We start from the raw sequence: 55,497 nt of genomic DNA on the forward strand, positions 1-55,497 counted from the left end.
AGCGAAGATTATCGAGTAATCTGCTCGTTTGATCTGGAAAAGGGGCTGATTTGATCAGCCCCTTTTTCTGTTTTAGTTGCAATGTATGGTTCAGTCAGGTTGTCTGGCGTGGCTGTTGACAGGGTTGTTTATTCTGCATACAATGCGGCTCCTTTTTTTGAAGGTCAGCGAAAGGTTTCGCTGCTACGAGTGGAGTTTGGTGCAACATGCAAAGCCAAAAGATTCGGATCCGGTTGAAGGCGTTTGATTATCGCCTGATCGACCAGTCCACACAGGAGATTGTCGATACCGCAAAGCGGACCGGCGCTCAAGTGCGTGGACCTATTCCTCTGCCTACGCGCAAGGAAAAGTTCACCATTCTGGTTTCCCCGCACGTCAATAAAGATGCGCGCGATCAGTATGAAATTCGTACCCACAAGCGTTTGCTCGACATTGTTGAGCCAACGGAAAAGACAGTAGATGCTTTGATGAAGTTAGACCTGGCAGCAGGTGTAGACGTTCAGATCAGCCTCGGTTAATGCCGCCAGGTATTAACCTGTGTAACTGTCCTAAGGCCATAGAGGGTGAGAGCCCCGTACACTTAGAGGTGAAACATGGCAATTGGTATTGTCGGTCGCAAGGCCGGTATGACCCGTATTTTTACGGAAGACGGGCAAGCGTTGCCCGTAACGGTGATTGAGGTTGAACCTAACCGTATCACCCAACTCAAGACCCTTGAAAATGACGGCTATCGCGCGGTTCAGGTAACCGTGGGTTCGCGTCGTTCCTCTCGCGTTAACAAGAGTGCAGCAGGCCATTTCGCAAAAGCCGGCGTAGAAGCGGGTCGTAGCGTATGGGAGTTTCGTCTGGCAGATGGTGAAGGTGAAGACCTGGCCGCTGGCAATGAAATTACAGCTTCAGTTTTTGAAGACGGTCAGGTTGTTGATGCTACCGGTACATCCAAAGGTAAAGGTTTTCAGGGCGGTGTAAAGCGCTGGAACTTTTCCATGCAGGATGCCACGCACGGTAACTCACTGTCTCACCGTGCTCCGGGTTCTATTGGTCAGAACCAGACTCCGGGCAAGGTATTCAAAGGCAAGAAGATGGCGGGTCAAATGGGTAATGTGCAAGTTACAGTGCAGAACCTGAAAATTGTCCGTGTCGACGCTGAGCGCAACCTTCTGCTGGTTAGTGGTGCCGTACCTGGCGCAACTGGCGGCGATGTTGTCATCAAGCCTGCTGTTAAAGCCTGAGGAGCGGTTCGATGGAATTGACTATTACAGGTAGCGGTAAGGAAGTTACAGTTTCCGAGACTGCTTTCGCGAAAGATTTTAACGAGTCGTTGGTTCATCAGGTAGTCACTGCTTATATGGCAGCTGGCCGCCAGGGTACCAAGGCTCAGAAAACCCGTTCAGAAGTCAGCGGTGGCGGTAAGAAGCCGTGGCGTCAGAAGGGTACGGGTCGTGCCCGTGCTGGTACTATTCGCAGCCCGATTTGGCGCTCTGGTGGTGTGACCTTCGCTGCAAAGCCTCGTAGCTTTGAGCAAAAGGTAAACCGCAAGATGTACCGTGCTGCTATGTGCTCTATCTTCTCCGAACTCGTTCGTCAGGAACGTCTGGTTCTGGTAGATGACTTCGCTGTCGATGCACCCAAAACCAAAGTGTTTGCCGCCAAAATGGCAGACCTGGGCATCTCCAATGCGTTGATTCTTACGGATAGTGTTGAGCACAACCTGCATCTGGCCTCCCGTAACGTTCCTCACGTTGATGTGCGTGATGTTGCGGGTCTGGATCCGGTTAGCCTGGTTGCCTTCGAGAAAGTCGTGGTGACTGTTCCCGCTCTGAAGAAGATCGAGGAGATGCTGGGATGAATCAGGAGCGTATTTATAAGGTCCTTTTGGGGCCGCACGTATCGGAGAAGGCTTCTCTGGTTGCTGAGCATGGTCAGGTAGTTTTCCGGGTTGCCCCGGATGCCTCCAAGCCAGAGATCAAGAAGGCTGTTGAGCAGTTGTTCAACGTCACCGTAGAAGGTGTTCAGGTTCTGAATCGTAAGGGCAAGCTTAAACGCACTGCCCGCGGGTTCGGCAAGCGTAATGACATTCGTAAGGCTTACGTTAAGCTGGCAGAAGGTCAGGACATCGATTTTCTGGATGTGGAATAAGGTAAAGGGGTCGTAATATGCCGATCGTCAAAACCAAACCAACATCTGCCGGACGCCGTCACGTTGTAAAGCTTTACAACCCGGATTTGTATAAAGGGCGCCCTTACGAACCGTTGGTCGAATCACAAAGCAAGTCGGGTGGTCGTAACAATGCTGGCCGCATTACTACCCGGCATATTGGTGGTGGACATAAACAGCACTACCGTATCATTGACTTCAAGCGGACCAAAGATGGTATTCCTGCGTCAATTGAACGCATTGAATACGATCCTAACCGCTCAGCGCACATCGCTTTGATCAAGTATGCCGATGGCGAGCGTCGTTACATTATCGCTCCTAAAGGTATGCAGGTTGGAGATCCTGTGCGTTCAGGAATCGACGCGCCGATCAAGGTCGGAAGCACATTGCCACTGCGAAATATTCCAGTGGGTTCTGTGGTTCATTGCGTTGAGCTCAAGCCTGGCAAAGGTGCACAGCTGGCTCGCTCCGCGGGCGCATCCGTACAGCTGGTTGCTCGGGAAGGCGCTTATGCGACTATCCGCCTGCGTTCAGGTGAAATGCGTAAGGTGCTTGTTGATTGTCGTGCCACATTGGGTGAAGTATCCAATAGTGAGCACAGTCTCAAGCGGCTTGGTAAAGCGGGTGCATCACGTTGGCGTGGCAAGCGTCCAACAGTACGTGGTGTTGCTATGAACCCAGTTGACCACCCGCATGGTGGTGGTGAAGGGCGTACCTCTGGCGGGCGTCACCCGGTTACTCCGTGGGGTGTTCCGACCAAAGGGCATAAGACTCGTAAGAACAAACGTACTGACAAAATGATAGTACGTCGTCGTTCAGCCAAGTAAACGACTACATAGAGGTAAATGCTGTGCCACGTTCTTTAAAGAAAGGTCCTTTTATAGACCTGCATCTGTTGAAGAAGGTCGAAGCAGCTCTGGAAGCGAACGACAAGCGGCCGATCAAGACCTGGTCCCGTCGTTCAACGATCTTCCCAGAGTTCGTAGGTTTGACCATTGCAGTCCACAACGGAAGGCAGCACGTGCCGGTTTATGTGACCGAAGATATGGTCGGGCATAAACTGGGTGAGTTCGCGGCAACGCGTACTTATCGCGGCCATTCGGCCGACAAGAAAGCTAAACGCTGATTGTGAGGGGAATAGAAATGGAAGTAGCAGCCAAGTATAAGGGCGCTCGCCTCTCAGCTCAGAAAGCTCGTCTTGTTGCCGATCAAGTTCGCGGCAAGGCTGTTGAGGACGCCCTAAACATTCTGACTTTCAGCCCTAAGAAGGCAGCGGTGATTATCAAGAAAGCTCTTGAGTCCGCCATTGCCAACGCTGAGCATAACGAAGGTCTGGACGTTGACGAACTGCGGGTTTCCACCGTTATGGTGGATGAGGGCCCGACGCTCAAGCGGATCAAAGCTCGAGCCAAGGGGCGCGCTGATAGAATCATGAAGCGCACCTGTCATATCACCGTCAAGGTCGCCGACAAGTAGGAGATGCTCAGATGGGTCATAAAGTAAATCCAACCGGCATGCGCCTGGGTGTGATCAAAGAGCACAACTCAGTATGGTATGCCGATAAAAAGGAATACGCGAAGAACCTGTTGAACGATATTCAGGTTCGCGAATTCCTCGACAAACGTCTTGTAAAAGCGTCTGTCAGCAAGATTGTGATCGAGCGCCCTGCTCAGAACGCCCGCATCACGATCCATACTGCCCGTCCCGGTATAGTTATCGGTAAGAAGGGTGAAGATGTTGATCGTTTGCGTCGTGAAGTTGGCGCAATGATGGGTGTGCCTGTGCACATCAACATCGAAGAAGTCCGCAAGCCGGATCTGGATGCCCGCCTGGTAGCGCAAAACGTTGCCGGTCAGCTGGAGCGTCGTGTGATGTTCCGTCGTGCTATGAAGCGCGCGGTTCAGAATGCCATGCGTCAAGGCGCCAAGGGTATCAAGATTCAGGTTGGTGGTCGTCTCGGGGGTGCTGAGATTGCGCGTTCCGAGTGGTATCGCGAAGGTCGTGTTCCGCTGCACACACTGCGTGCAGATATTGATTACGCAACCTACGAAGCGCATACCACTTACGGCGTAATTGGCGTCAAGGTATGGATCTTCAAAGGTGAGATTCTTGGTGGTATGGAACAAGTCCGTGCTGACAAGAAAGCCTCTGGGAAGAAAGGTTCTAAGTAAAGGGGCAATCTTATGCTGCAACCAAAACGCACCAAATTTCGCAAGGTAATGAAAGGCCGTAACACGGGTCTTGCTCACCGTGCCAACAAGGTGAGCTTCGGTGAATACGGATTGAAAGCGACGAGTCGCGGACGTATAACTGCACGCCAGATTGAGGCGGCGCGGCGTACCATGACTCGTAAAATCAAGCGGGGCGGTAAGATCTGGATCCGGGTTTTCCCGGACAAGCCGATCACCGGTAAGCCGCTTGAAGTACGTATGGGTAAAGGTAAGGGTTCTGTTGAGTATTGGGTGGCGGAAATTCAGCCAGGCCGTATGCTCTACGAGATGGAAGGCGTTGCTGAAGATATAGCACGCGAGGCTTTCACTCTCGCAGCGGCGAAGCTGCCGGTACAGACCACCTTCGTAACTAGGACGGTGATGTGATGAAAGCAACAGAGCTGCGTGAAAAATCAGCCGCGGAGCTGAACAAGGAGCTGATCGACCTCCTGAAGGAGCAGTTCAATCTGCGCATGCGCAAGGCGACAGGTCAGCTTAATCAGTCTCACCTTCTCGCCGGCGTGAAGCGTGATATTGCTCGCGTGAAAACAGTTTTGAATGAAAAGGCAGGAAAGTGACATGACTGAAGCTACCCAATCTGCCAGGACTCTTAGCGGCAAGGTCGTGAGTAACAAGATGGAGAAATCCATCGTGGTGCTGGTTGAACGTCAGGTAAAGCACCCTCTGTACGGAAAGTACATGAAGCGTTCAACCAAGATCCACGCTCATGATGAGAGCAACCAATGCAATATCGGTGACAAAGTGACCATTCAGGAAACCCGTCCGGTCTCCAAGACCAAGAGTTGGGCCCTGGTTGAAGTCATCGAACATGCGTCCAAGGTGTAAAGCGCCCGGAGAACAACCATGATTCAGACTCAGACAATGCTTGAAGTCGCGGATAACAGCGGTGCGCGTCAGGTGATGTGCATTAAGGTCCTGGGCGGTTCACACCGGCGCTATGCCAGCGTAGGGGATGTTATTAAGGTAACCGTTAAGGAAGCCATCCCCCGTGGTAAAGTGAAAAAGGGCCAGGTCCTGAAGGCTGTAGTAGTACGCACTCGTAAGGGTGTTCGTCGTCCTGATGGATCGCTGATCCGTTTTGACGGCAATGCGGCGGTACTTCTGAACAATCAGGACGCTCCCATTGGTACCCGTATCTTCGGACCGGTTACCCGTGAACTGCGTAATGAAAAGTTCATGAAAATTATCTCACTGGCACCCGAAGTACTTTAAAGGACCAGAGGCCGGTTATGAAAAAGATTAAACGAGATGACGAAGTAATCGTCACCACGGGGAAAGACAAAGGTAAACGTGGTAAAGTCCTGAAAGTTCAGGACGATGGTAAAGTGATTGTTTCTGGCATCAATATGATGAAGAAGCACACCAAGCCTAACCCGATGCTGGGCACCCCAGGTGGCATCGTCGAAAAAGAAGCACCTATCCAGGCTTCCAACGTGGCTATTTTTAATCCGCAGACCGGCAAAGCCGATCGTGTTGGCTTCCAGACCAAGGAAGACGGCGTAAAAATGCGGATCTTCAAAGCGACGAAAGAAGCTGTCGATAACCAGTAAGCGGTGGTGGTTACGATGCTTAACATGAAAGAGCAGTACAGCAAGGAAGTGATACCTGCCCTGCAGAAAGAGTTCGGTTTTACGAACATCATGCAGGTGCCACGTATTGAAAAAATCACCCTTAATATGGGTGTCGGTGAAGCGGTTGGTGATAAAAAGCTGATTGAAAATGCTGTCGCGGATCTAGAGCGCCTGGCAGGACAAAAAGTTGTTGTTACCAAGGCACGTAAATCTGTAGCGGGTTTCAAAATCCGTGAAGGTTGGCCGATTGGTTGTAAGGTTACCCTGCGCGGTGAACGCATGTGGGATTTCTTTGATCGTCTGGTTCACATTGCGGTTCCCCGTATTCGTGACTTCCGCGGTCTGAATCCCAAGTCCTTTGACGGGCGCGGTAACTACAGCATGGGTGTGCGTGAGCAGATTATCTTTCCGGAGATTGAGTACGACAAAGTCGACAAAATCCGAGGTCTTGATATCACCATTACCACCACTGCCAAGACCGACGATGAAGGTCGTGAGCTGTTGAAAGCTTTCGGTTTTCCGTTCAAGAAATAAAGGAACGAGAGTAATGGCTAAGGTTTCCATGAAAAACCGTGAGCTCAAGCGTGAGCAAACCGTTGCGAAGTATGCAGCGAAACGCGCAGAGCTCAAGGCGATTATCAAGAACCCGAATACCAGCGATGATGACCGTTGGGATGCACAGATGAAGCTGCAACAGCTTCCTCGGGATGCTTCTCCTTCGCGTCTTCGTAATCGTTGCCAGGTGACTGGTCGTCCTCACGGCGTTCTTCGCAAGTTCGAACTTTCCCGGATTAAACTCCGTGAATACGGCATGCGTGGTGACGTTCCAGGCCTGACCAAGGCAAGCTGGTAAGATAGGTGTCCTGACTCAGGTCAGGATGCCTGTTGGTAAGCGGTGCGGCACGCCGCTGCACAACTAAAAAGATCAGGAGCCTCATACTAATGAGTATGCAAGATACGCTTGCGGATATGGTAACCCGTATACGCAACGCACAGATGGCATCGAAAGCAGACGTTACGATGCCGTCTTCAAAGATGAAGATCTCGGTGGCCCAAGTCCTTAAGGACGAAGGTTACGTTGAGGATTTTTCCGTTACATCCGACGTAAAGCCCGAGCTTACGATCACTCTTAAGTATTTCGGTGGCAAGCCGGTTATAGAGTCGATCAAACGGGTTAGTCGTCCGAGCCTGCGCCAGTACAAGGGCACTGGGGAACTGCCGAAAGTATCCGGTGGTCTGGGAGTCGCGATTGTCTCTACGTCCAAGGGCGTAATGACAGACCGCGCTGCACGTGCTGCCGGCGTGGGTGGCGAAGTCATCTGCACCGTATTCTAGGAGAATCACATGTCCAGGGTTGCCAATAATCCTGTCGTGCTGCCTTCCGGTGTTGAGGTTAAGCTAAACGGACAGGAAATTAGTGTAAAGGGCTCCAAAGGAGCACTTCAGTTTTCGATTCACCAAGCGGTTGAGGTAAAGCAGGAAGAGAATCTTCTGCGCTTTGCTGCCCGTGATGGTGCCCAAAAGTCCCGCGCTCTTGCTGGTACGACCCGCGCGCTGGTCAATAACATGGTGACCGGTGTATCCGCAGGCTTCGAGCGCAAGCTCCAGCTGATCGGTGTAGGTTATCGGGCCCAGGCACAAGGTAAGAAGCTCAATCTGACTCTGGGTTTTTCTCACCCGGTTGAATATGAGCTGCCCGAGGGGATTACCGCAGAAACTCCGTCCAATACGGAAGTAGTTATTCGCGGTATCGACAAGCAACAGGTTGGCCACGTCGCTGCGGAAATCCGCGCGTTCCGTCCGCCCGAGCCTTATAAAGGCAAAGGTGTTCGGTATGCGGATGAGCAGGTAAGACGTAAAGAAGCCAAGAAGAAATAAGGCGGGACTATGAGCGCGAATAACGAAAGATTGCGTCGCGCACGCAAAGTGCGCATGAAGATCCGTGAGCTGGGCTCGACACGTTTGTGCGTTCACCGCACCCCGCGTCATATGTACGCTCAGGTTACATCAGCAGATGGCAGCAAAGTAATTGCCACTGCCTCCACGTTGGATAAGGAACTGCGCCAGGGTGCAACCGGTAACGTGGACGCCGCTAAAAAGGTTGGTCAGCTTATTGCTGAGCGCGCCAAGGCGGCAGGTATTGAGCGGGTGGCATTTGACCGCTCCGGTTACCGTTATCATGGGCGTGTTCAGGCTCTGGCCGACGCAGCCCGTGAAGCTGGCTTGCAATTCTAAGAGGTGGAGAAGATGAGCGTTAACGATCAGAAGGCGCCTGAGCTCCAGGAAAAGCTGGTTCAGGTTAATCGCGTCGCTAAAGTGGTCAAGGGTGGTCGCGTTTTCGCGTTTACCGCACTGAGCGTTGTTGGTGACGGGAAAGGGCGCGTTGGCTTCGGTCGCGGCAAGGCACGTGAAGTGCCGGTCGCTATCCAGAAGGCAATGGAAGCTGCACGTAAAAACATGGTAGATGTGCCGCTTAATGGTACGACTCTGCAGTACGCAGTGCGAGCCCAGCATGGTGGCTCCAAGGTGTACATGCAGCCGGCCTCTGAAGGTACAGGTATCATCGCCGGTGGTGCGATGCGCGCGGTGCTTGAAGTTGCAGGTGTTCAGAACGTACTTTCCAAGTGTTACGGGTCTACCAACCCGGTGAACGTAGTACGTTCCACCATCAAGGGTCTTCAGGCCACTCAGGCTCCTGAAGATATTGCAGCCAAGCGCGGTAAATCCGTCGAAGAGATTCTGGGTTGAAGTCATGGCGAACGCAAAAACGATCAAAGTAACTCTGACCCGCAGCCCTATTGGCTGTCAGCCTAAGCACAAACTGTGTGTGAAAGGCCTGGGTCTTCGTAAAATCGGTCACACCGTTGAAGTGGAAGATACACCTTCCATTCGCGGCATGATCAACCGGGTAGATTACCTGGTTCGGGTTGAGGAGAACTAAGATGCGTCTGAACGAACTTAGTCCGGAACCCGGTTCACGCCCGTCCGCAAGGCGCGTAGGTCGTGGTATCGGAAGCGGTCTCGGTAAAACCGGCGGTCGCGGTCATAAAGGTCTGAAATCTCGTTCCGGTGGCAGTGTTGCACCTGGTTTCGAGGGTGGTCAGCAGCCTCTGGCTCGTCGTTTGCCGAAGTTTGGCTTCACTTCACGTCAGCAACGTTACGTTGCTGAGATTCGCCTTAATGAGTTGGCGAAGGTTGAAGGCGATGTAGTGGATCTTGCCGCCCTGAAAAAGGCCGACATCATCCGTGAGGAAATTCGCGAAGCCAAGGTTATTCTGTCCGGCGAACTTGACCGTGCAGTGACCGTAAAGGGACTTCGGGTAACCAAAGGCGCGCGCGAGGCAATTTCTGCCGCGGGTGGTAAAGTCGAAGACTAAGGCGAGTCGAGGACTAAATGGCCAAGAACGCATCATTGCCTTCGGGCGCGGGAAAAGGACTGGCAGAGCTGAAGTCACGGCTCTGGTTTGTTTTCCTGGCATTGCTGGTGTACCGGATTGGTGCGCACATTCCTGTGCCAGGTATAAATCCCGACCGACTGGCAGCACTGTTTGAGCAGAATCAGGGCACGATCCTGAGTATGTTCAACATGTTTTCAGGTGGTGCGCTCGAGCGCATGAGTATCTTCGCTCTCGGTATCATGCCGTATATCTCGGCCTCGATTATCATGCAGCTCATGACTGCGGTCAGTCCGCAGCTTGAGCAGTTGAAAAAAGAGGGTGAGGCTGGACGTCGCAAGATAAGCCAGTACACGCGGTATGGTACGGTTATCCTGGCTTTGGTTCAGGGTTTTGGGATCTCCGTCGGGCTGGCATCGCAAGGTGTCACCTTTAACGATAGTTACAGCTTCCACTTCGTGGCCGTTGTATCCTTTGTTAGTGGCGCAGTCTTTATGATGTGGCTGGGTGAGCAGATCACCGAGCGGGGTGTTGGAAACGGTATCTCACTCTTGATCTTCGCTGGTATCGTCGCTGGACTTCCAGGGGCAATTGGTCAGACTCTCGAGCAGGCTCGAAATGGTGAAATGAGCTTGTTGGTGGTTCTGGGTATTGGTGTTCTTGCTATTGCGGTGGTTGGCTTCGTAGTCTTCATGGAACGTGGTCAGCGTCGCCTGACAATCAACTACGCCAAGCGTCAGCAAGGTCGTCAGGTTTTCGCCCAGCAGTCCAGCCATCTACCGTTAAAGGTGAATATGGCCGGGGTGATACCACCGATCTTCGCTTCTTCTATTCTGTTGTTCCCTGCGTCATTGGGGCAGTGGTTTGGTCAGGGCGAAGGCATGGAATGGCTCAGTGACGTTTCCCAGGCTCTGGCTCCAAGCCAACCGTTGTACATTATTCTGTTTGCAGCAGCAGTCGTATTCTTTTGCTTCTTCTATACAGCGTTGATGTATAACCCGAAGGAAGTCGCGGATAACCTCAAGCGCTCTGGAGCGTTTATTCCGGGCATACGTCCGGGCGATCAGACCGCCAAGTATATCGATGGCGTCCTGACCCGTCTGACATTGTTCGGTGCAATGTACATTGCAGCAGTCTCTCTGTTTCCTCAGTTTCTGATGGTAGCCGGGAATGTGCCCTTCTATCTGGGAGGCACCTCACTGCTGATTGTTGTAGTCGTCGTGATGGATTTCATGGCTCAGGTACAGTCGCACCTGATGTCCCACCAGTATGAATCGCTGATGAAGAAATCCAATCTCAAGGGCTATGGTCGGAACGGTTAATCCCGTTCCCCTTGAAAACTGGAGTCGACAATGAAAGTACGCGCTTCGGTAAAGAAAATTTGCCGTAACTGCAAAGTAATTCGTCGCAATGGCTCAGTAAGAGTCATTTGCTCGGAGCCTCGCCATAAACAGCGTCAAGGCTGATTCCTTCGGGAAATGTCCTTGCCTGTAAAAGGGGTATTAATGATAGCGCTTGACTCGGTAGCGGGTCAGGCGCTATTATTTCGCGCCCTTTTATAGTGGCGGAAAATTCACACAGCAAAGCTTTGAACGCGGAGTAATTTGGATGGCACGTATAGCCGGTGTCAATATACCCGATCACAAACATGCTGTTGTCTCTCTCACCTATATTTTCGGTGTTGGCAGAACAACAGCCCAAAAGCTTTGCGATGCAACCGGCGTTAAGCCGGACGTCAAGGTCAAAGACCTGTCCGACGAGCAGCTTGAGACACTTCGTACTGAAGTGGGTAAGGTTATCGTTGAAGGCGATCTGCGTCGTGAAGTACAGATGAACATCAAGCGTTTGAAGGATCTCGGATGTCACCGTGGTCTGCGCCATCGTCATGGACTGCCAGTCCGTGGTCAGCGCACCAAGACCAACGCACGCACCCGTAAAGGTCCACGCAAACCTATTCGTAAGTAACAGGTAGGCAAACATGGCAAAGCCAGGTACACGTACCCGTAAAAAGGTGAAAAAGACCGTTGTTGATGGCGTCGCGCATATTCACGCGTCCTTCAACAACACTATCGTGACCATTTCAGACCGTCAGGGCAACGTCCTGTCCTGGGCCACTTCCGGTGGTTCCGGTTTCCGTGGGTCACGTAAAAGTACACCTTTTGCTGCGCAGGTAGCAGCTGAAAGAGCCGGTAACGCGGCTGCTGAATACGGCCTTAAAAACCTGGACGTAGAGGTTAAAGGACCCGGGCCAGGACGTGAATCTGCAGTTCGCGCATTGAATTCGTGCGGCTACAAAATCACGAACATCACAGATGTGACGCCGATTCCTCATAACGGTTGTCGTCCGCCCAAAAAGCGCCGCGTCTAACACAGGAGACAGTGAAATATGGCTCGTTATATAGGCCCGAAGTGCAAGCTGTCTCGTCGTGAAGGGACAGATCTTTTTCTGAAGAGCGGTGTTCGCGCGCTGGATTCAAAGTGCAACATCGAAACCCCACCGGGTATGCACGGTGCGCGTCGCGGTCGTCTGTCCGAATACGGCGTACAGCTTCGTGAAAAACAGAAAGTTCGTCGTATTTACGGCGTTCTGGAAAAGCAATTCCGCAACTACTATAAAGAGGCAGCTCGTCTTAAAGGTGCAACCGGTGAAAACCTGCTGCAACTTTTGGAAACGCGCCTTGATAACGTTGTATATCGCATGGGTTTTGGTTCTACCCGTGCTGAGTCCCGTCAGCTCGTCTCTCACAAGGCGATCCTGGTAAATGACAAGGTAGTGAACATTGCTTCCTACAAAGTCAAGCCAGGTGATGTTGTGAGTGTGCGTGAAAAAGCCAGAAATCAATTGCGTGTTAAAGGCGCATTGGATCTTGCTTCTAGCCGTTCACCGGTGAGCTGGGTAGAGGTCGACGCCGCTAAGATGTCCGGCGTTTACAAGTCAGTGCCAGAGCGTACTGAATTGCCGGCCGACATCAACGAGAACCTCATCGTCGAGCTTTACTCCAAGTAAAGCCCTGTTAGCAACGATAGTAGATAGGGGCGTCTATGCAGCGTTCAGTACATGAGTTATTGACACCTCGTACCATTGACGTAAAAGAATCTGGCCCTACGCGCGCCAAGGTAACGCTTGAACCTCTGGAAAGGGGCTTTGGCCATACTTTGGGAAGTGCGTTGCGTCGAATTCTCTTGTCTTCGATGCCGGGCTGCGCCGTGACAGAAGCGCAGATCGACGGTGTCTTGCACGAGTACAGCGCAATCGAAGGTGTCCAGGAAGACGTTATTGAGATTCTTCTTAATCTCAAAGGCGTTGCGGTAAAAATGAACGGTCGGGACGACACTGAGCTTACGCTCAGCAAGAAAGGCCCGGGCGTCGTTACAGCCGGTGATATCAAGCTGGATCATGATGTTGAGATCTCTAACCCGGATCACGTGATTTGTCATCTCAGTGAGAAGGGCGAAGTGAACATGCGCTTGCGCGTGGCACGTGGTCGTGGCTATGAGCCGGCTGATCAACGTGGTCTCGATGAAGATGAAACCCGTGCAATCGGACGTCTGCAGCTGGACGCAACCTTTAGCCCGGTTCGTCGTGTCGCCTATTCCGTGGAAAGTGCACGGGTAGAGCAGCGCACCGATCTGGACAAGCTGGTTATCGACCTGGAGACTAATGGCACTATTGATCCGGAAGAAGCAATTCGCCGGGCAGCCACGATTCTCCAGCAACAACTGGCGGTATTTGTCGACTTTGATCATGAAAAAGAACCAGAACGCGTTGAAGAAGAGGAAGAAATCGATCCGATTCTGCTGCGCCCGGTTGATGATCTTGAGTTGACAGTGCGTTCAGCGAACTGCTTGAAGGCTGAAAATATTTACTACATCGGCGATCTTATCCAGCGCACAGAAGTTGAGCTGTTGAAGACGCCTAACCTTGGTAAGAAGTCGCTCACCGAGATCAAGGACGTTTTGGCGTCCCGTGGTTTGTCTCTGGGTATGCGTCTTGATAACTGGCCGCCGGCTAGCCTTCGTGGCGACGACCGGGTTCTGGGCGGTTGATTGCCGATTAGTTTAAGGTAAGGAATCAGAGCAATGCGTCATCGTAAGAGTGGTCGTAAGTTCAGCAGGACCAGTGCGCATCGCAAGGCCATGTTTCGTAACATGACTGCGTCACTGGTTGGTCATGAGCTGATTAAAACAACGCTGCCGAAAGCCAAAGAGCTTCGTCGGGTAGCTGAACCTTTGATCACGCTCGCCAAGAAAGATTCGGTAGCGAATCGTCGTCTGGCGTTTTCTCGCCTGCGCGACGACGCAGCGGTTGCCAAGCTGTTTGATGAGCTTGGCCCCCGTTACAACGAACGCCCGGGTGGTTACCTTCGTATTCTGAAGTGTGGCTTCCGTGCTGGTGACAATGCCCCTATGGCATTTGTTGAACTGGTAGGCCGTCCGTTGGATATCGAAGCAGAAGAAGTGGACGAAGGCGACGAGTAAAATCGTTGTATCGTTAAAAAACCGGAGTCGGAAACGCCTCCGGTTTTTTTCGTGCCCTCAGACTGTCAGCATTTGCTTGAGATAGCGGCCGGTATGTGAGGCAGGGTTGCCAGCAACCTGTTCTGGTGTGCCTTCTGCGATGATGTTCCCGCCACCAGAGCCACCTTCTGGCCCAAGGTCTATCACCCAGTCCGCGGTTTTGATGACATCAAGGTTATGCTCGATAACTACTATGGTGTTGCCGTGATCTCTTAGACGCTGGAGAACATTCAGCAGTTGTTGTATATCGTAAAAATGGAGACCTGTGGTTGGTTCATCCAGGATGTACAAGGTTTTTCCGGTATCTCTTTTAGAAAGTTCTTTTGCGAGTTTCACGCGCTGAGCCTCTCCGCCAGACAAAGTCACTGCACTCTGACCCAGGCGAATATAGGAAAGCCCTACATCGATGAGAGTTTGTAGCTTTCTCGCAAGAAAGGGTACTGCATCAAAAAATTCCCGGCCTTCCTCAACGGTCATGCTCAGCACTTCATGGATATTCTTTCCTTTGTAGCGCACTTCGAGGGTTTCCCGGTTATAGCGCTTTCCTTTGCATACGTCGCAGGGAACATATACATCCGGAAGGAAATGCATTTCAACTTTTATCATTCCGTCTCCCTGACAGGCTTCGCAACGTCCTCCTTTGACATTGAAAGAGAAGCGCCCTGGCTTGTAGCCCCTTGATCGGGCTTCCTGGGTACCAGCGAACAACTCCCTGATGGGGGTGAACAGGCCAGTGTAGGTTGCAGGGTTTGAACGCGGTGTTCTTCCAATGGGGCTCTGGTCGATATCAATCACCTTATCCAGCTCATTGAGGCCGGTCATTGATTCATAAGGTGAATGACTAAGGCTGGTGGCCTTGTTCAGTTTCGTCGCTGCGACAGGATAGAGAGTGCTGTTTATCAGGGTTGACTTGCCAGAGCCCGAAACACCGGTCACGCAAGTCATTATTCCCAGTGGAAGCGAGAGGGTAACATTTTGCAGGTTGTTACCCGTTGCTCCGGTCAGGGTCAGAGTTTTGCCTGTGCCTTTGTTTCTGGTTTGGGGAATTGCAATTTTTTTAGCGCCGCTGAGATATTGCCCGGTCAGCGAGTCGGGGTTTGCAAGGATCTGTGCCGGCGTACCCTGAGCGATGATCTTTCCGCCGTGAACGCCAGCGCCCGGGCCGATATCGATAACATAGTCGGCAGCACGAATGGCGTCCTCATCGTGTTCGACCACTATCACAGTATTGCCCAGGTCGCGGAGGTGGGTGAGCGTACTCAGTAGCCGGTCGTTGTCCCGTTGATGGAGGCCAATAGAGGGCTCGTCCAGTATGTACATCACTCCGACCAGCCCGGCACCTATCTGACTTGCCAGCCTTATTCTTTGTGCTTCTCCGCCCGAGAGCGTATCGGCGCTACGCTCCAGTGTCAGGTATTCCAGGCCGACGTTGACCAGAAACTGGAGACGTTGCCGGATCTCTTTGGTTATTTTCTCCGCGATTTCCCCGCGGCGCCCGGGCAGCTGAAGCTGGTCAAAGTAGGTATAAGCTTCACCTATCGGGAGGTGTGTCAGGTCGGGCAGATTGTGCTGCTCAATGAAAACGTGCCGGGCGCTGCGCCGCAGTCGGGAACCGTTGCAGTCCTTACATGCCTGGGTGCTGAGGTTGCGTGCAAGCTCTTCTCGAACGCTTGGGGAGTCAGTTTCCCGGTAGCGCCGTTCGAGATTGGGAATGATGCCTTCGAAAGAGTGGGATTTTTCCATGATTTGGCCACGGGAATTTACGTAGCGAAATGGAATCTCCTCAGTGCCGGAGCCGTAGAGCAGGGTAGTCCGGAACTTCTCAGGTAGGTCGGCCCAGGGTGTTTCAAGGTCAATGCCATAGTGTTCGGCAACGCTGCTCAGCATCTGAAAGTAATAAACTGCTCTGCGATCCCATCCTTTGATGGCGCCGGCGGCGAGGGTAGCTTCAGGGTGCTGTATGATCTTTTCCGCATCAAAAAACTGTTTAACACCCAGTCCATCACATGTGGGGCAGGCACCGGCTGGATTATTGAAGGAAAACAGCTTGGGCTCTAATTCACTCAGGGCGTAGCCGCATTGGGTGCAGGCATATTTCGCAGAAAAAGTTTTCTCTTCGATATTGCTGTTTTTGTCACCGTCCATTGCGGCGACAAGCGCTATGCCTTCGGCCAGACCCAGGGCTGTCTCAAAACTCTCGGCAAGTCGTTGTTCCAGGCCGGGCTTTACTTTAAATCGATCAACTACGACGTCGATCTGGTGTTTGCGTTTTTTGTCGAGTGCCGGGACATCGTCGATATCGTAAACTGTGCCATCGACCCGCAGCCGGATAAAACCCTGGCTGCGCATGGTTTCCACTATCTGGAGATGTTCGCCTTTACGATCGCGGATAACCGGTGCGAGGATCATCAGCTTGCTGTTTTCCGGCATCCCGAGCACCTGGTCAACCATCTGGCTAACGGTTTGCGCTTCCAGTGGCAGGTCATGATCCGGGCACCTTGGCTCCCCGGCGCGGGCAAAAAGTAACCGGAGGTAGTCGTAGATTTCGGTGATGGTGCCTACGGTTGAGCGAGGGTTGTGTGATGTTGACTTCTGCTCAATGGAGATGGCGGGAGACAGGCCTTCGATATGGTCAACATCCGGCTTTTCCATCATGGACAGGAATTGTCGCGCATAGGTGGACAGAGATTCCACATAGCGCCTTTGGCCTTCGGCATAAAGTGTGTCAAATGCCAGGGATGATTTGCCTGAGCCGGACAGGCCGGTAATGACGATCAGTTTGTCCCTTGGTATATCCAGGTCGATGTTCTTCAGGTTGTGGGTCCGTGCCCCTTTGATCTGGATATGATCCATAACGCCTCGCTCGCAGAAAAAACGGAAATTATACCGTGTTACGCCCGCCACGGCGAAGGTGCAGGTAATCTTGTAGCTGTCCCCCGCAGGGGAAGCTTCTGCTACAATGCGGCGCCTGCTTATCATATATTCTTGCGCAGGGGCATGCTTTCAACCCCGGGAGAGGAGCCAATCGCCATGAACGCCCTGGAAAAACGCTCCGTAGCTGCGTTGGCATCGGTTTATGCCATCCGCATGCTTGGGTTGTTTATGGTAATGCCCGTCTTTATGTTGCTTGGTGGCGAACTCAAGAGCGCAACACCGGCCCTGCTGGGTTTTGCCATTGGGGCATACGGCCTGAGCCAGGCTCTGCTTCAGATACCATTTGGCCTGCTTTCTGACCGGGTAGGCCGAAAGCGCATGATCTATATCGGCCTGATTCTTTTCGCTGCAGGCAGCGTTCTCGCAGGTTCAACAGATTCAATATACGTGGTTATTGCGGGCAGGATTCTTCAGGGTGCCGGAGCTGTGGCAAGTGTGCTCATGGCTCTGCTCAGTGACCTGACGCGGGAGGAAGAACGCACAAAGGCCATGGCGACCGTGGGTATTTCAATCGGGCTTTCGTTTTCAGTTTCTCTGGTTCTGGGGCCGTTGTTGGGAGCTGTGTGGGGGTTGTCCGGTATTTTCTATGCGACCGCCGTGCTTGCCATAGTGGCCCTGCTCATCGTCAGCCGTGTGGTGCCGACACCCCATCAATATAAAACAAGCGCCGACACTCATCCTGTTAAAGCCATGTTGGGTCGCGTCCTGTCGGATAAGCGCCTGTTGCGCCTGGATTTCGGTATTTTTGCGCTGCACCTGGTGTTGACGTCGTTGTTTCTGGTGTTCCCGACTATGCTGCGGGACCAGCTTGGGCTTCCCGGCAGTTCGCACTGGTGGTTTTATCTCACCGTGATGCTTACCTCATTTTTCGCCATGGTGCCGTTTATCATTATTGGCGAGAAGAAGCGTAAAATGAAGCCTGTTTTGTGTGGTGCTATTGCTCTGCTAACACTTGCCACAGCAGGCCTTTCCGGGATATCCGGCAGCTTGCCGGTCGCGTGGGTTGTGCTGTTTTTCTTTTTTATGGCGTTCAATCTTCTGGAAGCCAGTCTGCCATCCCTGATCAGTAAAGAGGCTCCAGCGGCAAGCAAGGGAACAGCGATGGGGGTCTACTCTACTTCCCAGTTTATGGGCGCTTTTCTGGGCGGTGCTTTTGGTGGCTTCCTGTTGCAGCGTGTTGGAGTCGAAGGTGTTGTCTGGCTTATGGTGACAGTTCTCGGGCTCTGGTTATTGGCAGCTTTGACTATGGCTGCGCCGGGCCATACCTCGGGTTTCGTGGTACAGTTGCGGGATATGGTCGGCGATCAGTACGACGAAGTTGATGGCAGTCTGCGCCGCTTGCCGGGAGTGCAGGATGTGGTCATTATTGAAAATGCTGCCACCGCTTATCTGAAGGTGGATCGAGAATATTTTGATGAGGCGTTGCTCGCGGACTTCCCTTTCGTCCGGCAGGGCAGCAGTTCTTGAAATCCGGAGGCCCGCAAGGAGAGTGGGTGTCGCTGAAAACTGAATCAGGAGCAGAACATGGCACGAGGCGTAAACAAAGTCATACTTATCGGGAATCTCGGGCAGGATCCGGATACCCGCTATACCCCGAACGGCAATGCCGTGGTGAATCTGACTCTTGCAACGGATGAGAGTTACAAGGATCGCCAGACCGGCCAGATGGTTCCGAAAACTGAATGGCATCGCATTGTCATGTTCGGAAAAATTGCTGAGGTGGCGGGCCAATACCTGAGGAAGGGGTCAAAGGTCTATATCGAGGGTAAACTACAGACTCGTAAATGGCAGAACAAAGAAGGCCAGGACGTATACACCACAGAGGTGGTTGTGGATATTAATGGCCAGATGCAGATGCTGGACAGTCGCGGTGGTGAAGGCGGCATGAATCAGGGTGCGCCTGCCGGTCGTCCTCAGCAGCAGTCGGCTCCGGCTGCACCTGCTCAGAGCAACCAGCAGCCTCAGCAGTCCGGAGGTTACAGCCAGAACCCCAGCCAGCCAGCGCAGGGTGGCAGCATGCCTGAGCCGGTCGACGACTTTGATGACGACATACCATTTTAACCTCTGGTGAATTGGGTTTGTAAAGAAAAGCGGCTGCCTCGGTGGCCGTTTTTTTATATCCGGAGTTCGGCGCGGGTCTCGGACCATAACTGCCGATAGGAAATGGCTGGCTGTGATCTCGGGCTGAGTAATTCAAGGGGTAGCCCTTCCTCACCCATCCGCTCTACTGCACTGGAATAGGGGATCATCGCTTTTGACGGCTTATCAAACAGTTTCGAGTTCTGCTCTATGAGTTCCCGATGGAGTTTTTTGCGTCGATCTACCAGGGTGAAAAAAGGCCGTAGCTTTTTTGCGCCTAGTTTCTTGTCGCAGACAAATTCATGAAACTGCTTCCAGCTGTTTAACGATAACCAGGTGGGAACCAGAGGTACGTAGACAAGGTCGGCGACCTTCAGGACCTGTTCCGTCAATCGGGACTGGCCTGGCGGGCAGTCCAGTACTACAAGGCTGGTTTCCTCTGCCAAAGGCGAAAGCATTTCTTTTAATGGCAGGCTACGTTCGTCTTCCTCTAGCCGTATATCCAGGTTCCGGAAACTTTTGTGGGCAGGTATGAAATCCAGGTTGGGGTAGACGTCTTCTTCTATAAAGTCTGCAATAGGGGCTCGCCCTTCAAGCAATTTTGAAATTTTCTTCCCTTCGCCGGGCTTGCCACCGGACAAATAAAAGCTTGCAGAGCCCTGAGAGTCGAGATCCCACAATAGTGTGCGGAACCCGCAGGAACTTGCAAGATAGGCAATGTTTACAGCAGAAGCGGTTTTTCCAACGCCGCCCTTTGGACTATAAAATGCTATGGTTCTCATGTCCCAAGGACTCCTGGTCGGTAATCATGCCGTGCTCCGTTTTACTCTTCTTCTATGCTGTCCATGTCCAGTTCATTGATCTTGCGCGTGAGGGTGTTTCGTCCCCAGCCTAGCAGAATCGATGCATCCCGGCGACGCCCTCCAGTGTGCTTCAGGGCTGTTTCTATCATGATTTTTTCAAACTCCGGCACGGCGGATTCCAGAATGGATTGTTCGCCCCTTTTCAGGGCCTGATCAGCCCAGGCCCTGAGGCCTTCCTGCCAGGTAACCCCGGAAGTGGTGGGTTCGCTTTGATGACGTAGCTCTGGTGGAAGGTCATCAATGTGAATCTCTCTGCCGCTGGCCATGACAGTGAGCCAGCGGCAAGTGTTTTCAAGCTGGCGTACATTGCCAGGCCAGGGCAGGGTTGTCAGGTAGTTTTCTGCTTCGGGGCGCAGGATCTTCGGCTCGACAGAAAGCTCTCTGGCAGCTCTTTGCAAGAAGTGCTGCATCAACCGTGGAATGTCTTCGCTGCGTTCAGCCAGTTTTGGCAGGTGTATGCGGATCACATTCAGGCGATGGAACAGGTCTTCCCGAAAGGAGCCGGCCTGGACGAGTTTCTCCAGATTCTGGTGCGTTGCAGCGATGATGCGAACATCGACTTTGATAGGAGTTGTGCCGCCAACGCGGTAAAACTCGCCATCTGCCAGCACCCGAAGAAGTCGGGTCTGGGTGTCGCCAGGCATGTCACCAATTTCGTCCAGAAACAGTGTGCCGCCGTTGGCTTGTTCAAATCGACCCTGGCGAACCGCGGTTGCTCCGGTGAACGCACCCTTTTCATGCCCGAAGAGTTCAGACTCTATAAGATCCCGTGGAATGGCAGCCATATTGAGCGCTATAAACGGATGCCGTGCTCGGGGACTGTGGTTGTGCAGAGCCTGTGCGACCAGCTCTTTACCGGTTCCGCTTTCACCATTGATCAGCACGGTGATGTTGGAGTGGGAAAGCCGGCCGATAGCACGAAAAACTTCCTGCATGGCCGGCGCTTCACCAATGATTTCGGCGTTCTGTTGGATGGCCTCTTGCTGAGGCTGAGAAACAGCGCGTTTTTCATGGCTGTGAGCAACAGCGCGCTTTGCCAGAGCAACGGCGTCGTCAACATCGAAGGGTTTTGGAAGGTATTCAAAAGCCCCGGTTTGATAACTGGTGACTGCGCTTTCCAGATCTGAGTGGGCAGTCATGATGATGACGGGCACATCTGGATATGCTGCAACAATTTGCGACAACAGTGTGATGCCGTCTACTCCGGGCATGCGGATATCGCTGATGATGGCATCGGGCTGTTCGCCCGCCAGGCGCCTCATGATGTTTTCACCATTCTCGAAGACGGTGGGCTGCATGCCTGCCTGACTCAGGGCGCGTTCAAGCACCCAGCGTATGCTGCGATCGTCATCGACGATCCAAACGTTTGCGGATTGTTCGCTCATGATATGCCCTCCAGGGGCAGGAAGATGATGAAGTCTGTCTGGCCGGGCTCACTTTCACATTCAACCAGCCCATGGTGCTGGCTGATGATGCTTTGGGTAATGGAAAGTCCAAGTCCCGTGCCGTTAGCCCGGCCACTGATCATGGGGTAGAAGATATTCTGACGCAGGTCCGGAGCAATCCCCGGGCCATTGTCAATTATGTCTATCCGGCACACGAGCCTGTGGCGCCTTGGGCCGATGGTGACCTGTCGCAGGGCTCGAGTCCGGAATGTAATTGTGGGCGTTTTGTTGCCGCCGGGGTGAGTTGCCTCGCTTTCAAAGGCTGCTTCCATGGCGTTGCGTGCAATGTTCAGGAAAGCCTGGATCAGCTGCTCTTTGTCTCCGGAAAATTCCGGCAGGCTCGGGTCATAGTCTCGCAGGAACAACAACCGGCCTTTGCTTTCCGCCTCCAGGAGGGTACGCACTCGCTCAAGGATTTCGTGAATGTTCGTTGGCGCGGGTCTCAGAGCCTTGTTAGGACCAAGCATGCGGTCAACAAGGCTACGCAAGCGATCGGCTTCTTCTATGATGACCCGGGTGTATTCTCGCTGGTCTTCGCTGTTCAGTTCCCTGTCCAGTAATTGAGCTGCGCCGCGAATACCCCCGAGTGGGTTTTTGATTTCATGGGCCATGCCGCGCACGAGTGTTCTGGTGGTTTCCTGTTGCGATAGAAGATCCTCTTCACGACTTATTCGCAGCAGACGCTCCTGTGGCTGCACCTCCAGCAGCAGTGCCGGGGGATTATGGTCCAGGAGCGACACGGAATAATCCACTACTCTTCTGGAGCCGCTGGCTAGAACAAATTCCGTTTCCCTTCGGGTATAAGGCTGTCCGGTTTCTGCGGCTGTGCGAAGGATGCTGAGAGTGCTCTCTGCATCGAAAAGAATACCGCTGAGTGGCAGCCCTGCGCTGCGAGTCATACTTGTCTCAAACAGGCTCTCCGCCGCTGGATTCAGGTAGCGGATGATGAGGTTGTTCTCCAGCACAAGAACTGCTGTTGCCAGATTGTCCAGCATGTTCTTGTATTGGTCTGTATTGGCTGGTGGATGTGCCATACGTGCTTCCTGTTGGTTTTAAGCCGGAAGAGCGGGATGGTGTTTTGCCATGCGCTCCTTGCATCTTACTCAACCGCTATAACAGGAGTCAGCAAAAACTGAACCAGTTTGGAGTCCCGGTGTGGTGCTGGTGCAAGAAAACAGGAAGTAGCCCTGAGATGCGTTATTTCAGGGTAAATTTCGGGAAAGGAGCTGGGCAGCATAAGCCTGTTGCGCTGTTGCTGCCCATATAGGTGCACTATAATAGTGCGCTAGCACCATTGAAGTGCGCCGCGTCTGTCAGTTTTGAACGGAAGGGCGGTGAACAGTGAAGCGAATCGGAGCCCCTGATTTAATCTGGACGCCATTTTTGTCCACAATATGGATGCCTGCTTCATGGGTGCCACGAAATACATTACTGACGATGATTGAGCCGGAGGTGCTCTGTCCGACTGGCTGGCCGTCCAGAGTTACTTCGTATTTGTGATTTGGCTCAAGGCCAGGCGTACTGCTCATTCTGAACTGTATATCGCCACTACCACTATGAAATGCCTGATCGTCTTTGGGGTAAGTGAACGAGACGCTTTCGTAGATCGAGCCTTCGCGTTTTACCTCTTCCCTGAGCTTTTCTGTTTCGCGGACATTTTGAGGTTTGGGGAGGGTTATCGTGGTAACGGGCTTAACCTCGACTGCTTTCGCGCCTTTTGACGGCTCGTCAGAAAAGGTTACGTTGCCGTGGGCGTCCACGTTACGGTAAACCTCAGCAGCGGAGACAGGTCCTGTGATCAGGAGCATCAGTCCTACGGTGATTCCAAGCCTGGGATTCATAAGTACAAACCTGCAGTAATGTTTGTACTGATTATCAATGGCCGGGGAGGCCTTTTCAATGTGCGAATGGGGAGATGAAGGTTACATATCGTTAAGAGCAGTGGCATTGTGTCGAAGGTCACAAAAATAACCAGATAAAAAAAGCCCCGCTCACGGGTGAGCAGGGCTTTGGGTGCTGCTATTCAGTGCAGCCCGGTATTAGCATGAATAGTACAATTCAAACTCAACCGGGTGAGTTGTCATGTTGATGCGCTCAACCTCGCCACGTTTCAGGTCGATATAGCCCTGAATCATGTCTTCAGTAAATACGCCGCCGCGAGTCAGGAACTCGTGATCTTCTTCCAGGCAATCCAGTGCTTCCTGCAGGGTTTCAGCAACTTTCGGGATGCTGAGAGCTTCTTCTTTAGGCAGGTCGTACAGATCCTTGTCCATGGCATCGCCAGGGTGAATCTTGTTCTGGATGCCATCAAGGCCAGCCATCATCAGTGCAGAAAATGCCAGGTATGGGTTGGCAGCCGGATCCGGGAAGCGTACCTCTACGCGGCGAGCTTTGGGGCTGGTCACGTACGGGATACGGATAGAAGCTGAACGGTTGCGGGCAGAGTAGGCCAGCATAACCGGCGCTTCAAAGCCGGGAACCAGGCGCTTATAGCTGTTGGTAGCCGGGTTGGTGAAGGCGTTGATTGCTTTAGCATGCTTGATAATGCCACCAACGTAGTACAAGGCCTCGTCACTCAGGCCCGCGTAGCTGTCACCTGCGAACAGGTTTTTGCCATCTTTGCTCAAGGACATGTGAACGTGCATGCCGGAACCGTTATCGCCAACTACAGGTTTCGGCATGAAGGTTGCCGTTTTGCCGTAGGCATGGGCTACGTTGTGTACGCAGTACTTGAGGATCTGAACTTCGTCGGCCTTCTTGGTCAGAGAGTTTGCTCCGACGCCGATTTCACACTGGCCTGCTGTACCCACTTCGTGGTGGTGTACTTCGATAACCAGACCCATGGATTCCATGGCTGCGCACATGGCGCCCCGCAGGTCGTGCAGGCTGTCTACTGGCGGTACCGGGAAGTAACCACCTTTGACGCCAGGACGGTGACCTGTGTTGTTGCGATCAAAGTCGTCGCCGGAAACCCAGGCTGCTTCTTCGGAGTAGAGCTCGTACATAGAGCCCTGCATGTCGGTTTTCCACTTGGCTGAATCGAAAACGAAGAACTCGGGCTCGGGGCCAAACAGGGCGCCATCCGCGATTCCGGTAGACTTCAGGTATTCTTCGGCCCGGCGGGCAACAGAGCGTGGATCCCGCTCATAGCCTTGCATGGTAGATGGCTCGACAATGTCACAGGTGATGTTGATCGTGCTTTCTTCTGTGAACGGGTCAAGAACGGAGCTGGTGTCATCCGGCATCAGAATCATGTCGGATTCGTTGATGCCTTTCCAGCCAGAGATGGAGGAGCCATCAAACATCTTGCCTTCAGAGAAGAAATCTTCATCGATCTCGGATGCAGGGATGGTGACATGCTGCTCTTTACCCCGACTGTCGGTGAAGCGCATATCAACCCATTTGACTTCGTGTTCTTTAATCAAATCAATTGTCTTGGACATTGTGGATGCTCCATAAGTAACCCCGCGTCGCGGGTGTATTCGTGATCATATCCCGGATTGCTCTGGATAGGCTGAAGTCCGGTCTTTTGTTCAGATCTATGCAGCTTAACAAAAGCTGCTGATGCTTACCTTCACATTTCGGTTTAACGAGTGTTCGAAAACCTGGTGAACGGATCAAAGCAAGGTGCTTGCCAGTTTTCATAGGTTGCTTCACGGCAGCAGTTTTTATGGCGCGGATCATGGGCCAGCAGCCAGCCTGTGTGAATTTGGTTCGGTAAATATCCGGCAAGTCTCGCTTATACTCGCCCTATAATGGTGCGGCGTTGGCGGCTCGGTCATTGCATTGCTCCAATATGGTGCGTGAGGGTTGCCAGGGGAAATTGATTAAGAAATAGGCGTTCTTCTTCATATAAACGGTGCGGAGTTTTCGATATACTGCGCGCCGCTTCATTTTCTCCGCATTTGCCATGGCCTTCGTTCTGACTGGCATATGCGAGGCGCCGAAGTCGTCAGGCTTCGAGTGGATGAGTTCTTTTTACGGATTTGAGATGGCATGTGCGGGCCTGGCCTGCGAACGACCCTCTCAGGTCATTTAGTGCATGCCGCAGGATTAATTTTGTGATTGAAAAACTTCGTAATATCGCCATCATCGCCCACGTTGACCATGGTAAGACCACTCTCGTAGACAAGCTGCTGCGTTTGTCGGGCACGCTGGATCGTAAAGAGCTCGAGAACGAGCGCGTTATGGATTCCAACGACCAGGAGAAAGAGCGGGGCATTACCATTCTGGCCAAAAACACCGCCCTGAAATGGAACGGCTACGACATAAATATTGTAGATACCCCGGGCCACGCGGATTTTGGTGGTGAAGTGGAGCGGGTAATGAGCATGGTGGATTGTGTGCTGCTGGTGGTTGATTCCATTGACGGCCCTATGCCACAAACCCGCTTTGTGACACAGAAAGCCTTTGCAGCCGGCCTTCGCCCGATTGTTGTGGTCAACAAGATTGACCGCCCTGGTGCCCGTCCGGACTGGGTTGTAGACCAGGTATTCGATCTGTTTGACAGTCTTGGTGCAACCGATGAACAGCTGGATTTCCCGATTGTCTATGCCAGTGCGCTGAATGGTATTGCCGGCCTGGATCATGAAGATCTCAGCGACAACATGGATGCTGTATTTCAGGCGATTGTCGACCATGTTCCTGCTCCAGCAGTAGATCTGGACGGCCCATTCCAGATGCAAGTGTCCCAGCTTGATTACAGCAGTTTTCTTGGTGTGATCGGGATTGGCCGTATTGCCCGCGGCAAGATCAAAACCAACACGCCGGTGGTTGCTATTGGCGCGGATGGTAAAAAGCGTCAGGGTCGGATCCTTAAAATCATGGGCCACTCAGGTTTGCAACGAGTGGAAGTCGACGAGGCTCAGGCCGGTGACATTGTTTGTGTAAGTGGTCTTGATCAGCTGTTTATTTCCGACACTCTGTGCGACATGAATAACGTTGAGGCATTGCCACCGTTGACGGTAGACGAGCCCACTGTATCCATGACCTTCCAGGTTAATGACTCACCTTTTTGTGGCAAGGAAGGTAAGTTTGTAACCAGCCGTAATATCAAGGATCGTCTGGAGAAAGAGCTGCTGCACAACGTTGCCTTGCGCGTTGAGGAAGGCGATTCTGCGGACAAATTCAAAGTCTCTGGCCGTGGTGAGCTGCACCTGTCAGTTCTGATTGAAAACATGCGCCGCGAAAATTTTGAGCTCGCGGTAGGCCGCCCGGAAGTTGTTATCAAGGAAGTGGACGGCGAGAAGCAAGAGCCTTATGAGAACGTCATTGTGGACATTGAAGAGCAGCATCAGGGCCCTTTAATGGAGCAGATGGGTTTGCGCAAAGGCGACCTGACCAATATGGTTCCGGATGGCAAGGGGCGTATGCGTCTTGAATACACCATTCCTGCACGTGGTCTGATTGGCTTCCGTAATACTTTTCTGACTATGACGTCCGGTACAGGCATTCTTACCTCAACCTTCAGTCATTACGGCCCGATCAAAGTCGGTGATGTGACCAATCGTCAGAATGGCGTTCTGGTTTCCATGGCGACGGGCACAGCTTTGACATACTCTCTGGAAACGCTTCAGAGTCGCGGCAAGCTTTTCCTCGACCCGGGCCAGGAAGTCTACGAAGGGCAGCTCTGTGGTATACACAGTCGTGACAACGATCTGGTGATTAACCCCACGAAAGGCAAGAAGCTCGATAACATGCGTGCTTCAGGCAAGGATGAGGTTATTTCTCTGGTACCTCCTATCAAGTTTACTCTGGAGCAGGCGCTTGAGTTTATTGACGATGACGAGCTGGTTGAAGTGACGCCCAAGTCCATTCGTCTGCGCAAAAAGCATCTGACAGAGAATGAGCGTAAGCGCGCAAGCAAGAAGTAATGTTTGTGTGTTGAACAGGGCCGGCGCTGGTAACAGCTCCGGCCTTTTTTGTGTCTGCGCTTTATGCAAAGCCCGCGCACCCACGCATACAACTCCGCTACAATACTGTTGAAACCTATCTGATTGGTGGAGTGGTACATGCTCAATTTATACCCGGACATTAAACCTTACGCCACGCATAAGCTGGCGGTTGATCCGCCCCATGAGCTTTATGTTGAAGAGAGCGGAAACCCGGACGGGATACCTGTGCTTTTTGTTCACGGCGGCCCGGGTGGTGGGTGCGAAGACTACCATCGGCGTTTTTTCGATGCTGAACGCTTTCGGATTATCCTGATGGATCAGCGCGGTGCCGGTCGCTCCACGCCTCTTGCGGAACTGGAAGGAAACAGCACTGACAAGCTGGTAGAGGATATGGAGACCATTCGCACGTTTCTGGGCATTGATCGCTGGCTGTTATTTGGTGGGAGCTGGGGCTCCACTCTTAGCCTGGTATATGCCCAGGCGCATACCGAGAGAGTGCTGGGTCTTGTTCTTCGCGGTATTTTCCTGTGCCGCCCACGGGACATTGCGTGGTTCTATCAGGATGGCGCAAGTCGGGTATTTCCGGATTACTGGCAAGAGTTTGAAGCGCCGATACCAGAGAGCGAACGTGGGGATATGGTGAGTGCTTACTATCGGCGCCTGACCAGCGACAACGAGCTGGAACAGATCCAGGCGGCAAAAGCCTGGTCGGTCTGGGAAGGGCGTTGTGCTACCCTGCAGCCTAATCCGCGCGTTGTTGAGCACTTTGGTCACCCTCATGTTGCAATTGCTTTGGCGCGTATTGAATGCCACTACTTCATGAATGCTTCGTTTCTGGAAGATAATCAGATTATCCGGGACGCTCACAAGCTCCGGGACATTCCCGGTATTATCGTGCATGGTCGTTACGACATGGTTTGCCCGCTGGATAATGCGCTCGCTCTCAGCAGGGCCTGGCCGACCGCTGAGCTGCGAATTATTCGTGATGCGGGGCATTCTGCTTCTGAGCCAGCAATTGTCGATGCTCTTATCCGTGGTGTTGATGAAGTTATTGCGAAAGCGGGGGGGAATGCAGGGTGATATTTTATAGTGTGATAAGGGTTGCGAGGACCTTTGGGCATGGCTACAATCTTACACGATTTTAACCCTCGTATGGCCTGAGAGGTCACAAAAGCGGATGAAAGGACTTGTCCAGCGAGTTTCGGAAGCGAGCGTTGAGGTCGAGGGTCGTGAGATTGCTCGGATAGGCGCAGGCATTCTGCTGCTGCTAGGTGTGGAACAGGGAGATGAGCAGAGAGAGGCGAAAGAGTTATGCCGGAAGATTCTCACTTACCGTATCTTTCCCGATGATGCCGGCCGTATGAACAGAAGTGTACTCGACGTCGGTGGCGCTCTCCTCGTGGTTCCCCAGTTTACTCTTGCTGCAGATACGTCTTCCGGTACTCGTCCGGGTTTTTCCGTAGCTGCTGGCCCGGATATTGCTAAAAAGCTCTACGAGGTGTTCCTTCAATGTGCCCGGGCAGACATGAGTCCTGAACGAGTGGGAGCGGGATGTTTTGGTGCAGACATGAAGGTGAGTCTTATTAATGATGGCCCGGTGACCTTTATGCTTTCAACTCGAGGCGCTCAGAGGTAAGAGCTGGCGGGGCCTGGAGGCATGCAGGAATAAGGGTTTGCGCTTCTGGTTCCAAATGAGCTAACAGGGCGACGTTAAAAATTTGCAAACGAAGTGATGTTGTATTAAAACAGGATTATAATCCAGCGCTTTAAGAGAGCGCTGTAAGTGCATGAACTATAAAGATCTGGCAAAGCTCAGACCCCAACAATAAGAAAAGTTGCTGTTATGTCACAAACCTGACATATGGCAATCGTAGAATCGGAGCCATCCAGTCGTGCTGGGGCGCCTTACAGAAATCGGGATTGACCCGTTGCTAAAAACTGAATTAACTCGCAAAAGGACATACAACATGAAGAAAACACTCATTGCATCAGCTATCGCTGCGGCCACTATCTCTGGCACCGCGCTGGCTCAGGAAAGCAACCTGCCGACAGTGTACGGTAACATCCAGTACGTGCTGACCCACACTAACGTTGACGGTGCCGGTTCTGCAGTTGAGCACGCTGATAACGGTTCTACCCTGGGTATCAAGCACGATCACGAGATTGCTCCGGGCATTACTGGCTTCTTCAAGCTGGAACTCGAAGGCATCAACGCTGACGATAAGTCCAGCAGCAACGGTATCGACGCACTGGATGAAGCCTACATCGGTGTGAAAGGCGACAGCTTCGGTCAGGTATGGGTTGGTTCTGATGACTCCGTATACGAGAGTGCTATCGTTAAAATCGGTAACTTCCACGAATACGGTTCTGACATCTTCGCCAATTACGAAACCGGCGAAGGCGACCTGATTCAATACATGTCTCCGTCCTTCGGTGGCCTGACTCTGGCAGCAGCTGTTCAGATCAATGGTGACAACGACACTAAAGGCGGCACCGACAAGTCCTATCCTTACCAGTTGGTGGCTACCTATGCAGTAGATGCTCTGGAACTGTCCGCTGCTATGGACTCTAACGACGGCGGTGCTGGTCCAAACAACGAAAACAGCTATGGTCTGACTGCAACCTATAGCATGGGTGACTTCAGCCTGATCGGTGAATACCAGACTCGCAAAGACGTTGATGACATCATGGGCGTGATGGGTGTTTACACCCTGGGTGCGAACCAGTTTGCACTGTCTTACCAAGTGCAAGATGTTGACGCAACTGACGACAAGAATGACACCATCATTCTGCAGGCCCTGCACAACGTTTCAGACAACATGTACGTTTACTTCGAAGGTTACCTGTCTAACGCTGACAGCACGATCTATGCTGACCCAGACGGCACTGCCGCTACTGGCGACGAGCAAACTATCGCTGCCGTTGGTGCTGTATACTACTTCTGATCAGCTAACCAGCTAATCAGTTAGTATAGAAAGCCGGTGACCTCAGGGTCACCGGTTTTTGTTTTTGGGATATGTGGAATTTAACGGTGCAAATAGCATGGCTGAAGAGCTGGAAATCAAGCTGAGTATTGATCCGAGCTGCATCAAAACGGTGCTGAATTGGCTGCTGGCCCGGCCTGAAGCTGCAAAAGGGGGCAGAAGGCTCCTGGTGAACTGCTATTACGATACCCCTGAGGCCGAGCTTAATCGTCAGCATGCAGCTCTTCGTATCCGGCAGGTCGAAGGCCATTATATCCAGACATTAAAAACCCGGGGAGAGTTTGTAGGCGGTGCTCATCGCCGTCAGGAATGGGAATGGCCTGTCGCCGGAGCTTCGTTATCGCTGGATCTGCTTGCTGACACGTCGCTTGGGGATAATATAAACCTCACCAGGCTGGTACCTGTGTTTGAAACCAACTTTACCCGGCAGATTGTCATGCTGGATGATGGTGAGGCCGTGATCGAGTGCGCGCTGGATACTGGTGTCATTAAGTGTGCCGGCCGCCAGAAACCACTTCACGAAGTAGAGTTTGAGCTTAAATCCGGTGATTCGTCCCGCCTCCTGGTCTGGGCTGAAAGACTCGCCCGACACTGTCCGGTTTTCCTGAATCTGATCAGCAAAGCCGAGCAGGGGTATTATCTCGCCGGGATTCGGGTGGCTGAACCGACTGATACAAATGGATCCACTAATTCCAATATCAGGAATGATGATCTTGATCGTTTTTTGCGGCAGCTCAGTAAAGCATGGCTGACGGAGAGTGCTGTATCTTTTGATGGTGTAGATGTTCAGGCGCTTCATGCCGAAGCTGAAGCGTGCGGATCAGGGCAGTCTTTTTCCTCTGTTGTTGAGCGTCTGGTCAGGGGTGAACCGTTGCGTGACTTACTCAACGGGCCTGAAGTGGGTCGGTGTCAGCTGGGTCTGCTGCTGAGTCGTCAGGCAGGCTGCTAGGCTGCCCCGAGCTTTATGCTCAGCCTGCGTTTTGAGGCTTTCCATGCCACAGGCAATACCGGGAAAAGTGATTACTCGGCTGCCGGGGAGGTCTTGGGTGTCGCACTATCCTGCATATTTCTCCACTTCTCCATAAACGTGCGATAGCGCTGCAGTGCCTCCTTGACCACCTCTAGATCCGGTGTGTCGGTTGATTTGACCAGAACAATAAGTCCTTTACCCTGAATTTCTCCGGATACAGGCGGATGACAGATAACTTCATCGTTCTCATCAATGTATGCCAGTGCTGTGCCTATGCCATGACGAATCAAGGCGCTGACAATATCTGCCCAGTTAAGGTCGTCCAGCTTCAGGTCGTACCGGTGTGGGTGGTCCTGCTCATAATTGAACATGTCTTCCAGGACTTTTTCGGAGCCAGGGGCAACCACGGCGCGCACCATGATTTCAGGGTAGGTGCGAACAGGACGTATCACAGCCCGAACGCCGAGTGCTTTAAAGCGGCTGCGGTTGGCATCGGTCACACACTCTACCGTCGTTTTCGAACCCAGGTTGAGCTCGCCCAGGCGGTGGGCTATATCGAATGTAAGGCTGTCTGAATGAGGATCTGATTCATCCGCTGCCAGCACTACAATATATTTTGCGCTTCCGGCGTGCACGGCTTTCAGGGCCTCGGGATCGAACCCTGATCCATGGAAATGAACGATGCCCAGATCAGACAGTTCGGCCGGCAGACCGTTAGGGAATTCCCGGGTAAGGAGCATAATGGGAATGGTTTCATAACCCTCTACCGAGCGAATCTGCGTAGCGAAGCGCATGAAATAGGTCACGCCCCCATGCTTCGGCGTGTTGATGATGACAATGTGGTTGTTCATTTTATAAATCCAGCGTCCGGTGAGAATGCGTTCCCGGCGGTAGAACCGGTACTCGATAAAGTCGCTGACAATCAGTGTCAGCATAGTGATAGCGCCTACGAACATTAGCAGGATGGTGCTGATCCGGCCGATATAGGTTGCCGGAGCATAGTCACCGTAGCCTACCGTGGCGATGGTGGTCATTGTCATCCACAGTGACTCAAACAGAGTCAGGTCTTCAACTGACCAGATAATCAATATCTGGGTAACCAGCAGCGCTATCAAGATCAGGAACAGGCGCTTTACCCGCTTCCGAATGAGTCCGCCCCTGGGTACCTGAGTGTTCTCGTGTTCGGCGTTGAGGGGAAAACGGTTTCTCAGCATCCGGTGTCGGCCTGTTCAGTCTGGGTTAAGTTCGTTATACAGTAACGGAAATATAACAGAGAGACAGGGGTTTGCATTATGTCTGAGCCATGGAGTTGTCTTCCGTCGCGTCTGGCGGACGATGTCGCTACCAGTTGGCCATCGGTATTTCCGGCGGGTCTGCCCGGTTGGCTGCAAGTAGATGCCGGCATCTCGGCAGAAGTCGTCGCTCAGGCAATGGCCCGGAGCCTGTTCCTGCGCCAGACCCTTGAGAGGCATCCGGAGCAGGTGCGAATTCTGTTGGAGTCGCGGGTTCTGAGTGAACCGACTACTCCGGAGTTTCTTCAGGAGCGTCTGAATGAATATCTTGGGGATGTAACAGACGAACCCTCTTTGCACACTGCGTTACGCCGATTCCGCAGGGAAACACAGTTTCGCATTATCTGGCGGGACCTGATGCGCTGGGCTGATTTATCGGAAACCATGGCGGCAACCAGCGCGTTTGCAGACGTTTGCATTCAGGGTGCCCTGGATTGGCTGCACGATGCGGCCTGTGAGCAGTACGGCACGCCCTGGGGTATGGACCCGGTATCTGGCTCCGAGGCGCCACAGTCGCTGATAGTGATTGGAATGGGGAAGCTGGGTGGGCGTGAACTGAATGTTTCCTCGGATATTGACCTGATTTTCGCTTTTCCGGGAAACGGCGAAACTCGTGGAGGCCCCCGTTCTCTCGATAATCAGCAGTTTTTTATCCGGCTGGGGCAGCGCCTGATTCAGGCTCTGGATCAGATTACTTCCGATGGTTTTGTGTTCCGTGTGGATATGCGCCTCCGGCCCTATGGCCAGAGTGGCGCTCTGGCGCTGAGTTTTGCTGCGCTGGAAACCTACTACCAGGATCAGGGGCGGGACTGGGAACGCTACGCTATGGTGAAGGCCCGCGTGGTGGCCGGTGATCCGGAGGCAGGTCAGGTTCTTATGGCAAGTCTCAAACCGTTTGTTTATCGCAGGTATATCGACTTCAGTGCCTTTGAATCTCTGCGCAGTATGAAAGCGATGATAAGTCGTGAAGTCCGGAGAAAAGGGCTGGAAGACAACATAAAACTTGGTAGCGGTGGTATCCGTGAAATCGAGTTTGTGGTGCAGGCCTTTCAGCTCATCCGTGGAGGCCGGGACAGGGAGTTGCAGCAGCGGGAACTGCTGGTAATTCTGAGTGAGCTTGAAGCGCTCGAGCTCCTGCCTTCGCTGGTAATAAATGAGCTTCGTGATGCCTATGTTTTTCTCCGTAATCTTGAGCACGCATTGCAGGGTTTGGAAGACAAGCAGACCCAACTGTTGCCTGAAGATGAGCTGTCAAGAATGCGGGTAGCGCTGGTCATGGGTTTTGACGATTGGCAGGGGTGTCAGCAAGTGCTGGAACATCACCGTGGAAAAGTTGCTGCCCACTTTGCCAACATCATCACCACGGAAGACGATGAAGAGGGCGTACAGTCGCCTCTTGATGAAGGCTGGTTCGAGCTCTGGCTGGCGGAGGCTGACGAGGCGTCAGATGCTCAGTGGCTGGAGCAGCATGGCTATGAAGATCCGGCCGGCAGTCTGAGCCTGCTTGGCGGCCTGCGAGACAGTCGCACAGTTCAGACTATGCAGACTCAGGGGCGTAAACGGCTGAATCAGTTCATGCCGGTATTGCTGGAAGCCTTGGCACAGGTAGCGAACCCGTCAGAAACCCTGTCCCGTGTGTTGCAACTGGTTGAAGCGATTTTGCGCCGAACTGCCTACATGGTTTTGCTGCTGGAGAATCCGGGCGCCCGTACCCAGCTGGTCAGGCTCTGCAGTGAGAGCCCCTGGATAGCTCGGCAGCTGGCGGAAACGCCACTTCTGCTGGACGAACTGCTCAATGCTGAAAGTCTATATACGCCACCGGCAAAAGAGGAGCTGCAGGACGACCTGCGCCAGCAGATGCTTCGGATTTCGTACGATGATCTGGAAAATCAGATGGAGTCGCTGCGGCATTTCAAAAAGGCTCACTCGCTCCGGGTCGCCGCTTCCGAGCTGAAAGGAACTCTGCCATTGATGAAGGTAAGTGATTACCTGACATGGATTGCTGAGGTTGTTCTCGATCACGTTGTGGATGTGGCGTTTGCCAATCTGGTTGCTCGCCATGGCATGCCCGGTGGGGGTGAGGGCGCATCCAATGAAACGGATTTTGCCGTTATAGGTTATGGGAAACTTGGGGGAGTTGAACTTGGTTACACGTCGGATCTGGACCTGGTGTTCGTCCATAATGCGGACCCGCAGCTGACAACGGATGGCGACAAGCCCATTGATAATGCTGTTTTCTATACGCGTCTGGGGCAGAGGATTGTTCACATACTCAATGCCCAGACGCCTTCGGGACAACTGTATGAAGTCGATATGCGGTTGCGCCCGTCGGGCAATTCCGGGCTACTGGTAAGCTCACTGCAGGCTTTCGAAAAATATCAGCGCAAGGATGCATGGACATGGGAGCACCAGGCGCTTGCGCGGGCCCGGGGTGTGGCCGGGTGTCGAAAAACACTCGGGGCTTTTGAGGCAATCCGGCACGATATTCTATGCCAGCACCGTGATAAAAGCGCCTTACGCAGGGAGGTGCTGGATATGCGTGAAAAAATGCGTGCGAACCTGGGTACCCCAGAAAGCCAGAGCGGGGAGGTTTTCCACATCAAGCACGATGCCGGTGGAATAGTGGATATCGAGTTTATGGTGCAATATCTCGTGCTTGCATGGTGTGAGAGCTACCCGCAACTGACCCGATGGTCTGATAATATCCGGCAACTGGAAGAGCTGGGGCGGGCCGGTGTGTTGTCAGTGGATGATGCAGAAAAACTACGTGAAGCATACATAACGTTGCGTTCAAGTATTCATCGGAGGGCGCTCCAGAATCTTAACAGTCAGGTTGAGGGCGATGCATTTGCGGACGAGCGGAGGTTTATCCGGTCGGTCTGGCAGAAAATCATGGTGGGATAGCCGCTCTGGGTGTCGTTCTATCAAAAATTCCTGCTAGAATATCCGATCCCCGAAAACTGCTTTTTTAGGAGCAACGAAGAATGTCGATGGCTGATCGCGATGGCGTTATCTGGCTGGATGGTGAAATGGTTCCCTGGCGTGAAGCCAAAACACACGTCCTGACCCACACTTTGCATTACGGCTTGGGCTGTTTTGAAGGGGTGCGAGCCTACAACACTGCGAATGGCGCGTCTATTTTTCGACTGAAGGACCATACAGACCGCCTGTTCCGGTCTGCCCATATTCTGAATATGAAAGTGCCGTTCAGTAAAGAAGAGCTGAACGACGCCCAGTGCGCGGCGGTTCGTGAGAATAACCTTGATGAAGCTTACCTGCGCCCGATGATTTTTCTGGGTTCAGAAGGCATGGGGTTGCGTGCAGATAACCTGAAAGTTCATGTGATGGTTGCTGCATGGAGCTGGCCTTCATACATGTCGCCAGAAGCCAAAGAAATTGGCATTAAAGTGCGTACCTCGTCTTATACTCGCCACCACGTCAACATCACCATGTGTAAGGCCAAGGCTAACGGCAACTACATCAACTCGATGCTGGCGTTGAATGAAGCCATCGCCAGTGGTTGTGAAGAGGCACTCTTGCTGGACAATGAAGGCTATGTAGCGGAAGGCTCAGGTGAGAATGTTTTCATCATGCGCAATGGTGTTCTGCATACGCCGGAGCTGACCTCCTGTCTGGAAGGCATTACCCGCCAGACGATTCTGGATTTTGCAGCCGATCTTGGCATCCCGGTAAAAGAGCGACGCATCACCCGTGATGAAGTGTACATTGCGGATGAGGCCTTCTTTACGGGTACCGCAGCCGAAGTGTTGCCAATTCGTGAACTGGATGGTCGTGTCATTGGCGCAGGTAAGCGCGGACCGGTTACTGAAAAGCTGCAGGCTATGTATTTCGATGCGGTTAAAGGGAAGCTCCCGCAGCACAGTGACTGGTTGACGCCGGTTAAAAGCTGAGAATGAATAAATCTGTGGCCGTCCTCTGCTGCCAGGCAGTCGGGCGGCTTCTTTGTTTTTAAATTCATCAAATCGACAGGTGCAGAAAATGGCTGATGTCATTAAAGTTCCGGTTTCGTTCGGCGAAGTCCTAGACAAGATCACTATTCTGGAAATTAAATCCGAACGTATCAAGGATGAAGTCAAACTGCAGAATGTCCGGCTTGAGTTGGATGAACTCAGCGCGACCTGGAATGAGGCCGTAAAGGACCAGAATGCAATTTCTGAGCTGCGGAAGCAGCTGAAAGCGGTTAACGAAGAGCTTTGGGTAATTGAAGACGATATTCGGGATGAAGAAGCCGCACAGAACTTTGGGCAGAAATTTATTGAGCTGGCGCGTGCTGTATATGTGACCAACGACAAGCGGGCTGCGATCAAAAAGGAAATCAACCTGGCGCTGGGGTCACGTTTCGTTGAGGAAAAATCGTATCAAGATTATACGGCCAGAAAGTAGGTCGTTGAAAAAAGGCGCCTTTAGGCGCCTTTTTTATTTGTGGTACAGGTCATAACCTTTTTCTCTGTACCAGGCCTGCCACTTTAATTGTCGTCTCAACTTCTTAAGGCGAGATACAGAAGCATAAGCCTTCAGGTAATCGCCGAAGCCTGGCTTTGATCTTGGCGATACCTCAAGCTGATCAGCAAAGCGATCATATTCGTCCGCCAGTGGATGAAAGCGTACTTTCCTCCATGGCTTGTCCCAGCCAATGTAGTGGATGATTCCTGGCGAGAGGGTTGCTTCCTCGATTTCGCTTTGCGGGAAGGCTGCGGTTTGCTCACCAGGCCGGTATAGGCCGGTTTGATGGTTCCACTTCAGGTGTAGATGTTTCCACTTGTCGTGCAGTACCCCATTGAGCGCACACTGGTCATTGGTGCTTATTCTGTCGGGGTTTTCTTTTTTGAATCTGAATACTTTTTCCGGTATCCCGTCCCGTCGCCAGAGGTCAAGGTTGATTAGCAGCATGCCGGAATTGAAGTATTGGTTTTGGGGGATTCCCAGTTTTTTGTAGGTATGGCCAGACAGGTTTTCGACAGCGCCAATGTGATAATCAGAGATGTCGGTTTCCCATAACTCGACAATATCGCCTTTGACGATCATATCGCAGTCAAGGTAGATCAATTTGTGCACAGATTGATCAAATATTTCGGGGATAGATATTCGGTAGTAGGCTGATGAGGTTATGTGCTTGATTGTCGGCAGGTTGTCGTACCGATTACTGTTGAAAGAGACAAAGTCGACGCCAGAAGCGCCCAGCTTCTTGACCTCCTGGTTCATTCTTGCCTTGTTCCCATCAGATATTCCGCCGTCCAGACAGAATAAAGAGACACGTTCCGGTGCTGAGCAGTTTGCCAGCAGAGAGTAGAACAATACCGTCAGGTGAGGGGCATAATTGTTGTCAGAACTTGCAACCACACCGATGGAGTTCGGTGGCAGGCTTCGGAGCTGTTCATGTGTCATGGTGGGTTTTACTCCGTTGGAACTTTTTGACAGCTGATTGCCGTTTGTGGCACTTCCAGCGCTGTCTTAATGCGAAATAGTACTTCAGATAGACCTTGAATTCGCCATCTGGCGGGGGAAGATTTTCCCAAGGCGTAGTGTTTAGGCGTTCTTTGTATTGTGTTTTGAACGGGTGGAAGCAATAGACCTTCCAGGGCTTTTTCTTGCCCGTAAAATGCACGATCTTTGGGTTCAGAATCGCTTCCTCCATGCTTTCCCGCGAATAGGAGCCCCCTTCACTATATTTCTTTAAGACTTTGTAGATATCCGACTGTTGATTCCAGCCCGGCATCAGCCGCAACCAGCGACCACGGAGTACGGCGTTCAGGCTGCACTGGTCGACATACTGGAGTCGGTGTGCATTCTTTCTGGCATAGTCAGTAACTTGTTTATGAATGCTCTCACGCCTCCAGCCATCAAGATCAATCAGCAGTACGCCGGAGTTGAAGTATTCTGTGCGCGGAAAGCCAATATCCTTACATGCCCGCGGCGACAGATTCTCAACGGCAGCAACCAGATGACCTTTCAGATCCAGTTGCCATAGTTCGTTAAGGTCTCCAAGTACCAGTGTGTCAGCATCGATGTACAGGATTCGTTCAATATCAGTGGGTATGTACTCGGGCAAATTTATACGCTGGTAGACTGCCTCGCCATACCTTAGGGTCGGCAAGCCCCGGTAAAGCCGGTCATCCGGCTGATAGATCTCAAGGGTGCTTTTGTGTCGGGCAATGAGATCCTGAAGCTTGTTTATGCTCTCAGGCGAAATGCTGCAGTTAATCAGGTGAAATGTAATCGGTGTATCCACAGTGGAGGACAGTGCCGAGAGCATCATTACTGCAACGTAAGGCGCGTAATTTTCGTCACAGCAGGCGGCAACATGGATTCGGCGGTTCATGGGCTCGCTTCCTCATCATGTGATTGGATACAGAAAGAGTATATGAACCCACCTGTGACGGCATTGATATAATGCCCTGTTGTGTAAAGGGCATATGACTCGAACAGGTTTATGGTAATCCAGAACCCGAAAAAGCTGACCGCAAAAATGAAAACATCATTGGGCATCTGACCTTTTCTGTGGGCTACAAATGTTGCTATGCCCAGCCAGACGATCATGGCCAGCAAAATGGCTGTTCCCACCAACCCGTTCGCAATAAGGCTCTCGATAAATGAGTTGTGGAGGTGGCCAAAGCGTTTCTTGAACGAATCGGAAAAAAACTCGGATTCATCAATCAGGTCATCAACGCTTCCCGGGCCCCAGCCCATCAGAGGGCGTTCTTTTAGCCATTCCAGAGCGACTCGCCAGGAAAACAGTCGAACACCATGACTACTGACAGGGTTGGTAGTGTGGTCCTGAAGCGTGATGTAAGGGGCCAGGGCGAAATCGTGGTTGCTAAACGTAGTTTTGATCCGTTCTGGCGCATTGAGGCCGGAAAGTCCTGCCCCAAACAAGATGAGTAGTGTCAGAAAAAAAATGGCTTTTCTGCTCTTCTGGCCATGAGTCCTGTGTCTGTTTTTTCGTACAAGGCTGCCGGCTACAGCCAGGGCAAGGATGCTTGCAATGAGAATGCCCAGCCATGCAGCCCGAGTCTGGGCGCTTATAAACACAAATGTGAGGACAGCAAACGTGAGGACGACAAGAGGTATCGCTACGCGGTGCCAGCGTGATGAGTGATTTGTGACAATACGGACTGTGAAACAAGAGAGGCCTATAAGGGCTGCGCCGCAGAACATTGCTGTGTGCTGGGCATTGTGAATGCCAAAGTCCGTCCGTTTTCCTGCCCAGGCCTGGGTCCAGTAGCCAGTACCGATAGTTGTCAGGAAGTAGGTAGCAAGCCCGAGTGCGCTCAATAGTAGAAGGTGCCATCGATAAGGGCGTGCAATCACTCCCATACCAAGCGCGACGAGGAATACCATTATCGGCTTCAGGAAATACCGTGTTTCACGAGTTCCCGGCTCAATGTCCGACGGTAGGCTGCTGGAATACCATAACCTTGCGAGAGCAAGGAATCCCAGCATTATCGTGCATGCCAGAAACAGCGGATCATGGATGACCAGGGATCTGAGCCCTGTTTTTCTGCCTGAAACGAAGGCCAGCCAGACAAAGGCCAGAATCATTGCGCTCTCGGCCCCTCGATACGCCGTGAGGGCGGGGAGGTAGAAGAAAATATAGGTCGCAAGAGCCGCGATAAATAGCTTTTCAGCGGTGCTTTTAAGGGACAGCCAGGACACGAATGTTGAGAATTGTGGGAAGCAGGTCATTGGATGGTTTCGTTGCTTCGCTGTGCTATCCACTCATCAAGCTTCGCACAGACTTCATCCACCGGGATCAAATCCATGGCGCCTTCAAATTCAGCTTTTGCTCCCCAACGGGCCGACTCAATAGTCTTTCCGGTATACATCTCCAATGCTTCACCGTAATGATTAACGCACCATTGTAATGAGTTGTAGGGGCCGGAACGATAGGGGTTGCTCGCAGCGTAAAGGCCAATAACGTCAGTGCCCATTGCGCTGGCAATGTGGGCTGGTCCGGTATCCGGAGCAACCACAAGGTCAGCTTCGGCCATTAATGCTGTCAATTGTTTGAGGGTATCTTTACCACAGATATTAACAGCAGATTCCTGCATTTGATCTGCAATGGAATTGCAAAAATCTATTTCAAAAGTGGCAGGACTGCCAACCAGGATGACGTTCATTTCATGTTCCCTGATTGCATAGTCGGCCAGAAGTGCGTAGCGGTGAGGTGACCAGTTGCGGAGTATATGGCTGGCGCATGGGCTGATGATCAGATTCCTCCGATCCTGTCGCAAATAAATCGAGGCGAAATTCCGATCGGATTGAGAAACCGGTATTAGCCATTTTGCCGGCGCGGGTTTCAGGCCCAATGGCGTCAGAAAACTCGCAAGACAGTCCCGGACATGCTGCTGGCTGGCGGCGGGAATCCGTCGGTTGATAAACAATCCGTGCAGGTCCTTGCTTCGCGCTTGGTCGTACCCTACCCGGATTTTTGCACGGATACATGCAGAAACGAGGTTTGCCCTGAGTGCGACCTGCATGTGTAGTAGTGCATCAAATTTGCGCCCTCTGATCGTTTTCCAGAGGTCAACGTAGCCACGCCAGCCACTTTTTTTGTCGAAGACTATGAATTCGACGCCGGGAAGGTCGCCGATCAATCGTGATTCAATTTTACCGATAACCCAGGTGATTTGGATGCCCGGACACTGCTCCTGAAGACTGAGAACAACAGGCACGACATGGGTGACATCACCTATCGCAGACAGGCGAAGAATGCAGACTGATTTCATCAAACCGAAGTCCTTTGGGGTTTCATTAAATCCTTATGGCCTTCCATGGAGCTTTGCTCGCGATCATTGATAAACTTTGGAGTATTCTAACTGACTCAGCGGAAATCGTCTCAGATCGTTCGGGACGGTTGAACGCCATTTCATTCATATGAAGAGAGTTGTGATGGCAGAGGGTGTGTATATTTCGCGAAAACGTGACTTTGTATCTATAGCCCGTGAGGACTATGGTGCCGCTGTCACTCCGGAGTGGTTTGATCCGGATGCCTGGGGTGCCGCGGCGAAGCCAGTCACCAGCGGCGGTCGCGGAGGGGCATGGTTCGTAGAGACGGAGGACATGTCGGCAGTATTGCGAAAGTATCTGCGCGGCGGCTTTGTTGCAAGATTTTCTGAGTCCAATTATCTCTATCTTGGCGAAAAGCGGGTTCGTTCTTTTGCGGAATTCCGGCTCCTGTTAAAAATGCATGACGAGGGATTTCCTGTTCCCCGGCCTATTGCAGCAAGTTACAGGAAGACAGCTATAGCCTGTTATCAGGGCGTGATTCTTATTGAGCGGTTGAAGAATTCCGCGCCCTTGGCGGACAGTATTGGAGACCTGTCCCTGAATCGTTGGCGGGCGCTTGGTGAGACACTTCGCCGCTTTCATGATGCGGGTATATGTCATGCCGATTTGAACTGTTTTAATATTCTGGTCCGGGATGAAGGCTTTTATCTGATCGATTTTGATAAAGGCGAGGTTAAGAAAAAATCAACGCGGGCCGCTCCCTGGAAAGCGGCAAATCTGGCGCGACTTCGTCGTTCGCTGGAACGCCTGAATTGGCCCCAGGAAGGTGCAGGGGATCTTCAGGGGCGGTGGCTTGGACTGGAAGAAGGTTACCAGGGCAAGACCGGATGAGTGGTTATGTTGTTTAGGCGACAGTAGTCCGGCCACTGTCTGAACTCTGTCCATTGGCTGATAAAAACAAAGTCGAGATCTGCATTCCGGGCAGCCTCATGATCGTACCGGCTATCGCCAAGGAAGAGTGCTGGTTTGAGAATGTTTCCGCAGGATATCTCCCGGGCAAGGATCTGATCTTTACTGTCCGGACTGCCAAATATTCCTCCTTCAAAAAAGGGCAAGAGTTGCCGTTTCTCAAAAACATCCCTTAGCTCTTCCTGATCACTGCCGGAGACGATCAGCCAGCGGCAATCGGGCATTGATTCCTTTAGCTGGCTCAGGCCAGGAACAAGGTCGCACGACAATAGTCCCTCGAAGACCTGCTTCGCATAGTCTGCGAGGAGCTCGTCGCGGGAAGGTCCTCTGGTCCCTTCGGGAACCAGATGACTGAGAAAATAATCAAACTTGCGATACCTGGAAATGCCCCCATTGTTGCGGTGATAGTTCACGAGTTCACGCGCAAGGTCCTCGCCATAAGGCAGAGCTGCTTTGAAGAATGCGTCAGTCTTGAGACGGTTGGAGTCCAGAACGACCCCGTCACAGTCAAAAACCAAGGTGCGGTATTCCGATTTTTCACGAATCACGATGACCGTTCCCTCAGTACAGCCTCGACGCCGGGTACATCTTCCGGAACGTCGACGGCCAGACTGCCCGGGCGGGTTTCTATCATCTTTATTGGCACTCCAAGTTCGAGAAAGCGCAGGATTTCTATGTCTTCAGATTTTTCCAGCAGACTTTTTCGCCCAAAACGTTTGAATGCTGCCAGCTGGGGTTTACTGAATCCGTAAATGCACACCTGTTTTTTGTAGGCTTGAGGTGCATTCTTTGAATCTTTGAAACCGGGCAGGGCCATCCGGGATATGTAAATGAGCTGGTTGTTCTCAGTGGTAATGACCTTCGGGATATTAACGCTGTGAACATCTTCCTGCCCGGATATCCAGCTAAACCCGTTTATAACCGAACCCATGTCAGCCAGTTTAGCGTCTCGGATTCTCAGGATATCTTCTGGCATAACCAATGGTTCATCGCCCTGCACATTGATAAATACGTCCGCATCGATCTGTTCCGCCGCTTCGGCAAGCCGGTCGGTTCCAGTTAATGCTTCCGGACTGGTCATCACAGTCTGAAAGCCGGCCGCATTCACGACATCAGCAATACGGTGGTCATCTGTGGCCACGTACACGTGTTCAGCACCGACAGCCTGTGCTGAAAGCTCCGCAACCCAGATAACCATTGGTTTGCCGATGAGGTTGACGAGAGGTTTTCCAGGGTATCTGGAGGACGCATAGCGAGCTGGGATCAGTACGACGCTTCTCATATAGACCTCAGAGTGAGTAGATAGACTGGATGGGGAGTCGATAGCGCGTCGGAGTGACCGCGAGTAGTGGTGCTGCCCCACCGGCGCTGTAGTACGCATTAATGATCTGATTCATCTCGATGGATCTCGGGTCGTCGGCGCCATAGCCATCAAACCCGGCCATGAGAATCTGCGAGGCACCACCGCTGGCAATTGCGGCAAGTGCATAAGCTGCAACCAGAGATGAGGGTGCGGTGCAGCTTTCTGGGGAAAACCTGAAGGTGTCAGCCTCTACGCTGAGTCCGTAGTCCAACAAGGGCTTGTCGCCCAGAGCCTGCTTTACCTCAGCAGGTAACATGGATGCAGGAGTGATCAGGGGTTGCGGAAGGCGAGCGTGCTCACCGCAGTCCGCAAGCAGGCGCACAGGATGGCAGGCGACCCTGACATCAATCAGTGCTGCTGAAATATCCTGCTGTGTGTTTAGTGCCGCAACAACCGGTTGGTAGCGTTCAATATAACTCTCAAGTGCCATGCTATAGTGCTTAACGCTCGGTCCGGTTCCAAGCAATAAAACGGTTTTTCCTTTGAAAAGCTCGGCGGGGTTCCAGGTCCCCGTTGTTTCGCTCTTATAAAAATGCCGAGCAGCATCGAGCGTGTCGAGACTGAACTTTTTACCTCCTTCGACTCTCAGATGGTCGATTACTGCAAGCAGGTCTTCTTCTGTGTATCTTGAGTCTGCCAGCATGGACTGGATATATGTGGGGTGAATCCCGTACTTTCCTGCCAGATAATAATAGGGATTCGTACCCCATCCGTAATGCTCCTTCATTGGCTGAAAGTGGCTGCGGATCAGTGCGAGAAGTGATATCAGGTTTGGCTGTTCTGGCAAATCGTCAGCGACTGCAATGAGAAGCTCTTCCATTTTGGCATTGCCAGGGCCCCTGCCCATCCCGGTCACGGTGGCATCAATCCAGGTTGCACCTGCCTCTGCTGCAGCAAGAGCATTTTGCAGTGCACGCCCCTGATTATCGTGGGTGTGAATCCCTATGGCTCCCTGCCATCCGTCTTTGACTGACTCGACCAGGTTACGGGAATCAGCAGGGCTCATACTGCCCAGACTGTCGGCAACATAGAGCACGTCAATCGGGTAATTATTTGCCTGCTGGACCAGTTGCTTGATCTCATCGTGCGTTTTATCAGCAACCTGCATGAGATTATATCCGACCTGATAGCCTTTTTTCTGCAACCACTGTGAGACGGGCAGCACCTGTTCAAATTCATGGGCATGGCAGGCGATTCTTACAAGATCGACCGGGGAATTGCTGGCACTACCAGGGAATAGAACAGTTAGATTTTTCAGGCGCAGGTCCGGTGATACCAGCTCACTGGCATTTACCATGACGCTGACCTTCAGGCCTGACGGGATGTTCAGAGAGCTAAGGAATTCGTCGGAGCTATAGGCAAATGCCCCTTTGAATCCATTGGTATTCAGAGAGCGAAAGCCCAGCTCAACGACATCGACTCTTGCGGCCTGCATGGCTTCCAGGTACGCCTGAACCAAGGGGATATCGAAGTCCCAGGCATTGTAGTAACCACCGTCTCTTAATGTGCAATCGAGAAGGATCATTTATTATTCCCAGACGTTGGTTGGTTTCTGGCATCGAGGCCATGAACGGTTGTTCAGCGACTTTCTTTTTGCCAGGCAGTAGACTGTGCCATCAGAGGATACTATGTCGTAATAGTACTGCAATACGGCGTCACAAAAGAGAGTAGAAGGAATCGGGTTTGATTGAAATACAGTCTCCAGAAAAGCTCCCCGGAATTCTTTGTTTGACTGACAAGTGTGACAGGCCGGAGAGCGAGCTGTTTATCGGCTTGAGAAATGAAGGGTTCCCACTGGACGTCATGGCTAACCCGGATGGTGCGAACTTTGAGCGGTTGAGTAACGCCGGTTTGATTGTTGGCCGAATTGCCCTGAAAAATCGCTTTGATAAGGAAGGTACTGCGGCTATTCGCAAAGTGCTGGAGACGGGAGCCTACGATGTTGTGCATGTTTTCAATCCGCGCGCTCTTGCTTGTGCATTGAGGGCGAGTCGTGGAATGTCGATAAAAATAGTGGCTTATCGGGGCATTATTGGCAACATCAGCTACCTCAATCCGGAATCCTGGATTACCTTTCTCCATCCCAGGGTCGATTGTATCGTGTGTGTGGCGGAGGCCATCCGGAGGTATCTTGCGGGATTGCACTTTCTATGGCTGCATTTGCCTCCCTCCAAGCTGAAAACGGTTTACAAGGGGCATGACCTGGAATGGTATCGCGATACTCCTGCCGACCTGCAAGAATTTGGTATTCCGGAGGGCGCATTTACCATCTGCTGCACAGGAAGGGATGTGCCAAGAAAGGGGTTTGACGTGCTTGTCGAATCTCTGGCGCTATTGCCACCGGATGTTATTGTTCATCTGCTATTGGTGGGGGATCTGGACCGTAACGAGTCACTTCGTCAACAGGTGCAGGCAATGCCTCACCCTGAACGGGTGCACTTCACCGGATTCAGGAAGGATGCTCCTGCGCTTGCGGCGGCCAGTGATGTTTTTGTGTTGCCTTCCAAGGAACGCGAAGGCTTGCCCCGCGCGGTCATTGAGGCCATGTCATACGGCGTTACTCCTGTTGTAACGGATGTTGGCGGTATGCCTGAGCTCGTTGAGCATGGTGTAAGCGGACTGGTGGTGCCGCCGAATGATGCTCAGTCGCTTAGTGATGCACTATTGAAGCTATACCGCGACAGGGAACTTCTGGAACGGATGGGGGGTAATGCTCGCCGGCGGATAGAAACGGATTTCCATACCTCCCAGACTGTGCAGCAGATGGGTAACATTTATTGTGAGTTAACGGGTCAGAACTGAATGCGCCGCTACCTTTTCTTTGTTAATCAACCTTACTCCTATTCGATACTGCGCCCATTGCAGGCGGAAATCCGGCGCCGGGGCGACGAGGTTGCATGGTTTGTGGCCGGGTGTTCAACAGCCCCTCTGAAACCTGATGAGAAGAGGTTGAAGACCGTCAAAGAGGTGGAAGCCTATGGGGCTGAGGCGACATTTGTACCCGGCGATTGGGTGCCCTACTTTTTTCCGGGAATAAAAGTAGAGGTGTTTCATGGGATGGCGAGAAATAAACGGGGCCACAAAAGTGAGGATGAAAGTGACCACTACCGTATCCGAGGCTGGTTCGACCTCTACTGCACTCAGGCGAAGGGAGATACCGAAAAGTTTCAGGCTTTAGCGCAAGAACTCGGGCATTTTTCGGTCGTCAAGACTGGTTGGCCCAAGCTTGATCCATTGCTAAAAGATGCGGTTGGTGGTGAACGACCCCGTGCGAAGAATGAACCTCCAACGGTATTTTTCGCCTCAACCTTCAGCCGGTCGGTTACTTGTGCCCCGCAGCTGGCAGACAAAATCGAGACGCTCTCGCAGAGCGGCCGGTGGCGCTTTATTGTGACGCTGCATCCGAAGATGGAAAAGAGCATCGTTGAACGGTACCGGTCTATGCAGGGGGCCAACCTGAGGTTTGTTGAGAGCGATGAGGACCTGGTTCCGCTTTTGTCTGAAGCCGATCTTATGTTGTGTGATACCTCGTCTATTATGTTTGAATTTATGTTTCTCCAGCGGCCTGTAGTGACCTTCCGTACAAAAATGCCAGGCCCTTATCTAATCGACATTCATGACGTTGAGCAATTGGATGATGCGCTTGCAGAGGCTGCCCAGCGCCCGAAAGAGCTTCTTGAGGCTCAAAGGCATCTGTGCCGGGATCTCCATGAATTTGATGATGGGCGTTCGAGTGAGAGAGTTCTGGATGCGGTTGATCAGTTCCTGAATGAACAGGTACACACATTAAAAAGCAAGCCTTTAAACCTGATCAGAAAATTAAAGGTCCGGCGTCGCCTGCGCAGAGAATTGGCTAAAACACCTCACTGAATAACGGTACTTTTGATGTCGAAATTGGGAACTGGTTTTCCGGAAAAGGGCCGTTCATGAGCGGTCGGGATGTATTTTTGGCCAGCACTCCGTTTCAGCTTTTAGGCTGTGCGGAGGCACGATCATATTATGCTGTTGAACAGCCTCTACTGGTTATTGTTCGCCCTGACAATAAGACAACGGAACAGCAGATGGCGTTTTTGGTAGCGAAACTGGCCTGGTCAGGGGAGGTTGTATGGCTGCCAAAGCGACTGTTTTACATCAGGATCTGGCTGCTTCTTCGCAGGTTGAAAAGCGAGCCGCTCAATCGATTGTTTGTCGGAAATAAAGGAAGCTGGATGCACGAAATTTTTTTTCGTGTTCTCGTACCATCAAAAATACTTTTTCTGGACGATGGGTTAGGCGCTACGGTTCTATATTATGACGCTGCTAAGCGGGGTATAGTGGCGTCAAAAATCTCGAACCGGAAAGGCCGCTTGCTGGCCATGATGGGCATCAGGCTTGCGCCGCTTCGAAAGATAAAAATGACGTTTTTCACATGCTTTCCGCTGTCTTCTATCGAGTCTGTTGACATAGTGCAGCATCACTTTCAGGTTTTCAGGGGTCTGTTCGGTCTCAATCAGCATCAGACTGATAGTCCGAAAGGTAGGGGAGTGGGCTATCTGGGACAAAATCACGGAAAACAGGCACTTCTGGAGCGGCTAAGAGAGCATTTGTTGTATTTGAAGGGCCGCCACCCTGACGCGGGACTGGTCTATTTTATGCACAGAAAACAGCGGCCAGAGTTGTTGGCACCTTATTTTCAAGGGATACCTGTCCGCATGCAGTCGAATTCAATGCCCATCGAAATTGCGATGGCGTTGTCAGATGACAGACTTGAAGCGTTTTACGGCTTTACTTCCACGGCACTGTTTTCGCTAAAAAAACTTTTTCCGGACCTTTCCGTTTACCGTATATCTGATGAGGGTGTGTCCGATGCCATTCATCACCCTGAAGAACTATGGCAAATACTGGATCATGCCGGTGTCGAGACAGTTGAGTTCAATCCGGATGGGAGTGTGGTATGAAAATTCTGGTAACCGGAGGTGCTGGATTTATTGGCTCGGCGGTGATTCGTTATCTTTTGGCAAAGACTGATGCCGACATAGTGAATGTTGATGTTTTGACCTATGCGGGCAATCTTGAGTCGCTGGGCGACGCATCTGCTAGCGGGCGATACTGGTTTGAGCAGGTTGATATCTGCGATCCGGTTGCGCTACAGGCTGTTTTCGAACGTTACCAGCCGGATGCTGTTATGCATCTGGCAGCAGAGAGTCACGTCGATCGTTCGATAGATGGGCCTGCTGCATTTGTTCAAACGAATATTGTGGGGACATACACGCTGCTTGAGGTAGCACGAGGGTATTGGTTAACTCAACCCGAGAATAAACGGGAGCAGTTTCGTTTTCACCATGTCAGCACTGATGAAGTATATGGCGACCTGAATGCTTCGGATCGACCGTTCACCGAAACCACGAGATACTCACCCAGTTCGCCATACTCTGCCAGCAAGGCCAGTTCGGATCACCTGGTTCGGGCTTGGCACCGGACGTATGGGTTGCCCGTCGTCGTCAGTAATTGCTCGAACAACTACGGCCCTTATCAGTTTCCGGAAAAGCTGATTCCTCTGATGATTCTGAATGCTTTGGATGGCAAGCCTTTACCGGTATACGGCGACGGCCTTCAGGTTCGCGACTGGTTGTTTGTAGAAGATCACGCGGAGGCGCTATACACCGTGTTGATGCATGGTAATCCAGGCGAAACCTACAACGTGGGTGGGCAGAGTGAGAAAACCAATATGGAGGTTGTCCATTGTCTGTGCCAGTGTCTTGATGACCTTGTGAAAGACAAACCCCCTGGCCTTTCTAGTTTTAAAGCGCTGATCTCCTATGTGACGGATCGACCGGGACACGATCGTCGCTACGCCGTCGATATCGAGAAGATCAGTCGAGAGTTGCAGTGGAAACCAAATGAAACCTTTAATTCCGGTATGTGGCGAACGGTGAGATGGTATCTCGACAACCTCGACTGGTGCCATCGTATTCTTGATAGATCCGACAATAAACACTGACACTCGGCAAAGTTGAGCGATTATGAAAGGTATTATTCTTGCCGGGGGCACCGGCTCTCGTCTATTTCCCATTACCATGGGTGTTTCCAAGCAGCTGTTGCCGATATATGACAAGCCAATGATTTACTATCCGCTTTCGGTTCTGATGTTGGCGGGTATCAGTGACATTCTTATTATTACCACGCCAGAGGATGCCCCTGCATTTAAACGCTTATTGGGCGATGGACGGAGGTTTGGTATTCAGCTGAGCTATGAGACTCAGGATACTCCTGACGGGCTGGCCCAGGCTTTTTTGATAGGGGAGGAGTTTATTGGTACCTCCGATGTTTGTCTGGTTCTTGGAGACAACATCTTTTACGGGCAAGGTTTTACGCCGATGTTGAAGAGTGCAGTGCGCAAACTTCAGCAAAAACAAGGTGCGATGATTTTTGGATATCAGGTCAAAACGCCGCAGGATTTTGGGGTTATCGAGTTTAATAGTGAGATGCAGGCGGTATCGCTGGAGGAAAAACCGATTTACCCTAAATCAAATTTTGCGGTAACGGGCCTTTATTTTTACGATAATCAGGTTGTTGAGATAGCAAAGAAAGTAGCTCCATCTGCCCGGGGCGAACTCGAAATAACTGCCATTAATAACGCATACCTCAAAGATGGAGCTCTTGCTGTTCAGCTTCTGGGGCGAGGGTTCGCCTGGCTGGATACAGGTACTCACGGGACGCTTCTGGAGGCAGCACAGTTTGTTGAAACCATTGAAAAACGGCAGGGATTCAAAATTGCCTGTCTTGAAGAGATTGCCTGGCGTAATGGGTGGTTGGATAATGCGGGTATGCTCAACGCAGCAGCATTTTATGCAAAAAGTGGGTATGGCGCATACATTCGGGACTTGGTTAACGAGGCCGGAATGACAAACAAGAGTGACGCTTTCGTTGAGTAAGCACAGAATTCTACATATTTGCCGGGCAGAAAAGTTCATCCCTCCGTTTATCGATCTGGTGCAAGCCAATTTTGATCCGGAATTGCATGAGTTCGTCATATTTGGTGACCACAAGAAGTTCAGCACTGAGGGGTGCTCTGGAGTTCACCGTATACCGAATGACTTTGTCGGGAAAACAGCGGGTAAAGCCCGGTTGATTTTTCAGATGCATCGTGCGGATCGAATCATTCTTCACGGGTTGTTCACCCGTGTGGTCACTAAAATGCTGTTCCTGATGCCCTGGCTGCTGAAAAAGACTTACTGGTTTATCTGGGGTAATGATCTTTACGGTAAAAAAGCACCGGGCTCAAACCCAGGCCTGAAGAACATTTCCCGGCGTTTTGTTATCAGGCACCTTGGCCACCTCGTGACTCATGTGCCAGGCGATATTGATCTCGCAAGGTCTTGGTATGGAGCTGGTGGTAAGGCCCATCATTGCCTGATGTATACCTCAAACGTGTTTTCAGAACCTTGCGTTGGTGAAAGACCTACTGGATTTGTTGAGATTCAGGTAGGCAATTCTGCAGATCCCAGTAACAATCATCTTGAAGTTTTCGAAAAGCTTGCAGCCCTGCAAACCGATAATTTCCGCGTGTCTGTGCCACTTTCATATGGAGATCAGCAGCATGCCAGGCGAGTGATAGAGAAAGGCAAAAAGTTGTTTGGAGACAGATTTGTGCCTCTTGTAGACTTTCTACCCTTGCACCAGTATCAGGGATTTCTTGCGACAATTGATATCGCTATTTTCAATCACAAGCGACAGCAGGGCTTGGGGAATCTGGTATCGCTTCTTGGGATGGGAAAGAAAGTCTATCTGCGGCGCGATGTTTCAACCGCCAGAATGCTGGACTCGTTGGAAGTTGGTTGGTTCGATGTTGAAAAAATCGACTTGTCTCCACTCCCGGACCCTTTGAAGGATGGTAACGTACAACGGATCCGGCAAGCCTACTCAAAGCCTAATCTGATCGCGCAACTTGATGAGATCTTTAAGGGGTAAGAGATGGGCTACCTTTCGGAAACCGAGCTTAGAAAAATGAAATTCAAGAGCCTGGGGCGAGATGTCAAAATAAGTGACAAAGCGAGCATCTATAACGCCGAGATGATGGATATAGGTGATTTTTCCCGGGTTGATGATTTTTGCATTCTTTCCGGAAAGGTTTCCCTGGGTCGTTATTGTCATGTGACTCCGATGTGTCTGATTGCTGGTGGAGTGCCGGGAGTCGAGCTCAGAGATTTTTGCACTTTGGCATACGGTGTAAAGATCTTTGCTCAGTCTGATGACTACTCTGGTGAAACCATGGTTAATTCTCTAGTTCCTCGGGAATATAAGTCAGAGTATTTTGCATCAGTTTTGGTAGAACGGCAGGTCATCATCGGTACTAACTCAGTGGTGTTTCCTGGAGTGACGGTTGCCGAAGGCTGCGCAATAGGTGCTATGACACTTGTTACAAAGAGTACTGAACCATGGGGAATATACGTTGGAAGTCCGGCGAGACGGATGAAAGCGAGAAAACAAGGGCTGAAAGAGCTTGAACACAAATTTCTACAGGACGCAGGTACGTGATCCCCTTTAACCGGCCTCCCACAACGGGAGAAGAGTTGCGTTATATTGAAGAAGCCCTGGGGCAGGGGAAACTTTCTGGTGATGGCCCTTTCCATGAACGCTGTCATCAGTGGTTTGAAGATCAGTTAGGTTGCAGCAGAGCATTTTTGACCCCTTCCTGTACACATGCTCTCGAGCTGGCGGCCCTGTTGATCGATGTGAAGCCTGGCGATGAAATTATTATGCCAAGCTACACGTTTGTCAGCACTGCGAATGCCTTTGTACTTCGTGGAGCTCGCATTGTTTTTGTTGATATCCGCCCGGACACTATGAATATCGACGAGACGCTCATCGAGCAAGCCATTACCGAGAAAACTCGGGCGATTGTTCCGGTGCATTATGCCGGTGTGGGGTGTGACATGGACGCTATCATGGAGCTCGCCAATCGCTACGAACTTTATGTTATCGAAGATGCAGCTCAAGGTATGATGGCCCGATACCGAGATCGTCCTCTGGGCACTATGGGGCACCTGGGTGCTTTCAGCTTTCATGAAACCAAAAACTACACCAGTGGTGGCGAAGGCGGACTACTTATCATTAATGATGAGAGTTTTGTTAAGCGGGCTGAAATCATTCGGGAAAAGGGCACCAACCGCAGCCAGTTTTTCCGAGGTATGGTCGATAAATACAGTTGGGTCGGGCTGGGGAGTAGCTACCTGCCATCCGAGCTTCAGGCTGCTTATCTCTGGGGCCAGCTAACTCGCGCAGAACAGATTCGTGAGAATCGCCTGGCGATCTGGAATGGGTATCACAAAGCTTTAAGACCCCTGATTTCAACAGGTGTTGTCGATGGCCCTGAATTGCCGAAAGCCACCGCACACAACGCCCATATGTATTTTATGAAAGTTCGGGACCTTGAACAGCGGTCAGCATTGATTGAACATTTCAAGCAGTCGGGCGTTATGGCTGTGTTTCACTATGTTCCATTGCACTCCACCCCCTTCGGTCTCACAGTGGGAGACTTTTGCGGAGAGGACCGGTATACGAGCCGGGAGAGTGAGCGCCTGTTGCGGCTACCGATCTGGTATGGCATGTCATCTGAAGCGCAGGAACATGTCATTCAGTCGTTACTTGCCTTCTTCGACTGATGGGTGTTTTTTTCGTTTTGAGTCCAGCGTCCATAAACCCGCATACTTGTTAAAAGTCACCTGGGCGTAAGTGACTGCTGTCAGGTACCCGACTGCGCCATCAAGAAACCCGAACCGGATAAAATAAACCTGCACGAATGTCATTAACCCCCTGAGAGTAGGGTAAATCATAGTGCGGGTTTTCTTGCCCTTACGGTGCTTTTCCAGCGATCCCAGCCAGGCATATTTAGCGCTTTTCTCCAGGGAATGGCCAAAGTCTCTATGGGTATAGTGGGTCAGTCTTCCCCGCAAGGTTTTGGTTTTTCGTCCTGACGGAATCAGGATGCGTTCGTGAACCAAAGCGTCGGAAAAGCGTACACCCTCCCGCCGGAACAGCCGCAGAGGTGCCCGGCCACTGCGGCCGAAATCCAGGCGGGCGCCATAAATAGTGACGGCCCAGGGGAGTTTGTATGCATCAGCATCCGGGTCGGCAAGTCGGTGATTGATTTCACGAGCCAGTTCCGGAGTTATACGTTCATCAGCATCCAGCGACAGCACCCAATCGCCCGTGGCTTTTTCCAGGGCTCTCTGTTTCTGGATGCCAAAGCCGGGCCAGTCGGTGATTTCAACGATGTCGGCATACTGCTTTGCAATCTCGACGGTTCTGTCGCTACTTCCGCTATCAAGGACGATGATCTCGTCAGCAACCAGTCTGGCCGACTTCAGGCAATCGGCAATATGGTCTTCCTCGTTTTTCGTGATAATTGTTGCGGATACTTTTTTGGTCCGTTGCCGCACATAAGAAGTGCTCAGTTCGTTAAACAATGCTGCGGCAATACCGGCAACCGATAGCAGGTAGAAGGTCAGGAACAGGGTGCGGTTGAATGTCGCCTCGGTCAGCCCGAAGAGAAGATAGCCAGCGCTGACCATCGAACCGGCTACTGCGAGATGTGCTGTAGCCATATGAGTGCTGAACAGGTGTCGTGCAAACGTGACCAGTGGAATAAAAATCAGAAAAGCCCAGCTGAGAATGCCTGGGATGCCACTAGTGGCAGCGACGTTTATCAGGTCATTGTGAGCGTGTCCGGAGCAGCAGTCGAGCAATGCGGTAGTAGTCTCGCCGGAGGCGACCGAAGCTTCGATTTCGTGTGTATACCCTCCAAGCCCGACTCCGGTCCATGGATTGTCTGCAAACATTTGCCAGGCCTGCCCCCACACTTCCTTGCGGATTGTGATGCTGGAATCCTGATTGGCATTTTGCAGGAATTCATCGAGATGGCCGGATACGCGGTCATTTGTTGCGATGGCGGCTATCAGTAGTAGGGGAATGGCAATTATCCCTGCGATGCGTAGCTTTCTGTGGAGTAACGGAACCATAAGCAACAGCAGAAATGGCAGGGCAACCAGGTTACTCCTGGTTTGCGATAGCATGGCAATCACAACAGCTGCAGCTCCCGGAATGATAAGGATAAGGGCAAAAGAGAGCCCCTTGCTGCGGTAAAGAAAAAGTCCGCCAGTCAGGGTGAGCAGGCCTCCCAGCAATGCAATATTCCCAAAGATGATCGGGTTTATGCCACCGCTAAACCGGCTGTTCAAAAGTTGGTGTAACGAACCCTGGTTTTCGATCAGCGCTGAGCCCAGCATGCCTATAACGGATGCTGCCATCAGCCCTGTTGCGGCAAACAGAGTGCCCGCGTTCAGTCGGGTATAACTCAACGCAATAATCAGTGGCCAGAACAGGATGAGCCGGGCGTGAGTGCCAAAGGTTTTTCCGCCCTCGTAACTGAAACCCTCAATTGTCCAGGAGCAGAAACTCACGAGGACGAAAAACCAGAAAGCGAAGTGTAGCAGGCGTAGCTCTTTTGGCTTGTCCCATCCTGTCTGATACAGGGATTTCTGGTAGCTGATCACAAGACCAGCGATAGCAAGCAGTATGGTGGCGCCTGCCAGAATACTGGAAGAAAGAAGTGCCCCCGCGATGCCGAGCACAAAAAGCAGGTGGATAGGCTTTTTGATGTAATTGGTCATGTTGGACTGTCCGACAGGCAAGGTATCAGCATACCCGGTCCGGTTTATAAGGATTGACTTCGCCGGGTGGCCGGTGCCGCATGCGTTTGTATTCCCATTGGTATTGTGCGGGAATATTCCGAATACATTGTTCGACCGTGCGGTTCAGCGCTGTAGTTGCTGTGACGGGGTCCTTGCTATCAAGGCCTGGCTCGGTTTCACGCACGACAATCCGAAAGCCTCCGGCATTCTCAAGTCTTTCGGCGTAGGTTACCAGAGCCTTGGCGCCAGTCCGCTGCATAAGCTTCGACACCAGAGTCATGGTTTTGACGTCCATGCCAAAAAACGGAGCAAAAGCGTTGCCTTTGCCGCGAGGGGACTGGTCGGGAAGAATACCTGCAACGCCACCCTCCCGTAGAATTGATGTCAGCCTTGCAAGTCCGCGCCTGTCCCC

The 55,497-nt window shown here is 52.0% G+C and carries 63 protein-coding genes (1 of these 63 only partly in view); 47 read left to right on the forward strand and 16 right to left on the reverse strand.

Translation table 11 applies throughout. The features are described from left to right. The first annotated feature begins 206 nt into the window (after window positions 1-206). The 28 genes from rpsJ to rplQ all read left to right on the forward strand — a co-directional run bounded on the left by rpsJ (window position 207) and on the right by rplQ (window position 13,833). Window positions 207-518 carry a 30S ribosomal protein S10 gene (gene rpsJ, locus DS878_RS14520; RefSeq protein WP_007350503.1) on the forward strand — a complete coding sequence of 104 codons (312 nt, stop codon included), beginning with the start codon at window positions 207-209 and terminating at the stop codon, window positions 516-518. A 75-nt stretch (window positions 519-593) separates the two neighbouring features. After that, window positions 594-1,232: a 50S ribosomal protein L3 gene (gene rplC / locus DS878_RS14525; RefSeq protein ID WP_113816731.1), complete on the forward strand. Its 639-nt coding sequence runs from the start codon at window positions 594-596 to the stop codon at window positions 1,230-1,232. A gap of 11 nt (window positions 1,233-1,243) precedes the next feature. Next, window positions 1,244-1,849: a 50S ribosomal protein L4 gene (gene rplD / locus DS878_RS14530; RefSeq protein WP_113816732.1), complete on the forward strand. Its 606-nt coding sequence runs from the start codon at window positions 1,244-1,246 to the stop codon at window positions 1,847-1,849. After that, window positions 1,846-2,139 (forward strand): 50S ribosomal protein L23, encoded by a 294-nt coding sequence (gene rplW, locus DS878_RS14535; RefSeq protein WP_096784147.1) that lies wholly within the window; start codon window positions 1,846-1,848, stop codon window positions 2,137-2,139. The genes rplD and rplW overlap by 4 nt, the downstream gene beginning before the upstream one ends. 17 nt (window positions 2,140-2,156) lie before the next feature. Next, window positions 2,157-2,984, forward strand: coding sequence for a 50S ribosomal protein L2 (rplB, locus tag DS878_RS14540; protein ID WP_113816733.1), 828 nt, complete (start codon window positions 2,157-2,159; stop codon window positions 2,982-2,984). A 23-nt stretch (window positions 2,985-3,007) separates the two neighbouring features. After that, on the forward strand, window positions 3,008-3,283 hold the full coding sequence (rpsS, locus tag DS878_RS14545) for a 30S ribosomal protein S19 (protein ID WP_096784145.1): 276 nt from the start codon (window positions 3,008-3,010) through the stop codon (window positions 3,281-3,283). Between the two features lie 17 nt (window positions 3,284-3,300). Beyond that, window positions 3,301-3,633 (forward strand): 50S ribosomal protein L22, encoded by a 333-nt coding sequence (gene rplV, locus DS878_RS14550; RefSeq protein ID WP_096784144.1) that lies wholly within the window; start codon window positions 3,301-3,303, stop codon window positions 3,631-3,633. 11 nt (window positions 3,634-3,644) lie between these two features. Next, complete coding sequence (gene rpsC / locus DS878_RS14555) at window positions 3,645-4,328, forward strand: 30S ribosomal protein S3 (RefSeq protein ID WP_096784143.1); 684 nt, start codon at window positions 3,645-3,647, stop codon at window positions 4,326-4,328. Between the two features lie 12 nt (window positions 4,329-4,340). Further along, window positions 4,341-4,754 carry a 50S ribosomal protein L16 gene (gene rplP / locus DS878_RS14560; RefSeq protein WP_071267348.1) on the forward strand — a complete coding sequence of 138 codons (414 nt, stop codon included), beginning with the start codon at window positions 4,341-4,343 and terminating at the stop codon, window positions 4,752-4,754. Next, window positions 4,754-4,945 carry a 50S ribosomal protein L29 gene (rpmC, locus tag DS878_RS14565; RefSeq protein WP_096784142.1) on the forward strand — a complete coding sequence of 64 codons (192 nt, stop codon included), beginning with the start codon at window positions 4,754-4,756 and terminating at the stop codon, window positions 4,943-4,945. The genes rplP and rpmC overlap by 1 nt, the downstream gene beginning before the upstream one ends. 1 nt (window position 4,946) lies before the next feature. Further along, window positions 4,947-5,213, forward strand: coding sequence for a 30S ribosomal protein S17 (gene rpsQ, locus DS878_RS14570; protein WP_113816734.1), 267 nt, complete (start codon window positions 4,947-4,949; stop codon window positions 5,211-5,213). 18 nt (window positions 5,214-5,231) lie between these two features. After that, entirely contained in the window at window positions 5,232-5,600 is a 369-nt protein-coding gene (gene rplN, locus DS878_RS14575; protein WP_012139776.1) for a 50S ribosomal protein L14, read from the forward strand. A 17-nt stretch (window positions 5,601-5,617) separates the two neighbouring features. Beyond that, entirely contained in the window at window positions 5,618-5,938 is a 321-nt protein-coding gene (rplX, locus tag DS878_RS14580; RefSeq protein ID WP_113816735.1) for a 50S ribosomal protein L24, read from the forward strand. Between the two features lie 15 nt (window positions 5,939-5,953). Next, window positions 5,954-6,493, forward strand: coding sequence for a 50S ribosomal protein L5 (rplE, locus tag DS878_RS14585; protein ID WP_113816736.1), 540 nt, complete (start codon window positions 5,954-5,956; stop codon window positions 6,491-6,493). Window positions 6,494-6,506: 13 nt separating this feature from the next. After that, the gene (rpsN, locus tag DS878_RS14590) at window positions 6,507-6,812 is read left to right on the forward strand and encodes a 30S ribosomal protein S14 (RefSeq protein WP_100641172.1); all 306 of its coding nucleotides are present in this window, start codon (window positions 6,507-6,509) and stop codon (window positions 6,810-6,812) included. A gap of 89 nt (window positions 6,813-6,901) precedes the next feature. After that, the gene (rpsH, locus tag DS878_RS14595) at window positions 6,902-7,294 is read left to right on the forward strand and encodes a 30S ribosomal protein S8 (protein WP_113816737.1); all 393 of its coding nucleotides are present in this window, start codon (window positions 6,902-6,904) and stop codon (window positions 7,292-7,294) included. A gap of 9 nt (window positions 7,295-7,303) precedes the next feature. Next, the gene (gene rplF, locus DS878_RS14600) at window positions 7,304-7,837 is read left to right on the forward strand and encodes a 50S ribosomal protein L6 (RefSeq protein WP_113816738.1); all 534 of its coding nucleotides are present in this window, start codon (window positions 7,304-7,306) and stop codon (window positions 7,835-7,837) included. A 9-nt stretch (window positions 7,838-7,846) separates the two neighbouring features. After that, a complete protein-coding gene (gene rplR, locus DS878_RS14605) occupies window positions 7,847-8,194 on the forward strand; it encodes a 50S ribosomal protein L18 (protein WP_113816739.1) in 348 nt (115 codons plus the stop codon). Window positions 8,195-8,206: 12 nt separating this feature from the next. Then, window positions 8,207-8,707 carry a 30S ribosomal protein S5 gene (gene rpsE / locus DS878_RS14610; RefSeq protein WP_113816740.1) on the forward strand — a complete coding sequence of 167 codons (501 nt, stop codon included), beginning with the start codon at window positions 8,207-8,209 and terminating at the stop codon, window positions 8,705-8,707. Window positions 8,708-8,711: 4 nt separating this feature from the next. Then, window positions 8,712-8,900 carry a 50S ribosomal protein L30 gene (rpmD, locus tag DS878_RS14615; RefSeq protein WP_012139786.1) on the forward strand — a complete coding sequence of 63 codons (189 nt, stop codon included), beginning with the start codon at window positions 8,712-8,714 and terminating at the stop codon, window positions 8,898-8,900. A gap of 1 nt (window position 8,901) precedes the next feature. Beyond that, a complete protein-coding gene (rplO, locus tag DS878_RS14620; protein WP_113816741.1) occupies window positions 8,902-9,336 on the forward strand; it encodes a 50S ribosomal protein L15 in 435 nt (144 codons plus the stop codon). 17 nt (window positions 9,337-9,353) lie between these two features. Beyond that, complete coding sequence (gene secY / locus DS878_RS14625; protein WP_113816742.1) at window positions 9,354-10,676, forward strand: preprotein translocase subunit SecY; 1,323 nt, start codon at window positions 9,354-9,356, stop codon at window positions 10,674-10,676. A 30-nt stretch (window positions 10,677-10,706) separates the two neighbouring features. Next, a complete protein-coding gene (gene rpmJ / locus DS878_RS14630; protein ID WP_008174902.1) occupies window positions 10,707-10,820 on the forward strand; it encodes a 50S ribosomal protein L36 in 114 nt (37 codons plus the stop codon). A gap of 142 nt (window positions 10,821-10,962) precedes the next feature. Beyond that, window positions 10,963-11,319 (forward strand): 30S ribosomal protein S13, encoded by a 357-nt coding sequence (rpsM, locus tag DS878_RS14635; protein WP_113816743.1) that lies wholly within the window; start codon window positions 10,963-10,965, stop codon window positions 11,317-11,319. A 13-nt stretch (window positions 11,320-11,332) separates the two neighbouring features. Then, entirely contained in the window at window positions 11,333-11,722 is a 390-nt protein-coding gene (rpsK, locus tag DS878_RS14640; RefSeq protein WP_044387623.1) for a 30S ribosomal protein S11, read from the forward strand. 18 nt (window positions 11,723-11,740) lie between these two features. After that, window positions 11,741-12,361, forward strand: coding sequence for a 30S ribosomal protein S4 (rpsD, locus tag DS878_RS14645; RefSeq protein WP_113816744.1), 621 nt, complete (start codon window positions 11,741-11,743; stop codon window positions 12,359-12,361). Window positions 12,362-12,396: 35 nt separating this feature from the next. Further along, on the forward strand, window positions 12,397-13,401 hold the full coding sequence (locus DS878_RS14650; RefSeq protein WP_113816745.1) for a DNA-directed RNA polymerase subunit alpha: 1,005 nt from the start codon (window positions 12,397-12,399) through the stop codon (window positions 13,399-13,401). Between the two features lie 33 nt (window positions 13,402-13,434). Continuing rightward, the gene (gene rplQ, locus DS878_RS14655) at window positions 13,435-13,833 is read left to right on the forward strand and encodes a 50S ribosomal protein L17 (RefSeq protein ID WP_096784129.1); all 399 of its coding nucleotides are present in this window, start codon (window positions 13,435-13,437) and stop codon (window positions 13,831-13,833) included. A gap of 57 nt (window positions 13,834-13,890) precedes the next feature. Here rplQ and uvrA read toward each other — a convergent pair whose 3' ends face one another. Further along, window positions 13,891-16,725: an excinuclease ABC subunit UvrA gene (uvrA, locus tag DS878_RS14660; RefSeq protein ID WP_113816857.1), complete on the reverse strand. Its 2,835-nt coding sequence runs from the start codon at window positions 16,723-16,725 to the stop codon at window positions 13,891-13,893. Between the two features lie 177 nt (window positions 16,726-16,902). On the opposite strand from uvrA, the gene DS878_RS14665 reads away from it, so the two are divergent. Both DS878_RS14665 and ssb read left to right on the forward strand, forming a co-directional pair. Next, window positions 16,903-18,273 carry an MFS transporter gene (locus tag DS878_RS14665; RefSeq protein ID WP_113816746.1) on the forward strand — a complete coding sequence of 457 codons (1,371 nt, stop codon included), beginning with the start codon at window positions 16,903-16,905 and terminating at the stop codon, window positions 18,271-18,273. Between the two features lie 57 nt (window positions 18,274-18,330). Then, window positions 18,331-18,867: a single-stranded DNA-binding protein gene (ssb, locus tag DS878_RS14670; protein WP_113816747.1), complete on the forward strand. Its 537-nt coding sequence runs from the start codon at window positions 18,331-18,333 to the stop codon at window positions 18,865-18,867. Between the two features lie 53 nt (window positions 18,868-18,920). On the opposite strand, the gene DS878_RS14675 is transcribed toward ssb, so the two are convergent. From DS878_RS14675 to glnA, 5 genes are all read right to left on the reverse strand, one after another. After that, entirely contained in the window at window positions 18,921-19,667 is a 747-nt protein-coding gene (locus tag DS878_RS14675; protein ID WP_113816748.1) for a ParA family protein, read from the reverse strand. 41 nt (window positions 19,668-19,708) lie between these two features. Beyond that, entirely contained in the window at window positions 19,709-21,133 is a 1,425-nt protein-coding gene (gene glnG, locus DS878_RS14680; RefSeq protein WP_113816749.1) for a nitrogen regulation protein NR(I), read from the reverse strand. Then, window positions 21,130-22,227, reverse strand: coding sequence for a nitrogen regulation protein NR(II) (gene glnL, locus DS878_RS14685; RefSeq protein ID WP_113816750.1), 1,098 nt, complete (start codon window positions 22,225-22,227; stop codon window positions 21,130-21,132). Before glnL ends, glnG begins: the two co-directional genes overlap by 4 nt. A gap of 279 nt (window positions 22,228-22,506) precedes the next feature. Next, window positions 22,507-23,034, reverse strand: a complete 528-nt coding sequence (locus DS878_RS14690; RefSeq protein WP_113816751.1) for a DUF4124 domain-containing protein — start codon at window positions 23,032-23,034, stop codon at window positions 22,507-22,509. Window positions 23,035-23,232: 198 nt separating this feature from the next. Next, a complete protein-coding gene (gene glnA, locus DS878_RS14695; RefSeq protein ID WP_113816752.1) occupies window positions 23,233-24,636 on the reverse strand; it encodes a glutamate--ammonia ligase in 1,404 nt (467 codons plus the stop codon). A gap of 618 nt (window positions 24,637-25,254) precedes the next feature. On the opposite strand from glnA, the gene typA reads away from it, so the two are divergent. From typA to DS878_RS14720, 5 genes are all read left to right on the forward strand, one after another. After that, window positions 25,255-27,066 (forward strand): translational GTPase TypA, encoded by a 1,812-nt coding sequence (gene typA, locus DS878_RS14700; protein ID WP_113816753.1) that lies wholly within the window; start codon window positions 25,255-25,257, stop codon window positions 27,064-27,066. Between the two features lie 138 nt (window positions 27,067-27,204). Next, window positions 27,205-28,167 (forward strand): prolyl aminopeptidase, encoded by a 963-nt coding sequence (gene pip / locus DS878_RS14705; RefSeq protein WP_113816754.1) that lies wholly within the window; start codon window positions 27,205-27,207, stop codon window positions 28,165-28,167. A 97-nt stretch (window positions 28,168-28,264) separates the two neighbouring features. After that, window positions 28,265-28,723 (forward strand): D-aminoacyl-tRNA deacylase, encoded by a 459-nt coding sequence (dtd, locus tag DS878_RS14710; protein ID WP_113816755.1) that lies wholly within the window; start codon window positions 28,265-28,267, stop codon window positions 28,721-28,723. A gap of 331 nt (window positions 28,724-29,054) precedes the next feature. After that, on the forward strand, window positions 29,055-30,032 hold the full coding sequence (locus DS878_RS14715; protein WP_113816756.1) for a porin: 978 nt from the start codon (window positions 29,055-29,057) through the stop codon (window positions 30,030-30,032). Between the two features lie 97 nt (window positions 30,033-30,129). Further along, entirely contained in the window at window positions 30,130-31,020 is an 891-nt protein-coding gene (locus tag DS878_RS14720) for a CYTH domain-containing protein (RefSeq protein WP_113816757.1), read from the forward strand. A 71-nt stretch (window positions 31,021-31,091) separates the two neighbouring features. On the opposite strand, the gene DS878_RS14725 is transcribed toward DS878_RS14720, so the two are convergent. Beyond that, a complete protein-coding gene (locus DS878_RS14725) occupies window positions 31,092-32,255 on the reverse strand; it encodes a potassium channel protein (RefSeq protein ID WP_113816758.1) in 1,164 nt (387 codons plus the stop codon). 78 nt (window positions 32,256-32,333) lie between these two features. On the opposite strand from DS878_RS14725, the gene glnE reads away from it, so the two are divergent. The 3 genes from glnE (at window position 32,334) to DS878_RS14740 (ending at window position 36,737) form a co-directional block, all read left to right on the forward strand. Then, entirely contained in the window at window positions 32,334-35,237 is a 2,904-nt protein-coding gene (gene glnE / locus DS878_RS14730; protein ID WP_113816759.1) for a bifunctional [glutamate--ammonia ligase]-adenylyl-L-tyrosine phosphorylase/[glutamate--ammonia-ligase] adenylyltransferase, read from the forward strand. 80 nt (window positions 35,238-35,317) lie between these two features. After that, the gene (locus DS878_RS14735) at window positions 35,318-36,244 is read left to right on the forward strand and encodes a branched-chain amino acid transaminase (RefSeq protein ID WP_113816760.1); all 927 of its coding nucleotides are present in this window, start codon (window positions 35,318-35,320) and stop codon (window positions 36,242-36,244) included. A gap of 88 nt (window positions 36,245-36,332) precedes the next feature. Then, complete coding sequence (locus DS878_RS14740; protein ID WP_113816761.1) at window positions 36,333-36,737, forward strand: DUF6165 family protein; 405 nt, start codon at window positions 36,333-36,335, stop codon at window positions 36,735-36,737. Between the two features lie 33 nt (window positions 36,738-36,770). Here the strand turns inward: DS878_RS14740 and DS878_RS14745 are convergent, their stop codons facing one another. From DS878_RS14745 to DS878_RS14760, 4 genes are read right to left on the reverse strand one after another with little or no spacing between them, the layout of a single operon-like run. Continuing rightward, on the reverse strand, window positions 36,771-37,739 hold the full coding sequence (locus DS878_RS14745) for a glycosyltransferase family 8 protein (protein ID WP_113816762.1): 969 nt from the start codon (window positions 37,737-37,739) through the stop codon (window positions 36,771-36,773). Further along, a complete protein-coding gene (locus DS878_RS14750) occupies window positions 37,729-38,673 on the reverse strand; it encodes a glycosyltransferase family 8 protein (protein ID WP_113816763.1) in 945 nt (314 codons plus the stop codon). Before DS878_RS14750 ends, DS878_RS14745 begins: the two co-directional genes overlap by 11 nt. Continuing rightward, a complete protein-coding gene (locus DS878_RS14755; protein WP_113816764.1) occupies window positions 38,670-40,037 on the reverse strand; it encodes an O-antigen ligase family protein in 1,368 nt (455 codons plus the stop codon). Before DS878_RS14755 ends, DS878_RS14750 begins: the two co-directional genes overlap by 4 nt. Next, the gene (locus DS878_RS14760; RefSeq protein ID WP_113816765.1) at window positions 40,034-41,080 is read right to left on the reverse strand and encodes a glycosyltransferase family 9 protein; all 1,047 of its coding nucleotides are present in this window, start codon (window positions 41,078-41,080) and stop codon (window positions 40,034-40,036) included. The genes DS878_RS14755 and DS878_RS14760 overlap by 4 nt, the downstream gene beginning before the upstream one ends. A gap of 163 nt (window positions 41,081-41,243) precedes the next feature. Between DS878_RS14760 and DS878_RS14765 the strand changes: the two genes are divergently transcribed. Further along, window positions 41,244-41,972 (forward strand): 3-deoxy-D-manno-octulosonic acid kinase, encoded by a 729-nt coding sequence (locus DS878_RS14765; protein ID WP_187298814.1) that lies wholly within the window; start codon window positions 41,244-41,246, stop codon window positions 41,970-41,972. On the opposite strand, the gene DS878_RS14770 is transcribed toward DS878_RS14765, so the two are convergent. From DS878_RS14770 to DS878_RS14780, 3 genes are read right to left on the reverse strand one after another with little or no spacing between them, the layout of a single operon-like run. After that, window positions 41,951-42,598: an HAD family hydrolase gene (locus tag DS878_RS14770; RefSeq protein WP_222837492.1), complete on the reverse strand. Its 648-nt coding sequence runs from the start codon at window positions 42,596-42,598 to the stop codon at window positions 41,951-41,953. The genes DS878_RS14765 and DS878_RS14770 overlap by 22 nt on opposite strands. Further along, on the reverse strand, window positions 42,595-43,332 hold the full coding sequence (locus tag DS878_RS14775; RefSeq protein WP_113816767.1) for a 3-deoxy-manno-octulosonate cytidylyltransferase: 738 nt from the start codon (window positions 43,330-43,332) through the stop codon (window positions 42,595-42,597). The genes DS878_RS14770 and DS878_RS14775 overlap by 4 nt, the downstream gene beginning before the upstream one ends. Window positions 43,333-43,339: 7 nt before the next feature. Beyond that, window positions 43,340-44,938 carry an aldolase catalytic domain-containing protein gene (locus DS878_RS14780; protein ID WP_113816768.1) on the reverse strand — a complete coding sequence of 533 codons (1,599 nt, stop codon included), beginning with the start codon at window positions 44,936-44,938 and terminating at the stop codon, window positions 43,340-43,342. Between the two features lie 203 nt (window positions 44,939-45,141). Between DS878_RS14780 and DS878_RS14785 the strand changes: the two genes are divergently transcribed. The 8 genes from DS878_RS14785 to rffA are packed head-to-tail and all read left to right on the forward strand — an operon-like array spanning window position 45,142 to window position 53,057. Beyond that, window positions 45,142-46,215, forward strand: coding sequence for a glycosyltransferase family 4 protein (locus DS878_RS14785; RefSeq protein WP_261977927.1), 1,074 nt, complete (start codon window positions 45,142-45,144; stop codon window positions 46,213-46,215). Beyond that, on the forward strand, window positions 46,216-47,283 hold the full coding sequence (locus DS878_RS14790; RefSeq protein ID WP_113816770.1) for a CDP-glycerol glycerophosphotransferase family protein: 1,068 nt from the start codon (window positions 46,216-46,218) through the stop codon (window positions 47,281-47,283). Between the two features lie 56 nt (window positions 47,284-47,339). Next, the gene (locus tag DS878_RS14795; protein ID WP_113816771.1) at window positions 47,340-48,350 is read left to right on the forward strand and encodes a hypothetical protein; all 1,011 of its coding nucleotides are present in this window, start codon (window positions 47,340-47,342) and stop codon (window positions 48,348-48,350) included. Then, the gene (gene rfbB / locus DS878_RS14800; protein WP_113816772.1) at window positions 48,347-49,393 is read left to right on the forward strand and encodes a dTDP-glucose 4,6-dehydratase; all 1,047 of its coding nucleotides are present in this window, start codon (window positions 48,347-48,349) and stop codon (window positions 49,391-49,393) included. The genes DS878_RS14795 and rfbB overlap by 4 nt, the downstream gene beginning before the upstream one ends. Before the next feature lie 22 nt (window positions 49,394-49,415). Further along, window positions 49,416-50,327: a glucose-1-phosphate thymidylyltransferase RfbA gene (gene rfbA / locus DS878_RS14805; RefSeq protein WP_113816773.1), complete on the forward strand. Its 912-nt coding sequence runs from the start codon at window positions 49,416-49,418 to the stop codon at window positions 50,325-50,327. Then, on the forward strand, window positions 50,320-51,363 hold the full coding sequence (locus tag DS878_RS14810) for a TDP-N-acetylfucosamine:lipid II N-acetylfucosaminyltransferase (RefSeq protein ID WP_113816774.1): 1,044 nt from the start codon (window positions 50,320-50,322) through the stop codon (window positions 51,361-51,363). The genes rfbA and DS878_RS14810 overlap by 8 nt, the downstream gene beginning before the upstream one ends. Window positions 51,364-51,366: 3 nt before the next feature. Then, window positions 51,367-51,930 (forward strand): acyltransferase, encoded by a 564-nt coding sequence (locus tag DS878_RS14815; RefSeq protein WP_113816775.1) that lies wholly within the window; start codon window positions 51,367-51,369, stop codon window positions 51,928-51,930. After that, window positions 51,927-53,057: a dTDP-4-amino-4,6-dideoxygalactose transaminase gene (gene rffA / locus DS878_RS14820; protein WP_113816776.1), complete on the forward strand. Its 1,131-nt coding sequence runs from the start codon at window positions 51,927-51,929 to the stop codon at window positions 53,055-53,057. Before DS878_RS14815 ends, rffA begins: the two co-directional genes overlap by 4 nt. On the opposite strand, the gene DS878_RS14825 is transcribed toward rffA, so the two are convergent. Then, window positions 53,037-55,064 carry an O-antigen ligase family protein gene (locus DS878_RS14825; RefSeq protein ID WP_113816777.1) on the reverse strand — a complete coding sequence of 676 codons (2,028 nt, stop codon included), beginning with the start codon at window positions 55,062-55,064 and terminating at the stop codon, window positions 53,037-53,039. The genes rffA and DS878_RS14825 overlap by 21 nt on opposite strands. A 25-nt stretch (window positions 55,065-55,089) precedes the next feature. Continuing rightward, window positions 55,090-55,497 carry the 3' end of a lysophospholipid acyltransferase family protein gene (locus tag DS878_RS14830; RefSeq protein ID WP_113816778.1) on the reverse strand. It continues 498 nt past the right edge of the window, so the window shows 408 of its 906 coding nt (coding positions 499-906); its start codon lies off the right edge, out of view — the gene reads right to left on this strand; its stop codon occupies window positions 55,090-55,092.

Origin of the sequence: Marinobacter sp. F3R11 (assembly GCF_003318275.1) — a bacterium.
Lineage (GTDB): Bacteria > Pseudomonadota > Gammaproteobacteria > Pseudomonadales > Oleiphilaceae > Marinobacter.

Bases quoted from the DNA above. Each gene is read 5' to 3' on its own strand.
- rpsJ (WP_007350503.1), top strand. From the start codon at position 207: ATGCAAAGCCAAAAGATTCGGATCCGGTTGAAGGCGTTTGATTATCGC.
- rplC (WP_113816731.1), top strand. From the start codon at position 594: ATGGCAATTGGTATTGTCGGTCGCAAGGCCGGTATGACCCGTATTTTT.
- rplD (WP_113816732.1), top strand. From the start codon at position 1,244: ATGGAATTGACTATTACAGGTAGCGGTAAGGAAGTTACAGTTTCCGAG.
- rplW (WP_096784147.1), top strand. From the start codon at position 1,846: ATGAATCAGGAGCGTATTTATAAGGTCCTTTTGGGGCCGCACGTATCG.
- rplB (WP_113816733.1), top strand. From the start codon at position 2,157: ATGCCGATCGTCAAAACCAAACCAACATCTGCCGGACGCCGTCACGTT.
- rplV (WP_096784144.1), top strand. From the start codon at position 3,301: ATGGAAGTAGCAGCCAAGTATAAGGGCGCTCGCCTCTCAGCTCAGAAA.
- rpsC (WP_096784143.1), top strand. From the start codon at position 3,645: ATGGGTCATAAAGTAAATCCAACCGGCATGCGCCTGGGTGTGATCAAA.
- rplP (WP_071267348.1), top strand. From the start codon at position 4,341: ATGCTGCAACCAAAACGCACCAAATTTCGCAAGGTAATGAAAGGCCGT.
- rpmC (WP_096784142.1), top strand. From the start codon at position 4,754: ATGAAAGCAACAGAGCTGCGTGAAAAATCAGCCGCGGAGCTGAACAAG.
- rpsQ (WP_113816734.1), top strand. From the start codon at position 4,947: ATGACTGAAGCTACCCAATCTGCCAGGACTCTTAGCGGCAAGGTCGTG.
- rplN (WP_012139776.1), top strand. From the start codon at position 5,232: ATGATTCAGACTCAGACAATGCTTGAAGTCGCGGATAACAGCGGTGCG.
- rplX (WP_113816735.1), top strand. From the start codon at position 5,618: ATGAAAAAGATTAAACGAGATGACGAAGTAATCGTCACCACGGGGAAA.
- rplE (WP_113816736.1), top strand. From the start codon at position 5,954: ATGCTTAACATGAAAGAGCAGTACAGCAAGGAAGTGATACCTGCCCTG.
- rpsN (WP_100641172.1), top strand. From the start codon at position 6,507: ATGGCTAAGGTTTCCATGAAAAACCGTGAGCTCAAGCGTGAGCAAACC.
- rpsH (WP_113816737.1), top strand. From the start codon at position 6,902: ATGAGTATGCAAGATACGCTTGCGGATATGGTAACCCGTATACGCAAC.
- rplF (WP_113816738.1), top strand. From the start codon at position 7,304: ATGTCCAGGGTTGCCAATAATCCTGTCGTGCTGCCTTCCGGTGTTGAG.
- rplR (WP_113816739.1), top strand. From the start codon at position 7,847: ATGAGCGCGAATAACGAAAGATTGCGTCGCGCACGCAAAGTGCGCATG.
- rpsE (WP_113816740.1), top strand. From the start codon at position 8,207: ATGAGCGTTAACGATCAGAAGGCGCCTGAGCTCCAGGAAAAGCTGGTT.
- rpmD (WP_012139786.1), top strand. From the start codon at position 8,712: ATGGCGAACGCAAAAACGATCAAAGTAACTCTGACCCGCAGCCCTATT.
- rplO (WP_113816741.1), top strand. From the start codon at position 8,902: ATGCGTCTGAACGAACTTAGTCCGGAACCCGGTTCACGCCCGTCCGCA.
- secY (WP_113816742.1), top strand. From the start codon at position 9,354: ATGGCCAAGAACGCATCATTGCCTTCGGGCGCGGGAAAAGGACTGGCA.
- rpmJ (WP_008174902.1), top strand. From the start codon at position 10,707: ATGAAAGTACGCGCTTCGGTAAAGAAAATTTGCCGTAACTGCAAAGTA.
- rpsM (WP_113816743.1), top strand. From the start codon at position 10,963: ATGGCACGTATAGCCGGTGTCAATATACCCGATCACAAACATGCTGTT.
- rpsK (WP_044387623.1), top strand. From the start codon at position 11,333: ATGGCAAAGCCAGGTACACGTACCCGTAAAAAGGTGAAAAAGACCGTT.
- rpsD (WP_113816744.1), top strand. From the start codon at position 11,741: ATGGCTCGTTATATAGGCCCGAAGTGCAAGCTGTCTCGTCGTGAAGGG.
- DS878_RS14650 (WP_113816745.1), top strand. From the start codon at position 12,397: ATGCAGCGTTCAGTACATGAGTTATTGACACCTCGTACCATTGACGTA.
- rplQ (WP_096784129.1), top strand. From the start codon at position 13,435: ATGCGTCATCGTAAGAGTGGTCGTAAGTTCAGCAGGACCAGTGCGCAT.
- uvrA (WP_113816857.1), bottom strand. From the start codon at position 16,725: ATGGATCATATCCAGATCAAAGGGGCACGGACCCACAACCTGAAGAAC.
- DS878_RS14665 (WP_113816746.1), top strand. From the start codon at position 16,903: ATGAACGCCCTGGAAAAACGCTCCGTAGCTGCGTTGGCATCGGTTTAT.
- ssb (WP_113816747.1), top strand. From the start codon at position 18,331: ATGGCACGAGGCGTAAACAAAGTCATACTTATCGGGAATCTCGGGCAG.
- DS878_RS14675 (WP_113816748.1), bottom strand. From the start codon at position 19,667: ATGAGAACCATAGCATTTTATAGTCCAAAGGGCGGCGTTGGAAAAACC.
- glnG (WP_113816749.1), bottom strand. From the start codon at position 21,133: ATGAGCGAACAATCCGCAAACGTTTGGATCGTCGATGACGATCGCAGC.
- glnL (WP_113816750.1), bottom strand. From the start codon at position 22,227: ATGGCACATCCACCAGCCAATACAGACCAATACAAGAACATGCTGGAC.
- DS878_RS14690 (WP_113816751.1), bottom strand. From the start codon at position 23,034: ATGAATCCCAGGCTTGGAATCACCGTAGGACTGATGCTCCTGATCACA.
- glnA (WP_113816752.1), bottom strand. From the start codon at position 24,636: ATGTCCAAGACAATTGATTTGATTAAAGAACACGAAGTCAAATGGGTT.
- pip (WP_113816754.1), top strand. From the start codon at position 27,205: ATGCTCAATTTATACCCGGACATTAAACCTTACGCCACGCATAAGCTG.
- dtd (WP_113816755.1), top strand. From the start codon at position 28,265: ATGAAAGGACTTGTCCAGCGAGTTTCGGAAGCGAGCGTTGAGGTCGAG.
- DS878_RS14715 (WP_113816756.1), top strand. From the start codon at position 29,055: ATGAAGAAAACACTCATTGCATCAGCTATCGCTGCGGCCACTATCTCT.
- DS878_RS14720 (WP_113816757.1), top strand. From the start codon at position 30,130: ATGGCTGAAGAGCTGGAAATCAAGCTGAGTATTGATCCGAGCTGCATC.
- DS878_RS14725 (WP_113816758.1), bottom strand. From the start codon at position 32,255: ATGCTGAGAAACCGTTTTCCCCTCAACGCCGAACACGAGAACACTCAG.
- glnE (WP_113816759.1), top strand. From the start codon at position 32,334: ATGTCTGAGCCATGGAGTTGTCTTCCGTCGCGTCTGGCGGACGATGTC.
- DS878_RS14735 (WP_113816760.1), top strand. From the start codon at position 35,318: ATGTCGATGGCTGATCGCGATGGCGTTATCTGGCTGGATGGTGAAATG.
- DS878_RS14740 (WP_113816761.1), top strand. From the start codon at position 36,333: ATGGCTGATGTCATTAAAGTTCCGGTTTCGTTCGGCGAAGTCCTAGAC.
- DS878_RS14745 (WP_113816762.1), bottom strand. From the start codon at position 37,739: ATGACACATGAACAGCTCCGAAGCCTGCCACCGAACTCCATCGGTGTG.
- DS878_RS14750 (WP_113816763.1), bottom strand. From the start codon at position 38,673: ATGAACCGCCGAATCCATGTTGCCGCCTGCTGTGACGAAAATTACGCG.
- DS878_RS14755 (WP_113816764.1), bottom strand. From the start codon at position 40,037: ATGACCTGCTTCCCACAATTCTCAACATTCGTGTCCTGGCTGTCCCTT.
- DS878_RS14760 (WP_113816765.1), bottom strand. From the start codon at position 41,080: ATGAAATCAGTCTGCATTCTTCGCCTGTCTGCGATAGGTGATGTCACC.
- DS878_RS14765 (WP_187298814.1), top strand. From the start codon at position 41,244: ATGGCAGAGGGTGTGTATATTTCGCGAAAACGTGACTTTGTATCTATA.
- DS878_RS14775 (WP_113816767.1), bottom strand. From the start codon at position 43,332: ATGAGAAGCGTCGTACTGATCCCAGCTCGCTATGCGTCCTCCAGATAC.
- DS878_RS14780 (WP_113816768.1), bottom strand. From the start codon at position 44,938: ATGATCCTTCTCGATTGCACATTAAGAGACGGTGGTTACTACAATGCC.
- DS878_RS14790 (WP_113816770.1), top strand. From the start codon at position 46,216: ATGCGCCGCTACCTTTTCTTTGTTAATCAACCTTACTCCTATTCGATA.
- DS878_RS14795 (WP_113816771.1), top strand. From the start codon at position 47,340: ATGAGCGGTCGGGATGTATTTTTGGCCAGCACTCCGTTTCAGCTTTTA.
- rfbB (WP_113816772.1), top strand. From the start codon at position 48,347: ATGAAAATTCTGGTAACCGGAGGTGCTGGATTTATTGGCTCGGCGGTG.
- rfbA (WP_113816773.1), top strand. From the start codon at position 49,416: ATGAAAGGTATTATTCTTGCCGGGGGCACCGGCTCTCGTCTATTTCCC.
- DS878_RS14815 (WP_113816775.1), top strand. From the start codon at position 51,367: ATGGGCTACCTTTCGGAAACCGAGCTTAGAAAAATGAAATTCAAGAGC.
- DS878_RS14825 (WP_113816777.1), bottom strand. From the start codon at position 55,064: ATGACCAATTACATCAAAAAGCCTATCCACCTGCTTTTTGTGCTCGGC.